At 71.4% G+C, this 55,193-nt stretch carries 55 protein-coding genes and 3 pseudogenes (2 of these 58 running past the window's edge); 31 read left to right on the plus strand and 27 right to left on the minus strand.

The genetic code is table 11. The features are described 5' to 3' along the window. The 3 genes from pdxR to ACSMXR_RS23300 form a co-directional block, all read left to right on the plus strand. A protein-coding gene (gene pdxR / locus ACSMXR_RS23290; protein WP_137232387.1) for a MocR-like pyridoxine biosynthesis transcription factor PdxR crosses the window boundary here: on the plus strand, positions 1 to 445 show its 3' end. It extends 956 nt beyond the left edge of the window; only the last 445 of its 1,401 coding nucleotides appear in the window; the start codon falls outside the window, past its left edge; the stop codon is at positions 443 to 445. A 111-nt stretch (positions 446 to 556) separates the two neighbouring features. Beyond that, on the plus strand, positions 557 to 865 hold the full coding sequence (locus ACSMXR_RS23295; RefSeq protein ID WP_137232386.1) for a hypothetical protein: 309 nt from the start codon (positions 557 to 559) through the stop codon (positions 863 to 865). 6 nt (positions 866 to 871) lie between these two features. Continuing rightward, positions 872 to 2,059 carry a glutathionylspermidine synthase family protein gene (locus ACSMXR_RS23300; protein ID WP_376188923.1) on the plus strand — a complete coding sequence of 396 codons (1,188 nt, stop codon included), beginning with the start codon at positions 872 to 874 and terminating at the stop codon, positions 2,057 to 2,059. Between the two features lie 36 nt (positions 2,060 to 2,095). Here the strand turns inward: ACSMXR_RS23300 and rocD are convergent, their stop codons facing one another. After that, entirely contained in the window at positions 2,096 to 3,301 is a 1,206-nt protein-coding gene (gene rocD, locus ACSMXR_RS23305) for an ornithine--oxo-acid transaminase (protein ID WP_137232384.1), read from the minus strand. Positions 3,302 to 3,612: 311 nt separating this feature from the next. Here rocD and trpS point away from each other — a divergent pair, with 311 nt between their 5' ends. Further along, positions 3,613 to 4,605, plus strand: coding sequence for a tryptophan--tRNA ligase (gene trpS / locus ACSMXR_RS23310; RefSeq protein ID WP_137232586.1), 993 nt, complete (start codon positions 3,613 to 3,615; stop codon positions 4,603 to 4,605). 124 nt (positions 4,606 to 4,729) lie between these two features. Next, entirely contained in the window at positions 4,730 to 5,332 is a 603-nt protein-coding gene (locus ACSMXR_RS23315; protein ID WP_030630663.1) for a 2'-5' RNA ligase family protein, read from the plus strand. Positions 5,333 to 5,366: 34 nt separating this feature from the next. Here the strand turns inward: ACSMXR_RS23315 and ACSMXR_RS23320 are convergent, their stop codons facing one another. Both ACSMXR_RS23320 and ACSMXR_RS23325 read right to left on the minus strand, forming a co-directional pair. Next, entirely contained in the window at positions 5,367 to 6,122 is a 756-nt protein-coding gene (locus ACSMXR_RS23320) for a decaprenylphospho-beta-D-erythro-pentofuranosid-2-ulose 2-reductase (RefSeq protein ID WP_137232383.1), read from the minus strand. Between the two features lie 43 nt (positions 6,123 to 6,165). Then, entirely contained in the window at positions 6,166 to 7,530 is a 1,365-nt protein-coding gene (locus tag ACSMXR_RS23325) for an FAD-binding protein (RefSeq protein ID WP_473169832.1), read from the minus strand. Between the two features lie 172 nt (positions 7,531 to 7,702). Between ACSMXR_RS23325 and ACSMXR_RS23330 the strand changes: the two genes are divergently transcribed. Then, positions 7,703 to 8,647, plus strand: a complete 945-nt coding sequence (locus tag ACSMXR_RS23330) for a YihY/virulence factor BrkB family protein (protein WP_473169833.1) — start codon at positions 7,703 to 7,705, stop codon at positions 8,645 to 8,647. Here ACSMXR_RS23330 and ACSMXR_RS23335 read toward each other — a convergent pair. Further along, a complete protein-coding gene (locus ACSMXR_RS23335; RefSeq protein WP_473169834.1) occupies positions 8,644 to 10,044 on the minus strand; it encodes a D-alanyl-D-alanine carboxypeptidase family protein in 1,401 nt (466 codons plus the stop codon). The two genes, ACSMXR_RS23330 and ACSMXR_RS23335, sit on opposite strands and share 4 nt — an antisense overlap. Before the next feature lie 133 nt (positions 10,045 to 10,177). Here ACSMXR_RS23335 and ACSMXR_RS23340 point away from each other — a divergent pair, with 133 nt between their 5' ends. The 3 genes from ACSMXR_RS23340 to ACSMXR_RS23350 all read left to right on the plus strand — a co-directional run bounded on the left by ACSMXR_RS23340 (position 10,178) and on the right by ACSMXR_RS23350 (position 13,763). Continuing rightward, the gene (locus tag ACSMXR_RS23340) at positions 10,178 to 10,423 is read left to right on the plus strand and encodes an SCO4848 family membrane protein (protein WP_030084543.1); all 246 of its coding nucleotides are present in this window, start codon (positions 10,178 to 10,180) and stop codon (positions 10,421 to 10,423) included. 33 nt (positions 10,424 to 10,456) lie between these two features. Beyond that, complete coding sequence (locus ACSMXR_RS23345) at positions 10,457 to 11,908, plus strand: metallophosphoesterase (protein WP_473172434.1); 1,452 nt, start codon at positions 10,457 to 10,459, stop codon at positions 11,906 to 11,908. Positions 11,909 to 12,209: 301 nt separating this feature from the next. Further along, on the plus strand, positions 12,210 to 13,763 hold the full coding sequence (locus ACSMXR_RS23350) for an ABC transporter substrate-binding protein (RefSeq protein WP_137232379.1): 1,554 nt from the start codon (positions 12,210 to 12,212) through the stop codon (positions 13,761 to 13,763). 26 nt (positions 13,764 to 13,789) lie between these two features. Here ACSMXR_RS23350 and ACSMXR_RS23355 read toward each other — a convergent pair whose 3' ends face one another. The 10 genes from ACSMXR_RS23355 to ACSMXR_RS23400 form a co-directional block, all read right to left on the minus strand. After that, a complete protein-coding gene (locus tag ACSMXR_RS23355) occupies positions 13,790 to 14,536 on the minus strand; it encodes a TetR/AcrR family transcriptional regulator (RefSeq protein WP_218525012.1) in 747 nt (248 codons plus the stop codon). Continuing rightward, positions 14,530 to 15,039, minus strand: coding sequence for a thiol-disulfide oxidoreductase DCC family protein (locus ACSMXR_RS23360; RefSeq protein WP_473169835.1), 510 nt, complete (start codon positions 15,037 to 15,039; stop codon positions 14,530 to 14,532). The genes ACSMXR_RS23355 and ACSMXR_RS23360 overlap by 7 nt, the downstream gene beginning before the upstream one ends. A gap of 5 nt (positions 15,040 to 15,044) precedes the next feature. Next, positions 15,045 to 15,479: a hypothetical protein gene (locus ACSMXR_RS23365; protein WP_137232377.1), complete on the minus strand. Its 435-nt coding sequence runs from the start codon at positions 15,477 to 15,479 to the stop codon at positions 15,045 to 15,047. A 125-nt stretch (positions 15,480 to 15,604) separates the two neighbouring features. Continuing rightward, positions 15,605 to 16,453 carry a hypothetical protein gene (locus ACSMXR_RS23370; protein ID WP_473169836.1) on the minus strand — a complete coding sequence of 283 codons (849 nt, stop codon included), beginning with the start codon at positions 16,451 to 16,453 and terminating at the stop codon, positions 15,605 to 15,607. Positions 16,454 to 16,467: 14 nt separating this feature from the next. Next, positions 16,468 to 17,067, minus strand: coding sequence for a hypothetical protein (locus tag ACSMXR_RS23375; RefSeq protein ID WP_030084557.1), 600 nt, complete (start codon positions 17,065 to 17,067; stop codon positions 16,468 to 16,470). A gap of 142 nt (positions 17,068 to 17,209) precedes the next feature. Continuing rightward, complete coding sequence (locus ACSMXR_RS23380; protein ID WP_030084559.1) at positions 17,210 to 17,977, minus strand: succinate dehydrogenase iron-sulfur subunit; 768 nt, start codon at positions 17,975 to 17,977, stop codon at positions 17,210 to 17,212. Next, entirely contained in the window at positions 17,977 to 19,731 is a 1,755-nt protein-coding gene (gene sdhA / locus ACSMXR_RS23385) for a succinate dehydrogenase flavoprotein subunit (RefSeq protein WP_137232375.1), read from the minus strand. The genes ACSMXR_RS23380 and sdhA overlap by 1 nt, the downstream gene beginning before the upstream one ends. Before the next feature lie 29 nt (positions 19,732 to 19,760). Continuing rightward, positions 19,761 to 20,243, minus strand: coding sequence for a succinate dehydrogenase hydrophobic membrane anchor subunit (locus ACSMXR_RS23390; RefSeq protein ID WP_030084561.1), 483 nt, complete (start codon positions 20,241 to 20,243; stop codon positions 19,761 to 19,763). A gap of 5 nt (positions 20,244 to 20,248) precedes the next feature. Next, the gene (gene sdhC / locus ACSMXR_RS23395) at positions 20,249 to 20,629 is read right to left on the minus strand and encodes a succinate dehydrogenase, cytochrome b556 subunit (RefSeq protein ID WP_073740310.1); all 381 of its coding nucleotides are present in this window, start codon (positions 20,627 to 20,629) and stop codon (positions 20,249 to 20,251) included. A gap of 211 nt (positions 20,630 to 20,840) precedes the next feature. Beyond that, positions 20,841 to 21,389, minus strand: coding sequence for a 2-oxo-4-hydroxy-4-carboxy-5-ureidoimidazoline decarboxylase (locus tag ACSMXR_RS23400; RefSeq protein ID WP_473172435.1), 549 nt, complete (start codon positions 21,387 to 21,389; stop codon positions 20,841 to 20,843). A 417-nt stretch (positions 21,390 to 21,806) separates the two neighbouring features. Between ACSMXR_RS23400 and ACSMXR_RS23405 the strand changes: the two genes are divergently transcribed. The 5 genes from ACSMXR_RS23405 (at position 21,807) to ACSMXR_RS23425 (ending at position 25,947) form a co-directional block, all read left to right on the plus strand. Then, the gene (locus tag ACSMXR_RS23405; protein WP_381790225.1) at positions 21,807 to 23,417 is read left to right on the plus strand and encodes a family 20 glycosylhydrolase; all 1,611 of its coding nucleotides are present in this window, start codon (positions 21,807 to 21,809) and stop codon (positions 23,415 to 23,417) included. Positions 23,418 to 23,576: 159 nt separating this feature from the next. Beyond that, entirely contained in the window at positions 23,577 to 24,398 is an 822-nt protein-coding gene (locus ACSMXR_RS23410; protein ID WP_473169837.1) for a DUF4328 domain-containing protein, read from the plus strand. Between the two features lie 118 nt (positions 24,399 to 24,516). Beyond that, on the plus strand, positions 24,517 to 25,095 hold the full coding sequence (locus ACSMXR_RS23415) for a hypothetical protein (protein ID WP_473169838.1): 579 nt from the start codon (positions 24,517 to 24,519) through the stop codon (positions 25,093 to 25,095). 133 nt (positions 25,096 to 25,228) lie between these two features. After that, the gene (locus ACSMXR_RS23420) at positions 25,229 to 25,639 is read left to right on the plus strand and encodes a hypothetical protein (protein WP_473169839.1); all 411 of its coding nucleotides are present in this window, start codon (positions 25,229 to 25,231) and stop codon (positions 25,637 to 25,639) included. Beyond that, positions 25,639 to 25,947 (plus strand): transcriptional regulator, encoded by a 309-nt coding sequence (locus tag ACSMXR_RS23425; RefSeq protein WP_240805919.1) that lies wholly within the window; start codon positions 25,639 to 25,641, stop codon positions 25,945 to 25,947. Before ACSMXR_RS23420 ends, ACSMXR_RS23425 begins: the two co-directional genes overlap by 1 nt. A 168-nt stretch (positions 25,948 to 26,115) precedes the next feature. Here ACSMXR_RS23425 and ACSMXR_RS23430 read toward each other — a convergent pair whose 3' ends face one another. The 3 genes from ACSMXR_RS23430 to ACSMXR_RS23440 form a co-directional block, all read right to left on the minus strand. Continuing rightward, positions 26,116 to 26,628 carry a hypothetical protein gene (locus ACSMXR_RS23430; RefSeq protein WP_473169840.1) on the minus strand — a complete coding sequence of 171 codons (513 nt, stop codon included), beginning with the start codon at positions 26,626 to 26,628 and terminating at the stop codon, positions 26,116 to 26,118. 478 nt (positions 26,629 to 27,106) lie between these two features. Further along, a complete protein-coding gene (locus tag ACSMXR_RS23435; protein ID WP_376188400.1) occupies positions 27,107 to 27,751 on the minus strand; it encodes an NADPH-dependent F420 reductase in 645 nt (214 codons plus the stop codon). Positions 27,752 to 27,810: 59 nt separating this feature from the next. After that, entirely contained in the window at positions 27,811 to 28,623 is an 813-nt protein-coding gene (locus ACSMXR_RS23440) for an inositol monophosphatase family protein (RefSeq protein WP_473169841.1), read from the minus strand. A gap of 119 nt (positions 28,624 to 28,742) precedes the next feature. Between ACSMXR_RS23440 and ACSMXR_RS23445 the strand changes: the two genes are divergently transcribed. Then, complete coding sequence (locus ACSMXR_RS23445) at positions 28,743 to 29,681, plus strand: LysR family transcriptional regulator (protein WP_473169842.1); 939 nt, start codon at positions 28,743 to 28,745, stop codon at positions 29,679 to 29,681. Between the two features lie 17 nt (positions 29,682 to 29,698). Here the strand turns inward: ACSMXR_RS23445 and ACSMXR_RS23450 are convergent. Beyond that, positions 29,699 to 29,814 (minus strand): annotated as a pseudogene (locus ACSMXR_RS23450) (glycosyltransferase); the annotation flags it as partial. A 135-nt stretch (positions 29,815 to 29,949) separates the two neighbouring features. Here ACSMXR_RS23450 and ACSMXR_RS23455 point away from each other — a divergent pair. Further along, a pseudogene (locus ACSMXR_RS23455) lies at positions 29,950 to 30,193 on the plus strand (IS5/IS1182 family transposase); the annotation flags it as partial. A 9-nt stretch (positions 30,194 to 30,202) separates the two neighbouring features. Here ACSMXR_RS23455 and ACSMXR_RS23460 read toward each other — a convergent pair. The 3 genes from ACSMXR_RS23460 to ACSMXR_RS23470 all read right to left on the minus strand — a co-directional run bounded on the left by ACSMXR_RS23460 (position 30,203) and on the right by ACSMXR_RS23470 (position 31,981). Next, on the minus strand, positions 30,203 to 30,433 hold the full coding sequence (locus ACSMXR_RS23460; RefSeq protein WP_137232367.1) for a bacteriocin immunity protein: 231 nt from the start codon (positions 30,431 to 30,433) through the stop codon (positions 30,203 to 30,205). A 90-nt stretch (positions 30,434 to 30,523) separates the two neighbouring features. After that, the gene (locus tag ACSMXR_RS23465; RefSeq protein ID WP_137232366.1) at positions 30,524 to 31,207 is read right to left on the minus strand and encodes a siderophore-interacting protein; all 684 of its coding nucleotides are present in this window, start codon (positions 31,205 to 31,207) and stop codon (positions 30,524 to 30,526) included. A 414-nt stretch (positions 31,208 to 31,621) separates the two neighbouring features. Continuing rightward, the gene (locus ACSMXR_RS23470; RefSeq protein WP_137232365.1) at positions 31,622 to 31,981 is read right to left on the minus strand and encodes a darcynin family protein; all 360 of its coding nucleotides are present in this window, start codon (positions 31,979 to 31,981) and stop codon (positions 31,622 to 31,624) included. Between the two features lie 237 nt (positions 31,982 to 32,218). Between ACSMXR_RS23470 and ACSMXR_RS23475 the strand changes: the two genes are divergently transcribed. Further along, the gene (locus ACSMXR_RS23475; protein ID WP_137232364.1) at positions 32,219 to 32,791 is read left to right on the plus strand and encodes a TetR/AcrR family transcriptional regulator; all 573 of its coding nucleotides are present in this window, start codon (positions 32,219 to 32,221) and stop codon (positions 32,789 to 32,791) included. Between the two features lie 26 nt (positions 32,792 to 32,817). On the opposite strand, the gene ACSMXR_RS23480 is transcribed toward ACSMXR_RS23475, so the two are convergent. Further along, on the minus strand, positions 32,818 to 32,937 hold the full coding sequence (locus ACSMXR_RS23480) for a transposase (RefSeq protein ID WP_473169843.1): 120 nt from the start codon (positions 32,935 to 32,937) through the stop codon (positions 32,818 to 32,820). A gap of 227 nt (positions 32,938 to 33,164) precedes the next feature. Then, entirely contained in the window at positions 33,165 to 34,511 is a 1,347-nt protein-coding gene (locus ACSMXR_RS23485) for a helix-turn-helix domain-containing protein (RefSeq protein WP_473169844.1), read from the minus strand. Between the two features lie 201 nt (positions 34,512 to 34,712). Here ACSMXR_RS23485 and ACSMXR_RS23490 point away from each other — a divergent pair, with 201 nt between their 5' ends. The 4 genes and pseudogenes from ACSMXR_RS23490 to ACSMXR_RS23505 form a co-directional block, all read left to right on the plus strand. Beyond that, positions 34,713 to 35,750, plus strand: a complete 1,038-nt coding sequence (locus tag ACSMXR_RS23490) for a dTDP-glucose 4,6-dehydratase (protein ID WP_376188396.1) — start codon at positions 34,713 to 34,715, stop codon at positions 35,748 to 35,750. Then, entirely contained in the window at positions 35,740 to 36,750 is a 1,011-nt protein-coding gene (locus ACSMXR_RS23495) for an ATP-grasp domain-containing protein (RefSeq protein WP_473169845.1), read from the plus strand. The genes ACSMXR_RS23490 and ACSMXR_RS23495 overlap by 11 nt, the downstream gene beginning before the upstream one ends. Beyond that, positions 36,747 to 37,880, plus strand: coding sequence for a DegT/DnrJ/EryC1/StrS family aminotransferase (locus tag ACSMXR_RS23500; protein ID WP_473169846.1), 1,134 nt, complete (start codon positions 36,747 to 36,749; stop codon positions 37,878 to 37,880). The genes ACSMXR_RS23495 and ACSMXR_RS23500 overlap by 4 nt, the downstream gene beginning before the upstream one ends. Continuing rightward, a pseudogene (locus tag ACSMXR_RS23505) lies at positions 37,880 to 38,149 on the plus strand (arsenate reductase/protein-tyrosine-phosphatase family protein); the annotation flags it as partial. The gene ACSMXR_RS23500 and the pseudogene ACSMXR_RS23505, both read left to right, overlap by 1 nt. Positions 38,150 to 38,175: 26 nt before the next feature. On the opposite strand, the gene ACSMXR_RS23510 reads toward ACSMXR_RS23505, so the two are convergent. Continuing rightward, positions 38,176 to 39,351 carry a UDP-N-acetylglucosamine--N-acetylmuramyl-(pentapeptide) pyrophosphoryl-undecaprenol N-acetylglucosamine transferase gene (locus tag ACSMXR_RS23510; protein WP_473169847.1) on the minus strand — a complete coding sequence of 392 codons (1,176 nt, stop codon included), beginning with the start codon at positions 39,349 to 39,351 and terminating at the stop codon, positions 38,176 to 38,178. A gap of 565 nt (positions 39,352 to 39,916) precedes the next feature. On the opposite strand from ACSMXR_RS23510, the gene ACSMXR_RS23515 reads away from it, so the two are divergent. Together ACSMXR_RS23515 and ACSMXR_RS23520 are read left to right on the plus strand one after the other, a co-directional pair. Continuing rightward, complete coding sequence (locus ACSMXR_RS23515; protein WP_137232357.1) at positions 39,917 to 40,693, plus strand: RNA polymerase sigma factor; 777 nt, start codon at positions 39,917 to 39,919, stop codon at positions 40,691 to 40,693. Next, on the plus strand, positions 40,693 to 41,853 hold the full coding sequence (locus tag ACSMXR_RS23520; protein ID WP_473169848.1) for a hypothetical protein: 1,161 nt from the start codon (positions 40,693 to 40,695) through the stop codon (positions 41,851 to 41,853). Before ACSMXR_RS23515 ends, ACSMXR_RS23520 begins: the two co-directional genes overlap by 1 nt. A gap of 255 nt (positions 41,854 to 42,108) precedes the next feature. Here ACSMXR_RS23520 and ACSMXR_RS23525 read toward each other — a convergent pair whose 3' ends face one another. Beyond that, positions 42,109 to 43,266: a L,D-transpeptidase family protein gene (locus ACSMXR_RS23525; protein ID WP_473169849.1), complete on the minus strand. Its 1,158-nt coding sequence runs from the start codon at positions 43,264 to 43,266 to the stop codon at positions 42,109 to 42,111. Positions 43,267 to 43,514: 248 nt separating this feature from the next. Here ACSMXR_RS23525 and leuE point away from each other — a divergent pair, with 248 nt between their 5' ends. Further along, positions 43,515 to 44,180 carry a leucine efflux protein LeuE gene (leuE, locus tag ACSMXR_RS23530; protein WP_030084585.1) on the plus strand — a complete coding sequence of 222 codons (666 nt, stop codon included), beginning with the start codon at positions 43,515 to 43,517 and terminating at the stop codon, positions 44,178 to 44,180. A gap of 30 nt (positions 44,181 to 44,210) precedes the next feature. Here the strand turns inward: leuE and ACSMXR_RS23535 are convergent, their stop codons facing one another. Next, positions 44,211 to 45,656, minus strand: coding sequence for an FAD-dependent monooxygenase (locus ACSMXR_RS23535; protein ID WP_473169850.1), 1,446 nt, complete (start codon positions 45,654 to 45,656; stop codon positions 44,211 to 44,213). Positions 45,657 to 45,694: 38 nt separating this feature from the next. Between ACSMXR_RS23535 and ACSMXR_RS23540 the strand changes: the two genes are divergently transcribed. From ACSMXR_RS23540 to ACSMXR_RS23570, 7 genes are all read left to right on the plus strand, one after another. Beyond that, positions 45,695 to 46,345, plus strand: a complete 651-nt coding sequence (locus ACSMXR_RS23540) for a TetR/AcrR family transcriptional regulator C-terminal domain-containing protein (protein ID WP_473169851.1) — start codon at positions 45,695 to 45,697, stop codon at positions 46,343 to 46,345. Positions 46,346 to 46,439: 94 nt separating this feature from the next. Beyond that, positions 46,440 to 46,967, plus strand: a complete 528-nt coding sequence (locus ACSMXR_RS23545; protein WP_473169852.1) for a hypothetical protein — start codon at positions 46,440 to 46,442, stop codon at positions 46,965 to 46,967. A 152-nt stretch (positions 46,968 to 47,119) separates the two neighbouring features. Continuing rightward, entirely contained in the window at positions 47,120 to 48,094 is a 975-nt protein-coding gene (locus ACSMXR_RS23550; protein ID WP_137232353.1) for a glycosyltransferase family 2 protein, read from the plus strand. Positions 48,095 to 48,096: 2 nt separating this feature from the next. Beyond that, positions 48,097 to 49,530, plus strand: a complete 1,434-nt coding sequence (locus tag ACSMXR_RS23555) for a polysialyltransferase family glycosyltransferase (protein WP_473169853.1) — start codon at positions 48,097 to 48,099, stop codon at positions 49,528 to 49,530. A gap of 61 nt (positions 49,531 to 49,591) precedes the next feature. Next, on the plus strand, positions 49,592 to 50,923 hold the full coding sequence (locus ACSMXR_RS23560; RefSeq protein WP_473169854.1) for a hypothetical protein: 1,332 nt from the start codon (positions 49,592 to 49,594) through the stop codon (positions 50,921 to 50,923). Next, positions 50,920 to 53,253 carry a polysaccharide pyruvyl transferase family protein gene (locus ACSMXR_RS23565; RefSeq protein ID WP_473169855.1) on the plus strand — a complete coding sequence of 778 codons (2,334 nt, stop codon included), beginning with the start codon at positions 50,920 to 50,922 and terminating at the stop codon, positions 53,251 to 53,253. Before ACSMXR_RS23560 ends, ACSMXR_RS23565 begins: the two co-directional genes overlap by 4 nt. A 5-nt stretch (positions 53,254 to 53,258) precedes the next feature. Then, a complete protein-coding gene (locus ACSMXR_RS23570) occupies positions 53,259 to 54,338 on the plus strand; it encodes an acyltransferase (RefSeq protein WP_473169856.1) in 1,080 nt (359 codons plus the stop codon). Positions 54,339 to 54,362: 24 nt separating this feature from the next. On the opposite strand, the gene ACSMXR_RS23575 is transcribed toward ACSMXR_RS23570, so the two are convergent. Next, positions 54,363 to 55,193 carry the 3' portion of a polysialyltransferase family glycosyltransferase gene (locus ACSMXR_RS23575; RefSeq protein WP_473169857.1) on the minus strand. 639 nt of this gene lie beyond the right edge of the window, so 831 of the gene's 1,470 nt are visible here — the last part of the coding sequence; the start codon falls outside the window, past its right edge; the stop codon is at positions 54,363 to 54,365.

Below are 55,193 nucleotides of genomic sequence, written 5' to 3' on the forward strand. Positions count from 1 at the left end.
GCTGGGCTGGATGGTGCTGCCCCGGAGCCTGGTGGGGGAGGTGGTGGCGGCGAAGGGCGTGTCCGAGTGGATGTCCGGCTCGCCCGACCAGCTGGCCCTCGCGGAGTTCATCGCCTCGGGGGCGTACGACCGGCATGTGCGTTCCATGCGGCTGCGCTACCGCCGCCGCCGCGACCAGCTCGTCGCGGCGCTCGCGGAGCGCGCGCCGGGCATCGAGGTCAGCGGGATCGCGGCGGGGCTGCACGCGGTCCTCGAACTCCCGGCGGGCGCCGAGCGTTCGGTGATCCAGGCGGCGGCGTTCCAGGGCCTGGCGCTGGACGGCCTCGCCCGCTACCGCCACCCGGACGCCCCGGCCGCCCGCGACGCCCTGGTGATCGGCTACGGCTCACCGTCCGAGAGCGCCTGGGCGGGCGCGCTGGACGCCCTGTGCCGGGTGCTGCCGTAAGCAGTCGGCTTCCGAACCCGCCCCCCGGTTAACTAATCTGACAAGAGGTCCGGTGGCGGAACAGGAAGAAGGCGGCCGGATCCGATCGCGTACCACGGGGGAGAACCGCATATGTCCGAACGAAGGCTGAGGTCGAGCACGGTCGTGCTCGGCGGCATGGGGCTGCTCGCCCTGACGATCACGTCCTGCGGCTCGGAGCCGGACCGGCGCTGCGCCGACCGGACGACCCGCGAGACCCTGCCCAGTTACGAGTGCCGGGGCGGCAGCGGCGGCGGCTCGGGCGGTTCCGGCGGCGGCCGGGGCTCGTACTACTACGGCGGCAGCACCAGCAGCTACGACGGCAAGGTGCAGGGCGGCAGCTTCGACAAGTCCGCGGTCGACCGCGGCGGCTTCGGCTGCTCCAAGTCCGGCGGGGGCTGAGCGGAGATGGAGCGCCGCACGACCGAGCCGCGCCCCGGCTGGCAGCAGACCGTCGAGTCGCAGGGCGTCGTCTACCCGCTCACCCGCTACCCGGACGACTCGCTGCGTCCGTACTGGGACGAGAGCGCCTACTACGTCTTCTCGCTGCCCGAGGTCGAGGCCCTGGAGGAGGTGGTCGAGGAACTGCACACGATGTGCCTGGCCGCCGCCGCGCACATCGTCGAGGAGAACCGCTTCGCCGACCTCGGCATCACCGACCCGCGCCTGGCCGCGCTGGTCGCCGAGTCCTGGCGCCGCCGCGCCGAACTGCCTTCCGTGTACGGGCGGTTCGACCTGCGGTACGACGGGAGCGGCCCGGCGAAGATGCTGGAGTACAACGCCGACACGCCGACCTCGCTGGTGGAGGCCGCGAGCGCGCAGTGGTTCTGGATGGAGGACCGCTTCCCCGGCGCCGACCAGTGGAACTCCCTCCACGAGCGGCTGGTGGACGCCTGGAAACGGCAGGCGCCCCTCCTGCCGCCCGGGCCGCTGCACTTCGTCCACTCCGACGGCGACGAGGCGGGCGAGGACCTGATGACGGTCGCGTATCTACGCGAGACCGCCCAGCAGGCCGGGATCGACACCGAGGCGCTCTCCGTCGAGGAGATCGGCTGGGACCGGCTGTCCGGGCGGTTCGTCGACGACCGGCTCCGCTTCATCCGCAGCTGTTTCAAGCTCTACCCCTGGGAGTGGCTGGCCACCGACCGCTTCGGACCGCAGGTGCTGGACACCCTCGACAACGGCGGCGGCTCCGGCACCACCTGCTGGATCGAGCCCGCCTGGAAGATGCTGCTCTCCAACAAGGCGCTCCTCGCGATCCTCTGGGAGCTCCACCCCGGCCACCCGAACCTGCTCCCCGCCTATCTCGAAGGACCGCGCGAGCTGGCCGGACCGGGAGGCGCGGGGTACGTCTCCAAGCCGCTGCTCGGCCGCGAGGGCGCCGGGGTCGATCTGCACGGCCCCGGCTCCCCGCCCGTCCTGCGCGACGAGCCGTGCTGCTACCAGGAGTTGGCCCCGCTGCCGGACATCGACGGCAACCGGGTGGTGCTCGGCGCGTGGATCGTCGAGGACGAGGCGGCGGGGCTCGGCATCCGGGAGTCGGCGGGGCCGGTCACGGACGAGTACGCCCGCTTCCTGCCCCACGTCATCCTCTGAACCCTCCGGCGCTACGGATACGGGTACGGGACCGGCTCAGGCGCCCAGCACCGCCCGCAGCCGGTCCAGGCCCCAGTCCAGGTCCTCCTTGGAGATCACCAGCGGCGGGGCGATCCGGATCGTGGAGCCGTGGGTGTCCTTCACCAGCACGCCCTGCTCCATCAGCTTCTCGGAGATCTCCCGGCCGGTGCCCAGCGCCGGTGCGATGTCCACGCCCGCCCACAGGCCCCGGCCGCGCACCGCCTCCACCGCGCCGCCGCCCGTCAACAGGCCCAGCTCCCGGTGCAGATGGTCGCCCAGCTCGGCCGCCCGCTGCTGGTACTCACCGGTCCGCAGCATCGCGATCACCTCCAGCGCCACCGCACAGGCCAGCGGGTTCCCGCCGAAGGTGGAGCCGTGCTCGCCGGGCCGGAACACACCGAGCACATCCGCCGACGAGACCACCGCGGAGACCGGCACCACCCCGCCGCCCAGCGCCTTGCCGAGCACGTACATGTCCGGCACCACCCCCTCGTGGTCCAGCGCGAACGTCTTCCCGGTCCGCCCCAGACCCGACTGGATCTCGTCCGCGACGAACAGCACGTTCCGCTCGCGGGTCAGCTCCCGTACGCCGGAGAGATAGCCGGCCGGCGGCACCAGCACCCCGGCCTCGCCCTGGATCGGCTCGATCAGCACCGCCACGGTGTTCTCGGTCATCGCCTCCCGCATCGCGGTGAGATCCCCGTACGGCACGATCTCGAACCCCGGGGTGTACGGGCCGAAGTCGGCCCGCGCCTCCGGGTCCGTGGAGAAGCTGACGATCGTCGTCGTGCGGCCGTGGAAGTTGTCCGAGGCCACGATGATCTTCGCCATGCCGTCCGGCACACCCTTGACCCGGTAGCCCCACTTGCGGGCGGTCTTCACCGCGGTCTCCACGGCCTCCGCCCCGGTGTTCATCGGCAGCACCGTCTCCATGCCGCAGAGCGCCGCCAGCTCCGTACAGAAGCCGGCGAACCGGTCGTGGTGGAAGGCCCGGGAGGTCAGCGTCACCCGTTCCAGCTGGGCCTTGGCCGCGTCGATGAGACGCCGGTTGCCATGGCCGAAATTGAGCGCCGAGTATCCGGCCAGCAGGTCCAGATACCTACGGCCCTCGACATCGGTCATCCAGGCGCCCTCCGCCGTGGCCACGACGACCGGCAACGGGTGGTAGTTGTGCGCGCTGTGCGCCTCAGCGGAGGCGATGGCGGTTTCCGTGGTCGACACGGGATCTCCGTTCGTCGTGCGGCGTGGGCGGGGGTGGTGCCCACTTTGTATCGTCGGTCGGATCCCGAGCCGGGAAACCTCCACCGCGCGGCGCGCCCGCCGTCGCACGCCGGGCGGCCGGAATGTGGGGTTCGTCTCAGCCGTGCGCTCCCGTGCTCCGGGACCGTGCCGTGACGCGCCCTTCCCGCCCCGCACCGGCTGCCGGAGATGCCCCGGACACCTGAGACAATGGAGCCATGGCCTCTGATCGCCCTTCGCTCCCCACCGACCAGCCGCAGACGGGCCGCGCCGGTGCGGCCGCCCGTCCGCGCGTGCTCTCCGGGATCCAGCCCACCGCGGGCTCGTTCCACCTCGGCAACTACCTGGGCGCGGTGCGCCAGTGGGTGGCGCTGCAGGAGAGCCACGACGCCTTCTACATGGTCGTGGACCTGCACGCGATCACGATCCCGCAGGACCCCGCCGAGCTGCGGGCCAACACCCGGCTCGCCGTGGCGCAGCTGCTGGCGGCCGGTCTGGACCCGGACCGCTGCACGCTCTTCGTCCAGAGCCATGTGCCCGAGCACGCCCAGCTCGGCTGGGTGATGAACTGCCTCACGGGCTTCGGCGAGGCCTCCCGGATGACGCAGTTCAAGGACAAGTCCGCCAAGCAGGGCGCCGACCGGGCCACCGTCGGTCTCTTCACCTACCCGGTGCTTCAGGTCGCCGACATCCTGCTCTACCAGGCGAACCAGGTCCCGGTGGGCGAGGACCAGCGCCAGCACATCGAGCTGACCCGCGACCTCGCCGAGCGGTTCAACGGCCGGTACGGACAGACGTTCACCGTGCCCGCGCCGTACATCCTCAAGGAGACGGCGAAGATCTTCGACCTCCAGGACCCGGCGGTGAAGATGAGCAAGTCGGCCTCCACGCCGAAGGGCCTCATCAACCTGCTGGACGACCCGAAGGTCACCGCGAAGAAGGTGAAGAGCGCGGTCACCGACACCGACACGGTGATCCGCTTCGACGCCGAGAAGAAGCCGGGCGTCAGCAACCTGCTCTCGATCCTCTCCACCCTCTCCGGCAGCCCCGTCGAGGATCTGGAACGGAGTTACGAGGGCAAGGGCTACGGTGCGCTGAAGACCGACCTGGCCGAGGCCATGGTGGAATTCGTCACTCCCTTCCGGACCCGCACCCAGGAATATCTGGACGACCCGGAGACGCTGGACTCCCTTCTGGCCAAGGGAGCGGAGAAGGCCAGGGCCGTCGCGGCGGAGACGCTGGCACAGACGTACGACCGGATGGGCTTCCTGCCCGCGAAGCACTGAGTCCAAGGACCCTGGCGAGATCATGGCCGCAGGGGTCACACTTGCGGCGACGGAACGCGCGGGCCGGACATCCGGCCCGCGCGGCATGACCGGAAATCGACCATCGACGATGGAGGAGAACGACGTGGGGACCGTAACGCTCGGCGTTTCGATCGCGGTCCCGGAGCCCTACGGCAGCCTGCTCCAGGAACGCCGCGCGAGCTTCGGGGACCCTGCCGCCTTCGGCATTCCCACCCACGTCACCCTCATGCCGCCGACCGAGGCGCAGTCGGCCGACCTCCCGGCGATCGAGGCGCACCTCGACCGGATCGCCACGGCCGGCCGGCCGTTCCCGATGCGGCTCTCCGGCACCGGCACCTTCCGCCCGCTGTCGCCGGTCGTCTTCGTCCAGGTCGTCGAGGGGGCCTCGGCCTGCTCCTGGCTCCAGAAGCGGGTGCGGGACGCCTCCGGCCCCCTGGTGCGCGAGCTGCAGTTCCCGTACCACCCGCATGTCACCGTGGCCCACGGCATCGCCGAGGAGGCCATGGACCGGGCCTACGAGGAGCTCGCCGACTACGAGGCGGCCTGGACCTGCGGTTCCTTCGCGCTGTACGAGCAGGGCCCGGACGCGGTCTGGCGCAAGCTCCGGGACTTCCCGTTCGGAGCGGGCGGCGGGACGCCCGCCGTCCCCGCCCAGGGCGGCTACACGATCGAAGCGTCGTCGTCGGCCCCGTCGCTGCGGCCCTGAGCCGCCGGGACAGCCGCCGTACGTCCCCGGGACGCTAGACCGGCAGCCTGCGGAACAGCGGGCGCGGCACGTGCCGCAGCGCCGCCATCACCACCCGGAGCGAACCGGGCACCCATACGGTCTCCGAGCGCCGCCGCAGCCCCGTGACGATCGCCGCCGCCACCTCCTCCGGGCCGGTCGCGAGCGGCTGCTCCGGCCGCCCCGCCGTGGCCCGCGTCCGTACGAAACCGGGGCGGACGATCATCACCTGCACCCCGGTCCCCTGGAGCGCGTCACCGAGCCCCTGAGCGAACGCGTCGAGGCCCGCCTTGCTGGAGCCGTAGATGAAGTCCGCGCGCCGGGCGCGCTCGCCGGCCACCGAGGACAGCACCACCAGCGAACCGTGCCCCTGCGCCTGCAGTGCGCCGGCGCACACCAGCCCGGCGGAGACCGCCCCCGTGTAGTTGGTCTGGGCGACCCGGACCGCGGCCATCGGCTCCTCCTCGTCCCGCGCCTGGTCGCCGAGGACGCCGAACGCCATCAGCACCACGTCGATGTCGCCCTCCGCGAAGACCTTGCCGAGGGCGACCTCGTGGGATCCGGAGTCCAGCGCGTCGAAGTCGACGGTCCGCACGTCCGCCCCCCGGCCGCGGAGCTCGGCGGCGGCCGACTCCAGGGCCGGGGAGGGGCGCCCGGCCAGCCAGACCCGGCGGGTGCGCAGGGCGATCAGCCGGCGCGCGGTGGCCAGGGCGATCTCCGATGTGCCGCCGAGGATGAGCAGGGACTGCGGGGCGCCGAAGGCATCCTTCACGGAAAACTCCTGGTCAGATGGGGTGGGATTCTCTGGGGGCCGATCACAGGCCGAGCCGGCGCGACAGGTCCGAGCGGAACGCTCCCGCCGGGTCCAGCCGCGCCCGCAGCTCCCGGAACTCCGCGAGCCGCGGATACATCGCGGCCGCCGTCTCCGGCCGCATCCGGGAATCCTTCGCCAGGCAGACCCGGCCCCCGGCGGCGGCCACCTCCTCGTCGACGCCGTCCAGGAAGCGGGCGAGACCGGGCAGGGCCGCGGGCAGATCCAGCGCCAGGGTCCAGCCCGGCGCGGCGAACGACAGCAGGCCCGGGTCCGCCGCCCCGAACCGCTGGAGCACGGCCCGCACGGCGGGGCTCCGGCGCGCCGCGATCCGGCGCACCACCCGGTGCAGGGTCTCCTCCTGGCCGTACCCGACGGCGAACCGGTAGCGCACCAGACCGCCCCGGCCGTACAGCGGGCGCGGGTCCGGAAGGGCGTCCGACGCGTGGAAGAAGAGGGGCAGCGGGCGCAGCTCACCGCTCCGCGCGCGGGGTGCGCCGCGGTAGCGGACCTCGTTGTACAGGGCGGCCGCCGCCGGGCCGAGCAGCCCGCCCGGCAGCGGCGGCAGGCCGGGGAGCGCGCCCCGGCCCCGGGGCCCGCCGGAGCGCTGTCCCAGCAGAGTGCGCCCCGCGTGCGCCGGGCGCACATCCGGGGGCGCATGCTCCCCTCGGGTGAGGATTCCGCGTCCGGTGGCCCGGCCCCGGGCCATCAGGTCGATCCAGGCGGAGCCGTACGGCAGCCGGTCGCCGCCCGCGGTGAAGCGGTCCAGCAGCTCGTCCAGGTCCCCGGCGCGCTCGGTGGAGACGGACATCAGGGCCGTGCCGACGCGCCGCAGCCGGAGCGTGGCGCCCAGGATCACCCCGGTCAGCCCCAGACCTCCGGCGGTGGCGTCGAAGAGGGCGGTGCCCGGCAGCACCGTACGCACCTCGCCGTCCGCGGTGAGCAGCTCCAGGGCGCTCACATGCCGGGCGAACGAACCGGACCGGCGGTGGTCGAGGCCGGTCAGATCGGAGCCGATCGCCCCGCCGACGGTCACCCTGCCGGTCCCCGGCACGACCGGAGGCAGCCAGCCGAGCGGCAGCAGCACCCGCAGCAGCCGCTCCAGGCTCACCCCCGCGTCGCAGCGCACCGCGCCGGTGGCGGCGTCGACCGCGCCGATCCGGGCCAGGCCCGTCGTGTCGAGCACCGAACCGCCCGCGTTCTGCGCCGCGTCCCCGGGCGACCGCCCCAGCCCGCGCGCGACGACCCCCCGGGGCCCGCGCCCCCGGACGACGGCGGCCGCCTCCTCGTGCGTACGGGGGCGGAACCGCACGGCGGTCGTCGGGGCGGTGCGGCCCCAGCCGGTCAAGGACACCGTGTCGACGGACATGAGGGTGACCGTATCGTCCGGGAAATCCCCTTCGCGGCATTGGTGAATTCGCTCACCGGAACGGGTGATGGAGTGAGTGTCAGCGAAGCGTGACGGAGATCCGCCGGACGGGTCCGGGAGAGTCCGGGGCGGGCCGCTGGTGTTCCGGGCCCAGGAGGGTACGCGTTACGTCATGGACTGGCTCAAGAAACTCCCGGTGATCGGGCCCCTGGTCGCCCGGCTGATGGAGACGCACGCGTGGCGTTCCTACGAGCGGCTGGACCGGGTCCACTGGGCCAGGCTCGCGGCGGCGATCACCTTCATCAGCTTTCTGGCCCTCTTCCCGCTGATCGCGGTGGGCGCGGCCGTCGCCGCCGCCCTGCTGAGCGACAAACAGCTGGACACCATCAAGGACAAGCTCGCCGACCAGGTGCCCGGCATCTCCGACCAGCTGGGCATCGACGGTCTGGTCGCCAACGCGGGCACGGTCGGTCTGGTGGCCGGTGCGCTGCTGCTGTTCACCGGTGTCGGCTGGGTCGGCTCGATGCGCGAGTGCCTGCGCGCGGTCTGGGAACTGGACGACGTCCAGAAGGCCAACCCCGTCGTCGCCAAGGTGAAGGACGCCGTGCTGCTGGTCGGCCTCGGCGGTGCGGTGCTCGCCACCGTGGCGGTCTCCACCATCGGCTCGATGGCGGTCGGCCGGACCGCCGACCTGATCGGCATCCCCGACGGCGGGGCGGGCGGCGTCCTGCTGCGGGTGGCCGCGCTGGCGGTCGCGGTCGTCGCCGACTTCCTGCTGCTGCTCTATCTGCTGACGCTGCTGCCCGGGGTGGAGCCGCCCCGGCGGCGGCTGATGGTCGCGGCGCTGCTCGGAGCGGTCGGCTTCGAACTGCTCAAGCTGTTGCTCGGCAGCTATATGCGGGAGGTCGCGGGCAAGAGCATGTACGGCGCGTTCGGCGTGCCGATCGCGCTCCTCCTGTGGATCAACTTCACCGCGAAACTGCTGCTGTTCTGCGCCGCCTGGACGGCGACCGGCAGCAAGGGCGAGGAGGACGCGGAGGACCGGGAGGACGATGAGGGCGCCGACACGGGGGATGCCGCCGGGGCCGAGGCGCCCGGCGGCTCCACCCGCGCCTAGGACTTGTCGGTCGAGGAGGCAGAGGAGGCCGAGGAGGCGGATGAGGCCGAGTCGGTCGAGGCGGCCGGCTCGGCCGGCTCGGCGGTCGCGTCCGACTCCGTGGTCCCGGCCGTCCCGGTCGGGTCGTCGCTCGCGGCCGGGGCGCGGCGGGTCAGACCCGGCAGCGGCCAGCGGCGGTTGACCAGGAACACCCCGCCGGCCAGGAGCACCAGCAGCCCGCCGACGATCGCCAGGGCGATCCCGACCCCGCTGGAACCGTTCGCCGCCGACGCGTGCGCGGCCTCCGCCTGGCCACCCGAACCCTGGTCCGCGCCGGCGGCGGGCGCCGCGCCCTTGCCGCCGGTCGCCGCGCCGGTGCCGGTGCCGGTGTCCACGGACTTCGGCGGCACCAGCTCGCCGATCGGGGTCACCTTGCCGCTCGCGGCGAAGCCCCAGTCGAGCAGCTGGGCGGCCTCCTTGTAGACGGCGTGGCTCTCGTCCGCCGACGGGTGCATCACCGTGACCAGCAGGACCTTGCCGTTGCGCTCGGCGACGCCGGTGAAGGTATTGCCCGCCTGGGTGGTGTAGCCGTTCTTGACGCCCGCGATGCCCTGGTACGGATCCACGCCGATGTCCCCGGTGATCAGCCGGTTGGTGTTCTGGATCTCGAAGGACTCGCGCTTCTTCCCCTTCTTCTTCTCACCGGGGAAGTCGGCCGACGCGGTCGCCGCGTACTCGCGGAAGTCCTTCTTCTGCATCCCGCTGCGGGCGATGAGGGTCAGGTCGTAGGCGCTGGAGACCTGGCGCGGCGCGTCGTACCCGTCCGGCGAGATCACCACCGTGTCCAGGGCCTGGAGCTCCTCGGCGTGCTTCTGCATCGCGGTCACCGTCTCCGGAACGCCGCCGTACATCTCCGAGAGGACGTGCACCGCGTCGTTGCCCGACCGCAGGAACACCCCGAGCCACAGGTCGTGGACCGTGTAGGTGTGGTCCTCCTTGATCCCGACGAGGCTGCTCCCCTCGCCGACCCCGGCCAGCTCGCTCTCCGTCACCTTGTGGGTGGTGGTGGGCTGGAGCGCGGGCAGGACCGTGTCCGCGAAGAGCATCTTCAGGGTGGAGGCGGGCGGCAGCCGCCAGTGCGAATTGTGCGCCGCCAGGACGTCCCCGTTCTCCGCGTCCGCGACGATCCACGACCGGCCGGTCAGCTCCTTGGGCAGCACCGGCACCCCCGGACCCAGATTGACCTGGGTGCCGGACATGCTGAGCCGCTCCCCGCCGAGGCTGGACATGATGCCCGGCGGCTTGGGCTGTTTGTCGTCGCTCTTGTCCTTGTCGGCCGCCGCGGCGGGACTGAGGACGAAACCGGACAACAAGGCGGCGGAGGTGACCGTCAAGGCGATCTTTTTCAGAGCAGGCACGGTCGGAAACGTACAGGGCGAAGATGTGGATGCGGAGCCGGACCGCCTGACCCGCCGCAGGGAACGCCGGGACAGCCCCGTTCGGACGCCACCCCGGGGGAGAGGGCCGGGCGGCGGCGGCGATACTGGACCCATGAAGCTCAGCCGCCGCGTGTCCTGGTTCCTGCTCGCGTTCGGGGTGTGGAGCTGGTTCATCTGGATCACTTTCGTCAAGAACCTGTGGCAGGACGGCAGCGGGCTCGCCTTCGACGACGCGGGCGAACCGACCGGGTACTTCTGGGTGCACCTGCTGCTCGCCATCACGTCCTTTCTTCTGGGGACGGCGGTCGGCGTGATCGGGTTGCGTGGAGTCCGGGCTTTGCGCGACAAGCGCGCATGACGACGGGAACATGGGGAAGCTCGGATGGCTGCAGTGGTCTTCGCCCTGGTGGGGCTCGTGGTGCTGGCGTTGCTCGGCGCCGTGCACCGGTATCTGTGGCGGCGCTTCGTCGGTGACACGACGGCGCCGGGCAGCCCGCTGCGGCGGGCGGGCACCGTCGCCGCCTTCGTCCTGCCGCTGCTGAGCGTCGGCGCCATGACGTCCGGCCGGGTGGGCGCGCCCTTCTGGCTCCAGCAGGTGCTGGCCTGGCCGGGCTTCCTGTGGCTGGCCTGCCTGCTGTATCTGACGCTGGCGCTGCTCGTGGGCGAGGTCGTACGTCCGGTTCTCCTGCGGGTCCTCGCCCGGCGCGACCGGAAGGCGGTCACGGCCGAAAGCGGAACGCCTTCCGGAGCACCTTCCGGAACGTCTCCCGGAACGTCTCCCGGAACGTCTTCCGGAGCGCTCGTCGAGCTCCCGGAAGAGACCCGCCCCCGTACCGAGGAGCTGGTTCCGTCCCGCTCCGGCGGTACCTCGGAAGCAGCGGTGCGTACGGCGACGGAACCCATGGCCGAACCGGAGACGGAACCCGCGACCGGGCCGAAACCGGAACTTGAAGCGGAACCGGCAGCGGGATCGGCTGCGCAGCCCGCGGCCGAGGTCCCGCCCGCCCCCGCCCCGAACCCCTCCCGCCGGCTCTTCGTCTCCCGGGTCGTCGGCGGTGCGGCGGCCGCCGCCGGACTCGCCACCGTCGGGTACGGCACGTACGGCGTACTGCGCGGGCCGAGCGTCCGGCGGATCACCGTCCCGCTGGCCAAACTGCCCCGCGCCGCCCACGGCTTCCGGATCGCCGTGGTCAGCGACATCCACATCGGCCCGATCCTCGGCCGCGCGCACACCCGCCGGATCGTCGACACGATCAACCGGACCTCGCCCGACCTGGTCGCCGTCGTCGGTGACCTCGTCGACGGGTCCGTCGCCGACCTCGGCTCCGCCGCCGAACCGCTGGCCGCCCTGCGCGCCCGGCACGGCAGCTTCTTCGTCACCGGCAACCACGAGTACTTCTCCGGCGCCGAGCAGTGGGTCGACCACGTCCGGGAGCTGGGCCTGCACCCGCTGGAGAACGCCCGCGTCGAGATCGAGGGCTTCGACCTCGCGGGCGTCAACGACGTGGCCGGCGAGACCGAGGGCCAGGGGCCCGACTTCGTGAAGGCGCTGGGCGACCGGGACCGGGGCCGCGCCTCCGTCCTCCTCGCGCACCAGCCCGTCGTCATCCACGACGCCGTCGAGCACGGCGTGGACCTCCAGCTCTCCGGCCACACCCACGGCGGTCAGCTCTGGCCCGGCAACCTCCTCGCCGAGCTGGCCAACCCCACCGTCGCCGGGCTCGAACGCTACGGCGACACCCAGCTCTTCGTCTCGCGTGGCGCGGGTGCCTGGGGCCCGCCGGTCCGGGTGGGCGCCCCGTCCGACATCACCGTCGTGGAGCTCGCCTCCCGTCAGGCGTAGCCCCGTCAGGTGTAGCCCCGTCGGGAGTGGTTCCGTTGCGGGTGCGACGACTGCGCGACCCCGTATGCGTCGTCATGAAATCCACACCGGAGGGTCACCGTCAGCTACGGAAACCCGCAGGTAGGAAGCAGGAAACAGCCTTTTCGGACAGGGGTTCCCGCACGTGTCCAATAAAAGGCTGTGAGTCCCCTATTTACTCTTCCGGATGTGAAAATCGTGTGATTGGGTAAGCGCGAACATGCGGCGATGTGCGCGTCACCACGCGACCGCCGAGGTGGGGCTGGTAAGGGAGAGCACGGCAATGCGGTCGGTCCGGGTACGGATTCTCGCGATTCTCGCGGTTGTGGTCATAGCGGGCGTCGGCGCCTGGCAACTTCTCCCGTCGGGGGAGGCGAAGACCGATGCGATCACCGTCGGGACATCGGACGTCGTCACCTCGCTCGACCCGGCCGGCGCGTACGACGCGGGTTCCTGGGCGATCTACAGCAACATCTACCAGTCGCTGATGACCTTCAAGCCAGGTGCCGTCACGCCGGAGCCGGACGCCGCCGAGAGCTGCGGGTTCGTCGGGCAGAAGCTCCAGACGTACCAGTGCAAGCTCCGTGACGACCTGACCTTCTCCAACGGCCGCAAGATCACCGCCGAGGACGTCAAGCACTCCTTCGACCGGATCTTCACGATCAAGTCGGACGTCGGCCCCGCGGGTCTCTTCCCCACGCTGAAGTCGGTGACGACCGAGGGCCGCACGATCACGTTCAACCTGTCCGGCAAGGACGCGACCTTCCCGCAGAAGATCGCCACCGGCGCCGCGGCGATCGTCGACCCGACCAAGTACCCCGAGGACAAGCTCCGCGCGGGCAACGAGGTCGACGGCTCCGGCCCGTACGTCCTGAAGTCGTACGAGTCGGGGAACCGCGCCGAGCTGGTGCCCAACCTGAAGTACAAGGGCGCGCTCAAGAAGACCGGCGAAGCGGTCACCATCCGCTACTTCAAGACCTCCGAGGACCTGCAGACGTCCTGGGACAGCGGCGACGTGGACATCGCCCACCGCCAGCTGCCGTCCGAGACGCTCGCCGGGCTGAACGCGAACGACCCGGACGTACGGGTGACCGAGGCGGCCAGCGCCGAGATCCGCAACATCATCTTCAACTCCCGCACCGACTCGCCGTTCGGCGACAAGAAGGTCCGCCAGGCCGTCGCCGCGCTCCTCGACCGGGGTCCCCTGGTCCGGAAGGTCTACCAGGGCACGGTCGACCCGCTGTACTCGCTGATCCCCACCGGCTACATCGGGCACAGCACCCCGTTCTTCGACGCGTACCCCTCCTCCGACCCCAAGCGCGCCGCGCAACTGCTGCAGCAGGCCGGGGTGGAGACGCCGGTCGCCATCAAGTTCGCGTACCGCGAGGGCGACATGTACACCAAGGAGACCGCCGAGCTGCGCCGTCAGATGGAGAAGGACGGGCTGTTCAAGGTCTCGGTCGAGGCCGTGGAGTGGACGAAGTACCAGAAGGAGTACGCCGCCGGTAAGTACGACATGTACACCGTCGGCTGGTTCCCCGACTTCCCGGACCCCGACACCTTCAGCCAGCCGCTCGTCGGCACCGGAAACGTCCTGCACAGCGGCTACTCCAGCAAGAAGATGGACCAGCTGATCGCCGCCACGCAGCAGTTCAGCGACCGCAGCCGCACCTCCGGCGACTTCAAGGACATGCAGGAGCTCGTCGGCGAGGACGTCCCGCTGCTGCCGCTGTGGCAGAAGAAGGACTACGTCGTCGCCAAGTCCGACGTCGCCGGCTCCCAGTACCTCTCCGACGGCACCGGCACCTGGCGCCTGTGGGAGCTCAGCTGGATCTGACGGATCCGACGGATCCGACCGGTTCGTCAGTCGGCCGGGCCCCGGGCAGTGTCCCGGGGCCCGGCCGTCGCCGTACCCGGCAGGAACTCCACCAGCAGCCCGTGGATCTGCCGCACCAGCGGTCGCAGCACCCGGAACCGGGAGAGCGCGATGGCCCGGGCGGCGATCGGCGCGGTGCGCTCGACCAGCCGGCGGCTGCGCTCGGTGCCCTCGGTCCGGTCGTACACCCAGAACAGCACCAGCCCCATCTGCATCAGCCACATCAACTGCGGCAGCAGCGGAGCCAGTTCCGGATCGCTCTTGACGTCCGCCCCGGCGATGCAGCGCTCATGGATGGAGATCGCCGCGTCACGGGCGGCCACCGAGTCCTCGGAGAACGGGGAGAGCGGACTGTCCGGATCGGCCGCGTTCTTGAAGAACTGCGCGGCGAAGCGGTGGTACGGCTCCGCCACGTCCAGCCAGCCGAGCAGCACCCCCCTGATCCGTACGGTCAGATCGCCGTCGCCCTCCAGCACGGGCCGGACCGCCGCGGCGTGTTCGGCGGCGATCCGGTCGTAGAAGCCCTGGACCAGGTGCTCCTTCGAGGAGAAGTAGTAGTAGGCGTTCCCGACCGAGACGCCCGCCTCCTGGGCGATGGCCCGCATGGTCGTCCGGTCGTAGCCGCGCTCCGCGAAGAGCCGGAGCGCCGTTTCGAGAATCAGCGTGCGGGTCTGCTCGCTCTTCGCGGCCTTGGCCGGCTTGTTCTCCTGCACGTTCTTCTCTTCCTTCACCACGGGCCCAAGGTTAACGGGGGCCCCACGGCTCCGGGCGGGGCGGCGCACTCGCGGGCCCCGGGGGCGCAGGGCGGCAGCGCCCTGGAGCGGTAGCGGGCGGCGGCCAGCACCGTGCCCCGGGCGAAGGGCCGGCCCGCCGGGGTGGTCAGCCAGTGGGCCCTGGAGCGGTACTTGGCGAGCGCCCACAGACAGACGATCCAGGCGGCGGCCTCTCGGTAGACCTGCCCCAGGTCGCCGACCACGGTGATCTCCGCCAGCGTCGCCGCGTGGTCCAGCTCCGGGAACCGCCGCCGCGCCTCGGCCGATCCGGCCGGTACGAGATCCAGCGGGACGAGCTGCCGCTGCCGCTGGAGCCAGTGCCGCAGATGGACGCAGAGCGGGCACTGCGCGTCGTAGAGCACGGTGAGCCGTCGTACGGGGGCGGGCCCCGGGTGTACGGGAGCGGGCTCGGGCTGTCCGGGAGCCGGCTCGGGCTGTACGGCGGCGGGCGGCGCCCCGGTCACCGGACTCACCGCCCGGGCGCGGGCGCGGCCCACGGGCCCTGGCCGGCCGGAGGCGTCCAGCCCTGCGGCGGCACGGGCGGCGTCTGCTCGCGCTCCAGGGCGCCGCGGCGGCGGATCCGGCTGAGCACCCACACATTGCCCAGGTGCATGACGCCGAGGACCAGCAGGACCACGCCCACCTTCACCGAGAGGGCCTCGAACAGCTCGCGGGCATCGGCCACCCCGTCGGCGTTCTTCAGATAGAGCGTGACGAACCCGAGGTTGACCAGGTAGAAGCCGACCACCAGCAGGTGGTTGACGGCGTCGGCGAGCTTCTCGTTCCCGTGCAGCACATCGGCGAGGAAGATCCGCCCGTTGCGGCTGAGCGTGCGGGCGACCCAGACGGTGAGCGCCACGGTGATCAGCAGGTAGATGACGTACGCGACAACAGTGAGGTCCATGCCCCACCCTCCCTTGAACGCGTTCAAAAATGCTCTTGGGCATGACTGTAGACCCCTTCTTGAACATGTTCAAGAAGGGGTCTACGGAGGTCTACAGGGGGCTACAGGGGGCTACAGGGGGTGGGTCAGAGAACCTTGGGTTCTTCCGGCTCCGGCCGTTCCGGCGGTTCGGACGGCTCGGGCCCTTCGGGCGGCTCCGTCAGCGCGTTCGCGATCTCCGCGCGCAACGCCTCGCCGTGCAGCGGCGTCAGCTCCGCGAGCGCCGTGTTCCACTCCTCGGCCGCGCCCTCCACCGCCTCACGGAAGCCCCGCGCCACCGGGCCCCGGGCGAAGAACAGCGCCACCGCGCCCACCGGCCGCAGCAGCCACCGCCCGCGCACGCCCAGCACCACACGGACTTGCCAGGAACCGTCCCCGGCCGGGCGCGGGGTGACCGTCAGACGGGCCTTGGCCAGCCGGTGCACCGCCTTCCCGACGACCGGGGCCCGGGCGGCCGGGGGAGCCGCGGCGGGCCGGTCCAGCGCCGCCCACCAGGCGTGCAGGTCGGCCTTGCCGCGCCCCGAGAAGCGGTACAGCGAACCGCCCTGCGGATTGTGCCCGTCGAGGGACAGCTCCAGCGTCCTGGGCGTCCGGGGCTCGCGCAGCCGTATCCGTACCCGCATGGACATGCCCTCCTCCGCCACGAGGCTCTCCACCTCGACGGCGCGGGAGGGCCGCCACTCACGCAGGACGGCGGTCTCCGGGGCGCCCGCCCCGTCCTTCTCCGGATCCGGTGTCTCCCCGTACTCCGCCCCCGGCTGCAGATGACGCCCCTTCAGCAGCCGGAGGCCGTGGACCGGGCGCCCGTCGGGCAGCAGAAGGGCGCCGCCCTGCTCGCGGGAGGCCTCGAAGAGGTCCACCACATGCCCGGCGGCCTCCTCGAACCAGCCGCGGTCCAGGGCGGCCACACAGACCGTGTGCTCGAAACGTGCCATGGGCGGCGCGCGACTCAGGCGCTCATGGAACGGGCCTGGTTGAGCTGGCCCATCACCGCGGGGAAGGTGTACGGGCCGACGGCCGGGATCATCGTGGAGTGGTGCCGGCCGCCGCTGGTGACCGTGACCTGGATGAAGCCGGTGGTCCGCTTCTCCTTCATCAGCAGGAACAGCAGCCCGATCAGGCAGAACAGCGCGAAGATGATCGCCAGCACGACCGCGTGCGTCGGGATCTTCTCCTCGGTGCGCGACATGTCCGTGGCCGTCCAGACCGCGCCCTTGAGCGGCATCGAGCCGGACGGGGTGACGATCGCGTCGCTCATCACGGTGATGTCGCCGATCGCCAGCACCGGCACGCCGCCCTGGCCGGGCACGCCCTGCGGCACCGGAAGGTACTGGCCGGGCATCGTCGGCTGCGCCGCGTTGGGGTACCCGTAACCGGGGCCGGGCTGGGCCGCGGACTCCGGCAGCTGCTGCGGATAGCCGTACGCGGGAGTGGCGCCCGGCGCCGGATAGCCGTACGCCTGACCGTCGGCGACGGTCGGCTGGTGGCCCGGCTGCTGGGGCGGGCCCCACTTGTACGCGTCGTCCGCGTACGGATTCGGCTCGCTCACGACGATCCCCGTTTCTCTTTCGGTCTTCAGCTCCGCTGAACCGTACCGCCCACGCGGCCCGGGCGCAGCAACAGGCCCCGCTCCCGGCGGCGGTGAGGCTGCGGGAACGGGGCCTGTCGACGTAACAGGTGCTACGCGGAGGTCAGAAGCGACGCGTGATGAGCGCGCGCTTCACCTCCTGGATCGCCTTGGTGACCTCGATGCCACGCGGGCAGGCGTCCGTGCAGTTGAACGTGGTGCGGCAACGCCACACGCCGTCACGGTCGTTGAGGATCTCCAGGCGCTGCTCGCCGGCCTCGTCGCGCGAGTCGAAGATGAAGCGGTGCGCGTTGACGATCGCCGCCGGGCCGAAGTACTGGCCGTCGTTCCAGAACACCGGGCACGAGGACGTGCACGCGGCGCACAGGATGCACTTGGTGGTGTCGTCGAACCGCTCGCGGTCCTCGGGGGACTGCAGACGCTCGCGGGTCGGCTCGTTCCCCTTGGTGATGAGGAAGGGCATGACGTCGTGGTACGCCTGGAAGAACGGGTCCATGTCGACCACGAGGTCCTTGAGGACCGTGAGGCCCTTGATGGCCTCCACCATGATCGGCTTGTCCGGATTGATGTCCTTGATCAGAGTCTTGCAGGCGAGCCTGTTCTTGCCGTTGATCCGCATCGCGTCGGAACCACAGATGCCGTGGGCGCAGGAACGGCGGAACGTCAGGGTTCCGTCGAGCTCCCACTTGATCTTGTGAAGGGCGTCGAGGACACGCTCCTTCGGGTCGATCTCGATCTGGAAGTCCTGCCACTGGACCTCGTCCGACACCTCGGGGTTGAAGCGGCGGATCCGGAACGTGGCCGTGATGAACGGCGAGTCGGCGAAGCCGGCCTCGGCGTTGTCGGTCTTGTCCAGGGTCGGGGTAGCCATCAGTACTTACGCTCCATCGGCTGGTAGCGGGTCGTCACGACCGGCTTGTAGTCGAGCCGGATCGACTCGGCGCCGTCGGCGGCCACCTCGCGGTACGCCATGGTGTGGCGCATGAAGTTGACGTCGTCGCGGTTGGGGTAGTCCTCGCGGTAGTGACCGCCGCGGGACTCCTTGCGGGCGAGCGCGGAGACCGCCATGACCTCGGCCAGGTCGAGCAGGTTGCCCAGCTCGATGGCCTCCAGCAGGTCGGTGTTGAACCGCTTGCCCTTGTCCTGGATGGACACGTTCAGGTAGCGCTCGCGCAGCTCGGCGATCTTGGCGACCGCCGTCTTGATGGTCTGCTCGGTGCGGAACACCATCACGTTGGCGTCCATGCACTCCTGCAGCTCCGTGCGCAGTTCGGCGACCCGCTCGGTGCCCGTCGAGTTGCGCAGCCGCTCGACCTGGTCCTGGACCAGCTGGGCCGGGTTCTCGGGAAGCTCGACGAAGTCGTTCTTCACGGAGTACTCGGCGGCGGCGATGCCCGAACGGCGTCCGAAGACGTTGATGTCGAGCAGCGAGTTGGTGCCGAGGCGGTTGGCGCCGTGCACCGAGACACAGGCGACCTCGCCGGCGGCGTACAGGCCCGGGACGACGGTGGTGTTGTCGGCCAGCACCTCGCCCTCGACGTTGGTCGGGATGCCGCCCATGGCGTAGTGCGCGGTCGGCTGGATCGGGATCGGGTCCGTGTAGGGCTCGATGCCGAGGTACGTCCGCGCGAACTCGGTGATGTCCGGGAGCTTGGCGTCCAGCTGCTCCGGCGGCAGGTGGGTGAGGTCCAGGTAGACGTGGTCACCGGCGGGACCGCAGCCGCGGCCCTCACGGATCTCCGTGTAGATGGAGCGGGACACGACGTCACGGGACGCGAGGTCCTTCATGACGGGCGCGTACTTCTCCATGAAGCGCTCGCCGTCCTTGTTGCGGAGGATGCCGCCCTCACCGCGGGCGCCCTCCGTCAGCAGGATGCCCATGCGCCAGATGCCCGTCGGGTGGAACTGGAAGAACTCCATGTCCTCCAGCGGCAGACCGCGCCGGTAGCAGGCGGCCTGGCCGTCACCGGTCAGGGTGTGCGCGTTGGACGTCACCTTGAAGAACTTGCCGGTGCCGCCCGAGGCGTAGATGACCGACTTCGCCTGGAAGACGTGGATCTCGCCGGTCGCCAGCTCGTACGCGACGACGCCGGAGGACTTCTTGACCCCGTCGACCTCGGTGATCAGCTGGTCCAGGACGTAGAACTCGTTGAAGAACTCCACACCCTCCTTGACGCAGTTCTGGTACAGCGTCTGGAGGATCATGTGGCCGGTGCGGTCGCCCGAGTAGCAGGCGCGACGGACCGGGGCCTCACCGTGGCTACGGGTGTGACCGCCGAAGCGGCGCTGGTCGATCTTGCCCTCGGGCGTGCGGCCGAACGGCAGGCCCATCTTCTCCAGGTCGAGGACGGCGTCGATGGCCTCCTTCGCGAGGATCTCGGCGGCGTCCTGGTCGACCAGGTAGTCGCCGCCCTTGATCGTGTCGAAGGTGTGCCACTCCCAGTTGTCCTCCTCCACGTTGGCCAGCGCGGCGGCCATGCCGCCCTGCGCGGCGCCCGTGTGGGAGCGGGTGGGGTAGAGCTTCGTCAGCACGGCGGTACGGCTGCGCTTGGTCGACTCGATGGCCGCGCGCATGCCGGCACCGCCGGCGCCGACGATGACGGTGTCGTACTTGTGGATCTGCATGGTTTCCTCTGGTCCCTCTGTCCCGGCGCCTAGCGAATGTTCGGGTCGAAGGTGAAGATCACCAGCGTGCCCAGCAGGACGGTGAACACCGTGGCGGTGTACAGGAGCATCTTCAGCCAGAAGCGGGTGTTGTCCCGTTCGGCGTAGTCGTTGATGACCGTACGCAGGCCGTTGGCGCCGTGGAGCATGGCGAGCCACAGCATCGTCAGGTCCCAGACCTGCCAGAACGGCGAGGCCCAGCGGCCCGCCACGAAGGCGAAGCCGATCTTGGAGACGCCGCCGTCGAGCACCAGCTGGATCAGCAGGTGACCGATGACGAGGACGGTCAGGACGATGCCCGACAGGCGCATGAAGAGCCAGGCGTACATCTCGAAGTTGGTGCGCGAACCCTTGGGCGTCTTGGCCGTGCGCTTGCGCGGCGCCTCGATCACCGGGGCCGGGTGGTCGACGTCGAACAGGCTCACGCCCTCGACGTCGCCGATCGCGGCTGCGGAAGAAGTCTCGCTGGACATGGGCCTCAGCTCCCGAAGACGTCGCGTACGGCGTGACCGAGGACGGGGTACAGGGCCCCGACCATCAGCACGATCCAGATGCCCACCACGGTCCAGAGCATCTGCTTCTGGAGTCGCGGGCCCTTGGCCCAGAAGTCCACGGCGATGATCCGGAGACCGTTCAGCGCGTGGAAGAGAATCGCGGCCACGAGGCCGTATTCGAGGAGCGCGACGATCGGCGTCTTGTACGTGGCCACGACATCGTCGTAGGCCTCGGGGGAGACGCGGACGAGAGCGGTGTCCAGGACATGTACGAACAGGAAGAAGAAAATGAGGACACCGGTGACTCGATGAGCCACCCAGGACCACATGCCTTCCCGGCCGCGGTACAGCGTTCCAGCCGGCACGGAAGAACCCTCCGGGAGCGGGGATTGGGGTCGGCCGGCTTGACTGTCGGTCTGACCCGGCCGGGTACGGTCCACCGGCCCCGGCCATCGTAGCGACGCATTGTCGGTTCGTTCGCGCCGGGGCCTCTGGTGTGATCAAAGTGGCAATCAAAGGGGCACGTACGGGCTAGAGAGTGTCTTGATCGCCCCGGTGGTACGAGACCCCCTGGCGCTACCGTCCGAGGTCCGCGGTCACCAGCTCGACGATCCGGCTCCGGGCGAGTCGGCGCAGCTCCTCGGCGGTCACCGCCCGCTCCTCGTCCGGGTCGTGCGCCAGCCGGACCCGGATCCCGGCCAGCACCTGGTCCACGTGCTGGGAGGGCTGGTAGGCGTCCAGGCAGATCACGAAGGCGTGGCCGAACCTGCTCTCGTACGCCGCGTGCGCGGCCCGCATTGCCAGATGGGCGGCGCGCGGGGCGTCGTGGTGCAGGCAGGGGGCCGGTTCCGCGGCCAGGGCCTCCGCGATGTCCCGGGGCGCGAGGTCGTAGCCCGCCTCGTCGGAGGCGGCCAGCAGGGAGCCGAGATCCGGGTAGGGGCGGTGGGCGGCCATCCGGTGGGCCCAGCGGAGACTTCCGCAGCACTCCAGGAAGGCCGCCTCGGCGGCGGCGAAGGGCAGGCTGTTGAAATGGGCCAGACCGACGGCATGATCAACCGACGACCCGCCGGTGCGCGGCGCCTCAGGGCCGTCGGCCGGAACCGGGTGGTGCGGCTGCACGGGCACGGCCGACCGGCCGGCCGGGGGCGTGGATCGCTTCGGCAGGCCGGCGGGGGACTCGCTGGACCTGGACAGCGTGGACTCCTCGTTCAATGACATCGGTGACCCTGTGACCCCGGGAAGAGGCCTCCGTTCCTGAAAGACAGGCCGGAGCGCGATGAGGTTGCGTGGGGTGGGGGTGAAGGGAGAGACGAATGTGTCGCAACGCTAGCGAGACCGGTCGGCGGCCGTCCGAAGGACCGGAGAAAAATCACCCGAACGGGAGAGTTTCGGAACGTGTGATGGACGCCTGACCCGTGTGGGCCGGGGTCCTGTCCGATCCCCCCGAGCCCTCGATGGGCGAGGCCACGGCAAAAATGCCAACCTTGCACCCTCTTCACCCGTTTCACTCGTCCCTGCCCCCTCAACGGAGGAATCTGCCCGATGTCGCCCTCGCGTGGTGCCCTTGTCACCGGCGCGGCTGTCACGGCCGCAGCCGCCGTCGTCCTCACCGTCGTCGTCTGGCCGGAGGGGTCCGGCAGCGGACCGTCCGGCGACACCGCGTCGCCCTCCGGCACCTCCGCGGAGGCCGCCGCCCCGTCGCCCTCCCGCAGCTACCCGATGTCCAGCACGCCGAGTGTGATCCCCGCGGTCCGCGAGCACACGGCGGCGCGCGGACCGGGCTGGCGGCCGGGCAAGGACAGCACGGTCGTCATCGCCAAGGGCAGCCAGGTGCTCGCCGACGAGGCGGAGCTGCTCGCCAAGGAGCTGAAGATCCGCTACCGGGGCGCCGAACCGGCGCGGACCGGGGACGTCGAGCTGGCGCTCGGCGCCAAGGACGCGGGCCCCGCCGAGTCGTACACGCTCACCGTGCGCGACGCGAAGGTGAAGATCACCGCACCCGACGAATCGGGCGTCTTCTACGGCACCCGTACGCTCAAACAGTCGCTCAAGGCGGACGGCACGTTCCCCGAGGGCGTCGTCAACGACCGGCCGGACCGGCCGCAGCGCGGGCTCAACCTCGACATCGCGCGCAAGCACTACAGCGCGGAGTGGATAGAGGACCGCATACGCGAGATGGGCGACCTCAAGCTCAACCAGCTCGGCCTGCACTTCTCCGACGACCAGGCCTTCCGGATCGAGTCGAAGTCCCACCCCGAGGTGGTCTCCGACGAGGCCCTCACCCAGGACGAGGTCCGCCGTATCGTCGGCCTCGCCAACAGCCGGCACATCGAGGTCGTCCCCGAGATCGACTCGCCCGGACACCTCGGCGCGGTGCTGGCCGCCCACCCCGACCTCCAGCTGCGCAACACCGCGGGCGTCGAGTCGAAGGGGTCCATCGACATCTCCAAGCCGGCCGCGGCCAAGCTCATCGACGAACTCCTGGAGGAGTACACCGAGCTGTTCCCGGGCCGCTTCTGGCACCTCGGCGCGGACGAGTACCAGGCGCTGACCGTCCGGAACCCGGCCGCCTCCTACCCCCAGCTCCAGCGGGCCGCCGAGGAGCGGCTCGGCGCGGGCGCCACCATCGAGGACCTGGCCACCAGCTGGCTGAACGACCGCGCGGACGTCGTCGTCCCCAAGGGCCGGACCGCGAAGGCCTGGAACGACGGGCTGTTCCGGGGCACGAAGGTCAAGGCCGACGAGAACATCGAGATCGAGTACTGGACCGGCAAGGAGATCGGCGCCCGCCCGCCGCAGGAGTACCTCGCCGAGGGCTACAAGATGCTGAACCTCAACGACGAGTTCCTCTACTACGTGCTCGGCGAGCCCAACGAGTTCGTCTACCCGACCGGCGAGCGGATCTACGAGCAGTGGACCCCGCTGGTCCTGCGCGGCACGGAGCCCGTCGCCGACCGCTACTCGAAGCAGATCCTCGGCGGCCGGTTCGCGGTCTGGGGAGACCTGCCGAACGCGCAGACCACCCAGCAGGTGGCGAACGGCATCAGGATGCCGTTGGTGGCGACCTCGCAGAAGCTGTGGGACCCGCGCGAGCCCGCGCTGAGCTGGGCCCGGTTCCAGGAACTGGCGAAGCGGACCGGCAGCGCCGGGTGACCGTGAGCCGCCGCTGAAAGGGCTGTCCCTACCCTCGCCCACCTGCGAAGATGCGAGGCGGACAGCCCGGCAGCCGCCGGCCTGCGCACCGCCGGCCGCGCGCTCCTGGGGAGGGACGCGCGGCCGTGCACCGACACCGCGTCCTGGGGGGACTTCGTCATGCTCTGCACCCGTTGCCGTATCAGAACGGCCGTGACCGACGACGGCCTGTGCACCTTCTGCTCGGGCACCCGGCCCCCGCTGCCCGACGGCCTGCGGCCCCCGGCCGCCGGACCCGGGGGCTGGGGCGTCGGCACCTGGCCGCGTTCGCCGGTCGGCCTGTCCCGGGCGGTGACGGCGCTGCTCGGCGTGGTCATCGCCGCCGACCTGTTCGCCGTCGGCACCGGCCTGCGCGTGCGCGCCCTCTGGGACCGGCTGGCGACGGAGGGCGCTCTGGACGTCTACGGCAGCGACGGCGAGACGGCCGAGCGGCTGTACGGCATCGCGGCCCTCGCCCAGGGCGCGGCGCTCGTGGCCACCGCCGTCGTCTTCATCGTCTGGTTCCACCGGACCCGCCGGAACGCCGAGGTCTTCGACGCCGGGGTGCAGCGGATGGGTCCGGGCTGGGCGGTGGGCGGCTGGTTCGTCCCGGTCGCCAACTTCTGGTTCCCGTACCGCGTGGCGAGCGGCATCTGGGAGGCCAGCGCGCAGACCCGCTCGGACGGCGGCTGGCGCACGGTCCCCCGTACCCCGCTCAACCTCTGGTGGGCCGCGTGGGTCGCGACGCTCCTGGCCTCCCGCGTCACCGGGCGCCTGTGGGAGCGGGCCGGGGAGCCGGCGGAGATCGTGCGGGCGGCGGGTCTGGTGGCGGCCTCCGACGCGCTGGACGTCGTCGCCGCGGTGCTCGCGATCCTCTTCGTCCGCACGGTGACCCGGATGCAGGTCGAACGTGCCGCGCACGGCGTGCTGCCCGCCACGGTGGTCCCGGGCGCCCACCGGTGACGGCCGCTGCCCGGTAGACGGCTGCTCCGTGCCGACGATGGCTCCGAAGTGGCGATGGCTCCGAAGTGACGATTTTCAGCCATTCGGCGCAGTATCCGATAGACCGAGGGAGACGTCGATGAGTCTGTTGGAACTGATCGAACGAGCCGACGAGCGCGCACTGGCCGCCAGTGCCGTGGCCTGCCTGGACCGCTGCCTGCCGCTGCTCGCGGGACCGGACGCGGAGCCGCTGCGCCCGCTCTGGGCGAGCTGTGGGGACGGACAGGATTGGGCCATCCGGCTCGCCGCGGTACGGACGGAGATGGAGCACGCGCCGGTCCCCGACGGCCCGGCCGCGCTCGTACGGTCGATGGTCGGCGCCGCCCCCTCCGACTTCGCCCCCGTACCGCTGCGGGAGTGGGCCGACGCCTGCTCGCTGGTCGCGCTGAGGGTCCACGGCCGGTTCGACGCCCCGGACAAAGACGTACCGCCGGACGGGGACCACCTGCTCAAGACGGCCCGCAGCGGCGAACCGGCCGCCGTGGGCCCGCTGGTCGCGGGGGAGCTGGAACGGCAGGTCCGCATCCTGGAGATCCTCGCGGAGACCACCGGTACGACAGGCAGCGGCGCCGGCCTCCGCAAGGCGCTGGACCTGTCCACGGAGGGCCGCCGGGTGCTGCGCGCGGTGATGTCGCGGAGGGCCCGCGGGCGGGGGTGAGCCCAGGGGCTCGGGGGTGAGCCCAGGGTCGGGCCCCTGGGTCGGGCCCCCTCCCGCCCCTTACTTGCTGTTTTGCCAAGTGAGTGCGAGTATCGCAACTGAAAGATCCGCACGACCCGGGGGGATTTCCGTGATGGACCCACAGACCGCAGCCGACCAGCTCGCCGCCGCCGAGGGCGCACCCGCCCTCAACCGGCCTGCCACGACAGGCGAACGCGTGGGGGGAGTGGTGTCGGCGGCCGCCCTGTTCGGCGCCCTGTGGGCGGCCGCCGAACAGCGGGTGCCGCTCGCGCTCGGCATCCCGGTGTGTCTGGCGGCGCTGGCCGTGGTGGTCGGCTGGAACTACTACCACCGCGAGCGCGCGCTGCGCCGTCCGCACACCCGGCTGGAGAGCGGCGCCGGGATCGCGGCCGGCTTCCTGCTGGGCCTTCCGGCGGGCAACGTTCTGTGGGACACCCCGGACTCCACCATCGGCATCGTGGTCCCGGCCGCGGCTTCCGCGCTGGTCCTGCTGGGCTACCTGGTGTCGCGGTGGAGGGCCTGATGGGCGAGGACGGGCACCACCGGCAGGCTCTGACCACCCTGATGCATTCGCCGGTCCGCCTGGCCGTGCTGGGCACCCTGCGGCGCGTGCACAACGCGTCCTTCGCCGATCTGTGCGAAGCCCTCGACCTGGATTCGCCGGAGCTCTCACGGCAGCTGCGGGTCCTGGAGGAGGCGGGCGTGGTGGAGCTGGCCAAGCTGCGCGGCGAGGGACGCCGTGTCCGTACCTTCGTACGCCTGTCCGACGAAGGGCGGGAGCGCTTCGAGGAGTACCTCACGCACCTGCGGGCCCTGGTCGGCGAAGGCTGACGGCCTCCGGAGGCTGAAGGCCCCAGTGCCGCAGAAAGGGCGTCGCAGAAAGGCGCCGGAGAATAGGTGACCGCAGAAAAGGTGACCGGAGGAAAAAGGGGGCGCGACCCGGCGGTCGCACCCCCTTCGCCGCCGCCGTCGGATCAGGCGACTAGCTCACCGTGCGGCTCAGGCCCACGGGGTGGCGCACCACACGGCGTACGTCCCCAGTGAGGCGGCCAGCCCCGCGACGCCGCCCTTGACGCCCACCTTGATACCGCGCTTGGCGGCCTCCTTGATGATCAGCTTGGCCGCGTCCGTGAAGTGCTTCTTCTTCAGCTTGGCGGTGATGGCCGCTGTGGCGCTGCCCAGGCCGCCGAGACCGACGCCCTTGAGCAGGCACGAGGTGTAGCTGCCGTAGGCGCCGACGGGAATGTCGCCGCTGAGCTTCGCCTGGATCGCGTCGGCGAACTCGACGCCGAACTCGGCGCGGGTCTTTTCGTAGTCGAACACGCCCCGGGAATCCAGGACGTCGCCGTTGTCGAGGGCCTGCAGATAGCGGGCCAGCTCGTCGACCTGCTCGGCGGTGGGCTCGCTGCCGACACCGGTGTTCTGGGCCGCGGCGCCGTTGTCCCGGGCCCCGGACGCCTCGGCCGCGTGCGCGGTGCCGATACCGGTGAAGGTGACAGCACCGGCCACCACGGTGGAAATCACAGTCGTGCGAAAGCGCATTGCGCTGCGGTTCACGTACAGTCCTTAGTGCGTTGTATGCGCACGAGGTGAGGCCCGGTGATGCTGTCGTGGCCTGCGAAACCTGATGGCATCGCCGGCCTCCCCCCGTGCATCGTCATATTTCCGAAATGGCCTGGACCAGTCCGGTTGGGCGTGAAAGACGTTAACGCCCAACTGGTGACAGTTCAATTCACCGTAAAGTGAGGCCTCTCACGGGCCGTCTGCGGAACGTCCGAGGCTTCACGCCCGTCGCCTGAACTCACTGTTCCGATCGGCCTGCTTTTCGAATGCGCAATTGTCTCCCGCTCGGGGGGAGTTGTCGTCCGCGTAATTCAAATGACTGCCAAGGACGCTGTGCAGCTGCGGTCCAGGAGTTCGCCGACCGCGCACGGGCAACGAAAGACGGTGTGAACCGCCGCTCATCGGCCGGGGCCCGGCCCTGGGGTTTTCAGCGTGAGAGAGAGACGGCGAAGGGCTTGAAGCCGTGTCGGCGCAGGATGTGCGGCACGACCAGGATCATGGCCTCGGTGGCTCGGGCCGTGCTGATGTCGCCGAGGTCTTCGATCCATCCGGGCTGCCAGCCCAGGTCGGTGAGCAGACCGGTGACGGTCTTCTTCGCGGCCCGGTCGTCGCCCGAGACATAGACGGTCGGCGGGGTGGTCAGAGTTTCGGGGGCGGTCATGACCATGAACAGCATGGTGTTGAGGGTCTTCACCACCCGGGTGCCGGGGAGGGCGGCCTGGAGTTTCTCGGCGAGGCTGCTGCCGGGATAGCACAGGTCGCCGGGCAGGCCGTCGTCGGCGTCGCGGGTGGCGTTGGAGACGTCGACGAGGACTTTCCCGGACAGCTCGGTGCGCAGGTCGGTGAGGCGGTCCAGGGAGCTGTCGCCGGGTGTCGCGTTGATCACGATGTCCGCTGTGCGGGCGGCGGTGCGCTGGTCCGCGAAGGCGATCCGTGGCGCGGTCCCGGCGGTGCGGGCGGCGGCGTCCTCCGAGGCCCGGAGCCCGAGGGTGACGTGGTGCCCCGCGGCGGCGAGCTTGTCGGCGAGGTTGGATCCGACGCGGCCCGCGCCCAGGATGCCGATGTTGGCCATGAGGAGAAGCTCCTTGCAGTACTTCGGGGGGAGGGGGAGGAGAAGGAGAGAGCCGTACGTCAGACGATCGGCGAGAGGGTCTTGAGGGCGGCGCCGTGGATGCCGGGGGCGGAGGCGAGGAAGTCCCGGCTGCCCGTGTTCCAGGTCTCGCCCGCCAGGTCGGTGACGGTTCCGCCGGCCTCGGAGACCAGCAGGGCGCCGGCAACCAGGCCGGAGCGGACGTCGGAGAACTGCCAGAAGGCGTCCATGCGTCCGGCGGCCACATGGATGAGCTGCATGGTGGCGGGGACGGACACACGCACGACCAGGCCGTCGACGAGCATGGCGGTGACGGAGTCACCGATCCGCCGGAAGGTCCGCGCGCTCTCACCGGGCCTGGCCTGACCCGTGCCGACGAGCGCGGCATCCAGCCCGGTCTTGGCGGACACCTTCAGAGGGTGGCCGTTGAGGTGGGCGCCGCCCCCGGCGACGGCCGTGTAGGTGTCGCCGGTCAGCGGCAGGTGGACGACGGTGAGGACCGGCTGGTTGTCGCGGACCAGAGTGGCGGTGACGGCCCATTCCTCCATGCCGTGGACATGGTTGATGTTGCCTTCGGCGGGGTCGACGACCCACCACTCCCCGGCCGGGAGCGCGCCGCCGGCCAGCTCGTCCTCGGCCCACCGCGATCCCGGCCGGGCCCGCAGCAGCGGTTCGCGCAGCACTTCCAGTACCGCGTCGTCGTTGGCGTGGATCTCCGCGACGACCTCGTCAAGTCTCACGTCCCGGGCCTGCGGGGTGTGGCGGTCGCGCAGTGTGACGCCGGCGGCCTCCACCGCGGCGGTCACTTCGGACATGAGCTTCGTGCCGGCGTCGAAAGGCATGGGTGTGGTCACGCTGGGCTCCCGGGGGTTGGCAGGTGCGGGGCGGCGGTATGTCTCGCCCCCGCACTTCGAAACTAGGCCGCCCGGTCGTTAACAACAAGTGCATGCTTTTCACTTGTAGAGTTACTGCCATGCAACTGGATTTGAACCTGCTGACAGCCTTGGACGCGCTGCTGGAAGAGGGCAGCGTCGCCGGCGCCGCGGCTCGCCTCCATGTCACCTCACCGGCGATGAGCCGTTCCCTGGGGCGCATCCGGAAGGCCACCGGCGACCAGATCCTGGTCCGCACGGGCCGCAGTATGACCCCCACCCCTCGCGCGTTGGCCATGCGCGCCCAGGTTCACGCCCTCGTGCAGCAGGCCCACCAGCTCCTGTCCGCCGAGCGGGAGCTCGACCTGGCGGCTCTGGACCGGGTGTTCACCGTGCGGTGGCATGACGCCCTGACCGCGGCCTGCGGTACAAACCTGACCACCGCTGTCCACCGTCAGGCGCCCGGCGTACGGTTGCGGCTGTCCGCCGAACCCGGCACGGACGGGCCCGAGTTGCGGCGGGGTGAGATCGACCTCGAATCCAGCTCCAGCGTTCCGACGCTCCCCGACGTCCGTCACCGTCTCGTCGGCGCGGACCGGCTGGTCGTCGCCGTTCGCCCGGGCCACCCGCTCGCCGAAGACCCGATGAGCCTCGAACGCTACGCGGCCGCCGAGCACCTCACCGTCTCGCGGCGCGGAAGCCTGCGCGACCCGATCGACGACGCCCTGACGTCGTACGGCCTCGAACGGCGTGTCGTCGTCGCCGGGCCGACGGCCGCCTTCGCGCTTCAACTCGCCCTCAGCACCGACCTGGTGGTGACCCTTCCCGATGCGGTCACCCGCACCGCCCGGGACCGGCTCGGCCTGGTCTCCATGGCGCCGCCGCTCCCGTTGCCCGATGTCCCGTTGTACCTGCTCTGGCATCAGCGTTACGACGACGACCGCGCCCACACCTGGCTGCGCGACCTGGCCACCGAAACCGTCCGGGCGCTGTTCGCGCACCCTGCACCGGCGGACGAGCTCGCACACGGTGGGCGGTGAGGCGTCGTGGGGCCTCGGTGGGGCTGTTCGTTTCCGGCCGCGGTGGCGAGCGGGATGAATACGGCGGCTTGCCGAGGGCGGTCAGCTCGGCCAGGGTGCCCGCGCCGCTGCGGGAGATCACCAGATCGGCCAGGAAGACCGGAAGTCCCGCCTGCGCGCGCGGACAGCGCCTCCTCGTGGCCCGGGCCTCCAGGTCCTCCGCCGTGCCGATCCACAGGACGCCGAGGGGCCGATCGGAAGCCGCCAGACGTGCCTGCAAGGTGCGGAACGCGACACGATTCCGGAGAAGGCCGACAGCCAGGCCGCCCGACTGCGCAAAGGGTCACGCGGCGGACGGCCGCCCGGCTTCGACGAAGAGCGCTACAAGAAGCGCAACACCGTCGAACGCGCGATCAACCGGCTCAAGCACGCCAGAGCCGTGGCAACGCGCTACGACAAGCGCGGGCTACGTCTTCCTCGGCACCGCAACCGCAGCAGCCCTCGTCATCTGGCTCATCTGGCTTCGCACCTGAGCGCGTGTGTCACAACGCGATTGCCCGACAGGCCCATGCCTGATCGACCACCTCATCGGCAGAGAGCTCTCGCCCTGGGGGCCAGAAGATCAGATCGCTGACATGGCCCGTTGGGCAGGCCAGGGCGCTGTCAAGCCTCTGCAGCCACCCGTCCGCATCGTCCTCAGACTCATAGTCCGCATCCATGATCCGCTGCACGAGCGCGACCGCTTCAGTCCGGCTCATCTCGACGGCACCCATCACAGCCTCCCTGAGCATCAGCCTAACGAGCAGCATGGTCGGCCGGACAAGTGCCGGTTGAGTGGCGGGCGGAGGAGTACGCCTCGGCTGTCATTCCATGCCCTTCTTGCCCGGTGTCCAGAAGGGCTTGGTCAGGACCGCACGCCGGTCCCAGCCCGCTTGCCGGAGCACCTGCCGCACTGCTTGCACGTCCCGTGCCTCTCCGGCGACATATGCGATCCCGCCGGGTGCGGGGGCGAGTCGCCGTACCGCGTCCGGCAGTGACGTCTCACCCCGGAGTACCCAGTCCAGTCGGTCGCCGTATGGCAGGGGTAGCCGGTCCGTGGCTGTTGCTGTCTCGATGCACCCGGAGACCACGGCGTCCCCGGGCAGCGCCGCGAGCATCGCACCGAACGCGACCGAGGCTGTCTCGTCGCCGACGAAGAGATGGTGGGCGGCGTCGGGGCGCAGCGTGAAGGTGCCCTCGGGCCGCCGTAGCCGCACCTGTTCGCCCGGTGCGACAGTGTGGCCCCACCGGGCGCCCGGTCCACCTTCGGCGTGGTCCAGTACGCACAGCTCGACGCCGCCGGACGGGTCGTAGTGCCAGATCGAGTACGTACGGAGGGTGAGTCCGCCCACCAGGACACGTACTTGCTGGCCCGGTTGGACCTCCAAGCCGGCCAGCTGCCCGCTCTCGATGCGCAGCCGACGTATCCGGGCGGTGAGCTGCTCAGCCTCGGTGACGGTGCCGCGCATGGTCAGAAGATCGAGGACGGGGTTCAGGACGGCTGGCATTGAGGCTCCTCAACGGGGCGGGGAGTTGTACTCGGCGGGAGGCGAAGCGCGATATCGCGTGTTTGCGTGATTTCGCGATCGTGCGCGTCTGGGTGATGTTCTCGTAGCCGGCGAACACGACCAGCGGCGCCACCGGCAGAGTGACCGGCGCGGGCGCCCAGGGTGCTGTCGGCGGGCCGTGGCGCCCAGGCTGGTGCGGGCATCCAGGGCTGTGATGCCCAGAGACCGGAGTCCAGACCCGCCTGGTGCGGCGAGAGCAAGGCCGCTGCGCCGCGGGCGAGTGCTGGCGCTGCCGGATGGGTGTCGGCCGAGACGGCTGGGAGCCGGGGCATGTGCTTCCGGTGCGGGGTTCGCCCGGTGCCGACTCGCGGTTCGACGGACGGTTGCCTGCGCACCGCACTGGCTGACGCACGCTCAGGCGTCGACGGTCGCCAGAATGCCGCGGTCGTAGTTCTTGGCATACCCGTTCTCGACACCCACAAGAATTTCGACGACCTCGAAGTAGTGGTCCCAGAACGGCGTCTCGCGCAACGCCTCGACGACCAACTGGAAGGACTGGTGATCGCGTGCCTCCCAGACCCAGATGTCGGTAACGCGGGCGGTGTAGAACTCGGTGTCGAAGTAGCGCCAACGCACGTCCTCGGCCTTGTCCCTGACGGCGGGCAAGACGCTCTCCTGGAAGGCGGCGACGCGCTCCGGCACGGACAGCTCCAACCAGGCTCGATTGGTCTTGAGGAGGATGAACGCCGTTACGGCGGGCTCGAAGTCGGACATGGGGAATCTCCTCGCGGGGTGCTGGATGGGGGTCACGATGAGCCTCGACCGGGCCGGGAAGGTCGGATTCCAGCCGGGAAGCTGCGGGTGCCCGTGACCTCTGTGACGAGGGCGGGCGTGACCCTCGCCCACCGGTTTCGGTTCACCGTGTACCGAAACCCTAGAGGTATCGGTACACGGTGTCCAGTTATTTGGTGAGGTGCTGATCCCGTCGGGCGGCCTCGCTACGATGGCTGGGTGATCGAGACGAAACGCCGCGGTGGCCGACCCCGCAGCGAGCAGGCGCGCGAGGCCGTCCTGCACGCCGTCGACGATTTGCTGCTTGAGGTCGGCTACGCGGCGATGACCATGAAGGGCATCGCTGTGCGGGCGGGCGTCGGACGGCAGACGGTCTACCGCTGGTGGTCGACGAAGGCGGAGATCCTCTTCGAGGCGTGTGTGGACGACGCCGAGGAGGAACTCGCCGTCGAGCCGACGGGTACCCGGCTCGACGAGGTCACGTCCTATCTCGACGCGCTGATGCGCTTCCTCGCCTACTCACCGGCTGGAGCCGGCTACCGCGCCCTGCTTGCGGCCGCGCAGCACGATCCGGCGGTGAAACGGTTGATCGCGACCAAGGACGTTCTCAGGGACAGCGCGAGGGCTGTCCTGCATCGCGTCGACCCGCACCGGCCGGCCGGCGATTATGCAATCGACCTGTTGATCGGGCCCACCTTCTTCTGGATCATGAGCGGACGCGACCCGGCGCAGCTCGACATCCACGAGCAGGCACGAAGCTTCTTCCACGGTTTCGGGTCTGAGGAATTCTGAGGGCGAGCCCTCCGCGTCACTCCCGGTCACATACCGACGGCTGTCATCGGTGTCTCGCAATAGACCGTCTTCCACTGGACGAACCGCTCGGGCAGATCACGCCACTGGACGCCGGGCCGCACCAGGTGCCGAATCCCGTCGATCACCTGCCGGTGATTCCGCTACCTGCCACACTCGGCATCCGTCAGAGCACCCCACCCCATGCGCACGTCAACGACACGACTGCGAAGTAGTCTCATGATCGGCCGGACAGGTCCTGGGCGCCGGTCCCTGACTTCCGGCTGTCTCGGCGCGTTTTCAGGTGCTTCTGTCTGTTCCTGGGCTCTGTTGGTGATGCGATGCGCCCAGCACTCCGGGTGCCCGGGCAGGCCGCTCACGTGGCCACGGACGCCAGCCGCTGATGTGCGTACGAGCGCAGATCCTGAACGGCGGCTTCGCCCTTGTGGGGTTCGAGTGACTCCCGCAGGGTGCCGCGCACCAGGTCGAGGCAACGTGAAGCACCTGTGCCCAGAGCGGTGTCCAGAGCTGTCCGCGTGTCCGCCACGGCGGCGGCGACGTCGTGGTCGGCGAGCGCCGCGTGGGCTCGATAGGTGAGCATGATGGCGCGGGTTCTCTCCCGTTCGGGAACCAGCAAGCCCAGGCCCTCCTCCAACGCGGCGGTGGCCCGCCGTGGGTCTTCCAGGTCCAGCCAACAGCGCCCCGCGTCAACGGCGAGGTCGGCGGATGACATCCAGGACACCCACGGGGGTGCGGATTGTGCTCTGCCACGCTCCAGTTGGTGTTCGGCGTCGTTGAGTGCGCGCGCGGTGCCTACATCGTCCTGGAGGACCGCAAGGGCGCGAGCCCGGCGTACATCCAGCAGGGAGCGGGCTGTCGCGTGGCGGGTTCGGGTACGGGCAAGGGCGAGGATCTCGACCGCTTCACCGGGGTGCCCGAGCCAAGTGGCGGAGTAGGCGAGGTCGGAGAGGACTCCGGCTCCGAGGTCGCGGTCGTCGGCGCTGTGGGCTGAGTGCAGCGCGGTGCGCCAGTGGCGTTGCGCCGAGGCATGGCGGCCTTGGTCGAAGTGGAGCCAGGCGGCGCTCTGGGCTGCCTGAGCCAGAACGGTACGCAGTCGGCGGCCGGTGGGTTCGTCGTAGCGGGCTGAGTCGAGCAGGTTGATGGCGACGCGCATGGCCGCGCCGAGGAGGTCAGCACATTCCTTAGGGGATGTGTTCGCCAGGCCGGGGAGACGTTCGACGCTGCTCTCCAGCCAGGTGAGCAGGCTTTCGTCGACGCGGTGCCCAGCCAGAGCCCCGGCCAGGCGTTCGGGTTCGACGCGAGCCCATTCGGTTGCCATTCCGACTAAGGATCCGGCGGCGAGGGCGAGGAAGGTACGGCGGTCGGGCTGGTCGAGATCCACCAATAGCTCCGTGTGGGCGGCGCGGACGCCGGCTTGGCTGAAGGGGAACGGGCGATCGTAGGCGGGGAGCCACCACGGCCATGGCACGGTCCGCAATCGGGCGGAATCGATGCCCAGAACGTCGGCCAGCAGCTCTTGATAGAGGTCGCTGGGAGCGCCTACCCGCCTGTGCTCCCACCGGTAGATGCGACTGCGGTCGGCAGCGATGCGAAGACCGCGACGTTGCGCGGCCAGGTTCAGGTGGTGGGCGAGCTTTTCCATGCTCCACCCGCGCTGTTGGCGCACGTAGGTCAGGGGATGGCGTACTGCTTCCGTCTTCATGCACACCCCCCGACTCTGGTGTCTGTACGGCACCGTAGCGACCCGCTTCGCAGAGCGGGCCCACATCGGGGATACAGACTCCAACGGGGTGTGCGGCCCACCGTGGAGGCAGCTCGGGGAGGTTCCGGGCATCTCTCGTCGGCCTGCCGGCATCGGCCTTCTGCGCGATGTGCCGGGCCGCCATTCTTCCGGGAGGCGCGCATGAAACACGTACTCGTCACTGGAGGTGCGGGCTTCATCGGCTCGCACTTCGTCAAGCGGATCATCCGGACTGAGGACGTCGCCCGTGTGACCGTCCTTGACGCCCTCACCTACGCCGGTCACATCGAGAACCTGGGCATGGCGTTTCTGTCGGACAAACTACGGTTCGTCCACGGCGACATCCGTGACGCAGCTGTTGTCGACAGCCTGATGGCGTCCGGTCCCACAGCAGTGGTGCATTTCGCGGCCGAGTCCCACGTCGACCGCTCCTACAACGCGGCCGACGCGTTCTTGTCCACGAATGTTCTCGGCACCCGGGTCCTCGTTGACGCCGCACACCGCCACGGCGTCGACAAGTTCGTCCACGTCTCGACCGACGAGGTTTACGGCCCGCTGCTGGAGGGGGCCGCGACCGAGGATTCGCCCTTGCGTCCCTCGGTCCCGTACGCGGTGTCGAAGGCGGCCGCGGACCTGGTAGCCCTGGGCGCCTACCGGACGCTTGGGCTCCCGCTGTGTGCGACTCGTAGCAGCAACAACTACGGGCCCTATCAGTACCCCGAAAAGGTCATCCCGCTCTTCTTGACCCGACTCTTGCGAGGAGCACCCGTCACGCTCCACGACCGGGGGCAGCACGTGCGTAACTGGCTGCACGTAGAAGACAACTGCGCCGGGATCGAAGCAGTGCTGCGTGATGGGGAGCCGGGAGAGGTCTACAACCTCGGTGGAGGTACTGACCTGTCCACCAAGGAGCTGACCGGCCACCTGCTGAACATCTGCGGCGCGACATGGGACGCGGTCACGTACATCCCCGACCGACCGTCGAACGACGCCCGCTACTCGATCGACTGGTCCAAGGCCCGCGACCAGCTCGGCTACCGGCCTGCTCACCGGTTGGAGGATGGGTTGGCTGAAACCGCAGAGTGGTATCGCCGTAACCCCGACCGGTGGGCTCCGCTCACGAGCGGAGGTATGCGGCGCACCCCTCCGCCGGCCCTCCGCCCCTCGCTTGCACCTCTGGAGGACGACCATGCCTGCTGACCAGATCGCACCGCGCCGGATCCTGGTCACGGGCACTGGAGCCAACCCCGGCTTTGGGCTGGCCCGGAGCCTTACCCGTCTCGGCCACCGAGTCATCGCCGCCGACGCCAACCCTCTTGCCCCGGGCTTCCTGCTCCCGCAAGTCGTGCCTCAGGTCATTCCGACAGCCGACGACCAGGACTACCGGGCCCGCATGACCGGGCTGTGCCGGGCGCTGGCGGTGGACGCGGTGGTACCAGCCATCGAGAACGATCTTCCGCCGCTGCTGCGCATGAGTTCTCGGCTGGAGGAGATCGGCGTGCGCATGTGGCTGCCCGAACCTTCGTCGGTACACACATGCATCGACAAGGCAGCCTTTCATCGCGTGCTCACCGAGCAGGGGGTGCCAACCCCTCGGTCATGGTGGGGCGACACCCTCGACCGGGTTCCCGAGAACACGCAGTTGGTGGTCAAGCCCCGGCGCGGCCACGGCGCCCAGCACGTCCACTTCGTCGAGAAGAAGGAGCACGCCCTGCTGCTGAGCAAGGTGATCCCGTGTGCTTTGGTGCAGGAGCGGGTGTACGGAACCGAGTTCACGGCAGACTGCCTGGTGGACCGCACCGGCCGAGCGTCGGCGATCCTGCGCCGCCGGGACCTGGTGAAGGCCGGACTCGCCGCAGTCTCCACCACCTTTCGCGACACCACCGTGCTCGGTCTCGTGCTGGCCGCCCTTCGTGCCGTACGTGCCGAGGGCCTGTGCTGCGTACAAGGCTTCGTTCAGGCAGACGGCCAGGTCACCATCACCGAACTGAACGTCCGGATCGCCGGCGGGTTCCCGCTGACCGAGGCGGCCGGAGCCGACCTGGTCGGCCAAATGGTCAACGGACTGTTCGGCCTCCCGGTCGACCACGACCGCTTGGCCTACCGGACAGGGGTGTTCCTGACCAACTACGTCGAGACGTTGGCCGTCGGTGAGACGGCCGACCTGAAGCGCATCGCCATGAACGGGGTAACCACATGAGCCTGACCATCCCCGACGCCCGGCGCAACGCGTCCCCGTACCTCTACGGACGAGAAGCAGCGTCCGTCGCCCGCGTCCTGGAGGCCGGCCAGTACGGGCACACTGACCTCACCGCCGAATTCGAGAGGCGGATCTCGGCGTACATCGGCGTACCCGACGTGGTGGCCGTCAGTTCCGGTACCGCTGCCCTGCACAGTGCCCTGCTGGCCACAGGCATCGGCCTTGGCGACGAGGTGATCGTGCCGTCCATGACGTTCTGTGCCACTGTGCAGGCCGTCCGGGCCGTAGGAGCCGCCCCGCGGTTCATCGACGTAGACCCGGCGACGTTGTGCGTCACCCCGCAACTCGTCATGGACGCAGTCACTGATGACACGGCCGCCGTACTGCCGGTGCTCTTCGGTGGCCGTGCCGTCGACCTCCGCTCCATTCGCGAGGATCTGGCTGAGCGGGGCATCGTGGTCATCGAGGACGCCGCCCACGCCTTCGGCTCTCACTGCGGACCCAAACACGTCGGCGCCGACGACACAGCCCTGACCTGCCTTTCCTTCGGGCCGGTCAAGAATCTGACGTGTGGCCAAGGCGGGGCCGTCATCCCCCGTACGCCCGAGGAGGCCGCCGCTGTCCGTCGACTCCGCATGCTGGGCGTCACGCAGTCCCAGAGCGAGCGCGCTGCGACGACCAGCTACCGGGTGGAAGGCTTCGGCCTGCGGTATCAGCTCTCGTCCATCAACGCCGCCATCGGGCTGGCGCAGTTCGACCATTTCGACGCCACCGTGCGCTCCCGGCGGCATTTGTGGCGCACCTACAGAGACGCCCTGGACGCGCTGGAGGGGGTGACGCTCGTCGATGTCGACCTCGGCCACACGGTGCCGCACCTGTGCCAGGTACGCGTGCCGCACCGGGACCACGTATTCGCCCACCTACGGGCGAGGAACATCGGCGTCGGCGTTCACTACCCGCCCAACCACCTTCAGCCCGCCTTCGCACGCTGGACGCGTGACCTGCCCGCCACCGAACGGGTCAGCCGGGAAATCTTGAGCCTGCCCTTCCACCAGCACCTCACTGAGGCAGACGTCCACCGAGTGGTGACCACTCTCGGACATGCACTCAAGGCCACAGGCGGCTCATGATGTCGAATCTGCTCGTCGTGTGTCTGGGGAACTACTGCCGTAGCCCCTTCGCTCAGCTTGCTCTCGCTCGACGGGGCGGACCACATATGGCCGTCCGCTCGGCCGGACTGATCAGTAAATGGCAGGACCAACCAGCCCATTCCGCCATGATCAACGCTGCGCGGCGGCTGGGCTACGACCTCACTGCCCACCGTGCCCAGCAGATCAGCCTGGACATGCTGGAGTGGGCGGACACAGTACTCGCCATGGACGTCTCCGTTCTTGCCGCCCTCCAGGCCGTCTGCGGGCCAAGCTGTTACCGGGATGCTGCGGACAGGATCACGTCCACGAGCCTTTCCGCGGCGTCCGGGCGTCCGTGGGCTCTGGCCGCTGCGGCCATCGTGGCCCGGCGCGCCGGATCGTCGAGGAGCGGGCCGACCGCCTCGCGCAGGTGCCCGCCGGTGACCTCGCCGAGGAGGGCGACCGCTGCCCCGGACTCCTCCAGGTGGCGGGCGTTGTGGGCCTGTTCGTTCCCGGCCGCCGTGGCGAGCGGGATGAATACGGCGGGCTTGCCCAGGGCGGTCAGCTCCGCCAGGGTGCCCGCGCCGCTGCGGGAGATCACCAGATCGGCCAGGGCCAGGACGTCCGGCAGCTCCGGTCCGACGAAGGCCGTGAGGTGGTACCGGGCGGCCAGGGAGGCCGGAAGCCCTGCGGCGCGCGCGGACAGCGCCTCCTGGTGAGCCGGACCGCACTGGTGCACCACGTTGGCGCGCTCCAACAGCCACGGCAGTTCGCCGCCGACCACGTCGTTGATCTGCTGCGACCCCTGCGCGCCGCCGGTGACGTACACCGTCGGAAGACGCCGGTCGAACGCGTGCAGACCCAATGCCGTCACGGCCTTGTCCGGGTGGCCGGTCAGGACCTCCGGACGTACGGGGTTGCCGGTGACCACTGCCGTCGGCCGGACGCTCTCCGGCAGGAGCGGCAGGGTCGACTCCGAGGACACGGCGATCCGCGCGGCGGAGCCGGCGAGCTTACGGTTGGCGAGGCCGAGGCGGACGGTCTGTTCGTGCAGGACCAGCGGGACTCGGCACATCCGCGCTGCGAGCCCGGCCGGCACGGCTACGTAACCGCCCGTGGCGAGGACGACGTCCGGCCGGAAGGCGGAGACCGCGCTGCGCGCCTGGGCCACCCCGAGCGGGACGCGAGCCATGTCCCGGACGTTGGCGGGCGACACCATCTTCAGCGGGTTCGCGTGACGCCGGATCTTGCCCGTGGCGACGGTGGTGAACGGGATGCCCTCCGCGCTGGTGACCCGGGCCTCCAGGCCCTCCGCCGTTCCGATCCACAGGACGTCGAGGGCGCGACCGGAAACGGCCAGCCGTGCCTGCAAGGTGCGGATCGCGGTGAGAGCGGGGTACGTGTGACCGCCGGTGCCACCGCCCGTCACGATCAGGCGGAAGACGGTCGTCTGCTGAGGCGCGGTGTTCACGCTGGGCACTCTAGTGGCTGCTGTCCGGTGACCGTTCGGATCGTCTCGGCGACGGGGCGCCTGGGTTGTTCTTTCGGGCGCGATCTTCGCGTGGATGGCTTCCGGCGCCGAAGGGAAGGTGTCAGGAGTTTGTCCTGAGTTCGCGCAACGCCTGAACGCTGCTGGGTCGGGTGGGCGCTGGAAAGCGCTGGTCACTGGGGTACCTGACGTCCGAGAACGCGCTCACCCGAAAGGGATTCGCCGGCGCGTTGGTCACGCCGTTGGTCACGGAGGAGGAAGGCGGCCACAAAGCGCCTGGTCAAGCGACCACGTGTTGGAGCGACGACCGGGGCCGCCACCCCCCACAGGAGAGGCCCCGGCCGTCTTCCACGGGGTCGCAGCACGACCCCGTACTCATCTCAGCGCCATGACTGCGTTTTCTGTCACACCGGAAGACGCCCGACGAATTGTTGCGGGTTGTACAAGTCATGGACGTGGCCCCCGCCGAGCACGTAGCGTGCTGGTTCGCGCAGGGTTGCGCAGCAGTTGACCAGCTGCGATGAGGACGGCAGGGCGGGTTGAGGGAGTGCTGGGGGACGACGCGGAGCTGACTGCCGCGGTGCTCGCGGCACAGGACGGGGACGAGGACGCCTTCCGTGCTGTGTACCGCGCGGTGCAGCCACGGTTGTTGGGCTACATACGGACATTGGTCGGGGAACCGGACGCCGAGGACGTGGCGTCCGAGGCGTGGCTGCAGATAGCGCGCGACCTCGACCGTTTCAGCGGTGACGCCGACCGGTTCCGGGGCTGGGCCGCGCGGATCGCGCGCAACCGCTCGCTGGACCATCTGCGGATGCGCAGCCGCCGTCCCGCGATCGGCGGTGATGAGACCGAGCTGACCGCGCGCGCCGCCGAGTCCGACACCGCGGGTGACGCCATCGAGGCGCTCGACACCGACCGCACCATGTCCCTCATCGCCCAGCTGCCGCAGGACCAGGCCGAGGCCGTCGTCCTCCGGGTGGTCGTCGGGCTCGACGCGAAGAGCGCGGCGCAGACCCTGGGCAAGCGGCCCGGCGCCGTACGCACCGCCGCCCACCGCGGCCTCAAGCGACTTGCCGAACTCCTCGGCGCCGACGAGCAGCTCGCGGCAGCCCGGGCCGCCGATGGCGCGTTCACCTCGGACGGAACCCCGGCCGCCGGCCCGGCACAGGGCGCCGGAGGAGAGGCCGGTTCCGACGCGGGCGGAGGCGCCGGGCTCGGCGCCGTGCCCTCCCAGCGGCCCGGCCGGGGCGGTCCGGCGGCGCCCGCCGGGGTCACTCCCGGTGTGACGCATTCGCGACCGTGGACGCAGAAGGACATGTGATGGCCGACGAGCACTACGAGTGGCTTGACAAGGACGCGGCGGAGAGACTGCTCCGCGGCGAACCTGTCGTCCCCGTCGGCGACCAGGCCCGCACCGACGCCTTCCGGCTCGCCGAAGCGCTCGGCACGGCCCGCGGCGGGCTGCGTACCGCGGCAGGCGAACTTCCCGGCGAGGACGCCGTCCTCGCCGCGTTCCGGCAGGCCGGCCACGGCAACGGGGTGGACCGGCTCGCCGGCCGCGCCGCCGGCGCCGCCGTTCCCGGACACCCCGGCATGCTGCACGCCGTCCAGATCGGCTCCGCCCCCGACACCCCGGCCCGCCGCCCGCGCTGGAGCCGGCCGGTCCGCTTCGGCCTGGTCGCCTCGCTCGCGGGCTGTGCGCTCGGCGGGGTCGCGGTCGCCGCCGGTACGGGCGTGTTCACCGGAACCTTCGGCGGACAGGGCTCGCCCGCGCCCGCCAGCTCCGTATCGGCCGCCGTGACCCCAGGGCCGCTGGCCTCCAGCGAACCCGCCGACGGCTCCTCGTCCCCGGCCGACCCGTCCCCGCCCGACGCACCGGAGGCGTCCTCCTCGCCCGAGACCCGCGAGTCCGGCGGATCCGAGGCGCCCGACGGAGCACGGACCGGCGACACCGGCCGGGAGTCCGGCGGCGACCGTTCGGGCACCCCGGACCGGCCGGGCGGCGACGGCCGCGAGGAGACCTCCGGCGGCGGCGACGGCCGGGACGAACGCCCCGGCGGAACCGGCGGCTCCGGTGACGGTACGGACTCCGGGAACTGGTACGAGAAGTCCGTCAAGGCCTGCAAGGCCTTCCGCAACGGCACCCTGGACGACCGGAGCCGACAGCAGCTGATCGAGTTCGCGAAGGGCGAGAAGAACCTGGAGCGCTTCTGCGACCGCCTCCTCGGCGGGAGCGGCGGCAGCGGTGGAAGCGGTGGCTCCGGTGGTTCCGGCGGTGGCGGGGACGACGGCGATGACGACGGTGGTCAGAGCGGACCGGGCGGCGGCGGCTCATTGCCGCCCGTCTCCTTCCATCCCGTACCGCGCTCCGGCTTCGCCCCGGAGCAGCCGGTGGAGACCGGGCCGGGCGCCGACGGGGCGGATGCCGGGAGCTCGCCGCTCCCGAAGAGCTCCGGCGCGGCCTCCGTACTCGCCCGCTGACCTGCGGATCCAGGGAGTGTGAGCGGTCCGGCGGACGGCTCGGACAGCCAGGTGTGACGTTTTTCGGGCGCCGGGCGCAGTACAGAGTGAGCCGACTGGTCATCGGCCGCGCAACGAGCCGGGGTTCCCCCCGTACCTTCGGCTCAGCGCATCGGCGCGGGCGGGACACGTTCCCCCGGTCCCGCCCGCGCCCTCTCCCTCCCTGTTCATGACGTGCTCGCGCCGGATCACCGGCTCCGGGTCATCCGTACCGGATCACCAGGAGACGACGACCTTGTCGCCGTTCTTCACCTGGTCGAACAGGGCCGCGACCTTCTTCTTGTCCCGTACGTTGACGCAGCCGTGCGAGGCGCCGCCGTAGCCGTTGGCCGCGAAGTCGGCGGAGTAGTGCACCGCCTGGCCGCCGCTGAAGAACAGGGCGTACGGCATCGGGGTGTCGTAGAGCGTCGACACATGGTCCCGGGACTTCCAGAACACCTCGAACACCCCCTCGCGGGTGGGCGTGTACTCCGAGCCGAAGCGCACGTCCATCGCGGAGACGACCTTGCCGTCGATCATCCACGCCAGCGTCCGGCTCTTCTTGCTGATGCACAGGACCCGGCCCTTCAGGCACCGTTCGTCCGGCGTGGCCACCGGGCGCTCGGTCGGCGGGTTCAGCTCGGCGGCCGTCGGCACCCGGGTCATCGCCAGCAGCCGCTTCCAGGTGACCTCGTCGGCGCTTCCGGTGACCGTCAGCCGCCGTTTGGCCTGGAAGGACCGTACGGCGTCGGCGGTGACGGAGCCGTAGTAGCCGGTCGGGTTGCGCCCGAAGTGGCCGATCTGGCGGAGCCTGGCCTGGAGTTCCCGCACCTGGTCGCTCTGGGATCCCGTACGCATCAGGACGCGCGGCGGCGGTGCGGTGCTCGGCTCGGGGGCGGGGCGGGCCGGCGCGGCGGTGGACGCCTTCGGGCTCGGCGGCGGGGTCGTGGGCGAGGCCGTGGGCGGTTCGGCGTCGTCGGTGGCGGAGGCGGTGGGGGAGGGGCTCGCGGTCGGCGCGGCGGCCTGTGTGGCCCGCACCGGCGGCGGCGCGTCCTGCGCCCCGGTGGCGGTCCCCGGTTCGCAAGCGGTCGTGAGGGCGGCCAGGGCGACGATCGATACGATCGGTACGGCGGTGACGCGGCGGGACCGGGCGGCCCTCGGGCCCGGGGCCGCCGGACCTGAGACGCCCGGACCTGAGACGCCCGATCCCGCACTGCTCGGTCCCGCACTGCTCGGTCCCGATGCGCCCGATCCCGCACTGCTCGGTCCCGAGGCGCCCGCTCCCGTACCGCCCGGTCCCGATACGCCCGGTCCCGATATCGCTTCCTGCGCCCGCGCCGCCTCCATGCCGCCCCTCGCCCCTCGGCCGTCCCACCCGCTGTTCGTGTCCGCCATCGCTCGGTCCCCCCTGGCTCACCCGCCGACCCGGCGCCTCCTGTACGGATGACGGATTCCCGTCCGGCCCGGTCACCGAATCCTCCGTCGGACCCGCGCCGCGCGTCCAGCCCCCCGAGGGTGCGCCCGGTGGATCATGGCCGGGTCCGGACCGCGGAGCAGGCGCTTTCCCGCCGTGCGCCGGACCGCTGATTTCGCCTGGTGAAACCGCTGGACGGCGACCCGTACGGACGTGCGAGACTCCGTCCATGCTGGGTGTCACCGACCTTCCGACTTATCTCGCCGGCCTGGCGCTGATCGTTCTTCTGCCGGGGCCGAATTCGCTGTACGTGCTCTCCGTCGCGGCCCGACGCGGCGTGCGTACCGGCTATACCGCCGCCGCGGGCGTCTGGACCGGGGACACCGTCCTGATGACGCTCTCCGCGCTCGGCGCCGCGTCCCTGCTCCAGACCACGCCGCTGCTCTTCGCGATCGTCAAGTACGCGGGCGCGGGCTATCTGACCTGGATGGCCATCGGGATGCTGCGGGCGGCCGTGTCCCTGTGGCGCGAGCGGCACCGGCGTACCGCCGAACTGGTCGAGACGGCCGAGGCGCCCGAGGCCGCGGCCTCCATGGAGCGGCCCTACCGCCGGGCGCTGGTGGTCAGTCTGATCAACCCGAAGGCGATCCTGTTCCTGATCTCCTTCTTCGTGCAGTTCGTCGACCCGGGCTATGCCTACCCGGCCCTGTCCTTCCTGGTGCTGGGCACACTGCTCCAGCTCGCCAGCTTCGCGTACCTCTCGGTGCTGATCTTCGGCGGCACCCGACTCGCCGCCGCCTTCCGCCGGCGCAAGCGGCTGTCGGCGGGGGCGACTTCGGCGGCGGGCGTCCTGTTCCTCGGGTTCGCCGCCAAGCTCTCGCTCAGCAGCGTGTAGCCGACGGAGCGGCCCGTTCCGTGGGCGGTCTCAAGCGGACGTGAGGTCAAGACCCAGGGGTTCGGCGTACGCGGCGAGCCCGGCCGGGTCCTCGCCCGCCCAGCCGATGTAGCCGTCCGGCCGGACGAGGAAGAGCCCCGGTCCGTACGCCTGCGGGGCCGGGCCCCGGTACGTACGCACCGACGCGTCCGCCACCGCGGGAAGCGCGGCGTCCGTGCCCAGGGCCAGCAGCGTGAAGTGCGGCCCCCGGAACAGGTCGAACAGCCGCCCGTGGGCACCGGCGGGCCCGTCCGGCGCCCGGTCGCCCGCCTCCAGCAGGCCCGCCCGGCCGGTGGAGAGCGGGCCGCCCCGGTAGCCGAGACCGAGTTGCTGGGTGTCCCGGCCGCGCTGCTGCCGGCCCTGGTGGATCCGGGTCGACAGGCCCAGCATCGCCTCGGCGACCGGGCGGCGCTCCTGCTCGTAACTGTCGATCAGCGCCTCGGGCGCACCGTGCAGCAGCACCTGACCGAGCTTCCAGCCCAGGTTGTACGCGTCCTGGACGCTGGTGTTCAGACCCTGGCCGCCCGCCGGGGAGTGGATGTGCGCCGCGTCGCCCATGAGCAGCGCCCGGCCCGCCCGGAAGCGGTCGGCGAGAGCGGCGCGCGGGCGGAAGTCGGAGGACCACCGGACCTCGGTGACGTCCTGGGCGGCCAGGTGGGTGCGGTCGGCGACCAGGGCGCGTACGGCCTCCGGCGCGAGATCGGGCGCGCCCTCCTTGAACTGGGCGACCAGCTGGAAGTCGTCCGTGCCGGGCAGCGGGCACAGGGTGGTGTAGCCCGCGTCGCCCAGGAAGATGTGCCAGTTGTCCCGGTCGAGGGCGGCGGGCGCGATCCGCACGTCCGCGACGAGCATCGGCGCCGGATCGACGCTCCCGCCGGTCATGCCCACCCCGAGCGCCCGCCGCACGGTGGAGCGCCCGCCGTCCGCCGCGACCAGCCAGGAGGCCCGGACGGTCCCGGTCGTCAGCTCGGCGGTGACCCCGTCGGCGTCCTGGGCCAGCGTGGTCAGCGCGGTGGAGAAGGCGACGTCGCCGCCGAGTTCGCGCAGCCGGCCGAGCAGGATCTCCTGGGTCCGCCACTGGGGCAGCAGCCAGGGCTCCCCGTACGGCTCCGCTTCCGTGGGCGCCGCCCTGCGGAACATCTCGTACGGGCCCTGCCGTACGCCGTCCGCCCAGGTCATCCCGGTCGGCGCCGTGCCGCCGTGCTCGCGCACCGCATCGCCCGCGCCGAGGTCGTCGAACACCTCCCGGGTGCGCGGCTGGACGCCCTTGCCCCGGGAGCCGGGGAAGAGGGTCTCCGCCTGCTCGACGACCAGGGCGGGCACGCCCCGGCGGGCCAGGTCGACGGCGAGCGCGAGACCGCTGGGGCCGGCGCCGACGATCAGGACGTCGACCGCGGCCGGCACGAGGGCACTTTCCTTAACGCTGTTAAGTTCCATGATTCGGAGTCTGCGCTTAACGCTGTTAAATTGTCAAGGTGGCTACGACGAAGATCGACCGGGCGCGCGTCGCCGACGCCGCCCTGCGGCTGCTCAACGAGGTGGGACTCGACGGTCTGAGCCTGCGGGCCATCGCCGGCGAGCTCGGCGTCAAGGCGCCCGCCCTCTACTGGCACTTCAAGGACAAGCAGGCCCTCCTCGACGAGATGGCCACGCTGATGTACCGCCGGATGCTCTCCGACGGCCTCCCCGGCCCCGACGCGGCTCCCGCCACCTGGCAGGCGCAGCTCGTCGTGTACAACACCGCCCTGCGTACCGCGCTCCTGAGCTACCGCGACGGCGCGAAGGTCTACAGCGGCGCCCGCTTCACCGGCACCGACCACGCCCCCGGCCTGGACGCGCATCTGCGGACCATGACCGAGGCGGGCTTCACCCTGCGCCAGGCGGTCCGCGCCGGCACCACCGCGTCCGCGTACACGATGGGCTTCGTCACCGAGGAACAGGGCGTCCGGCCCATGCCGGACGAGCGGCGCGAGGGCTTCGACGTCGACGAACGGGCGGCCCGCATGGCGGAGTTCCCCCTCGCGGCCGCCGCCGGGCCGGAGATCTTCACCGATTACGACGAACGCTTCGAGGACGGCCTGCTGCTGATCGTCGCGGGCATCGAGGCGCGGTACGGGGTGCGGTGAGGCGGGGCGGGCCGCGGGCACTCGCCGCCGTCACCCGCAGCAGCCGGGCCCCGGGATACACTGCCCCGCCGCACGCCGACCGGAGGTCATCTCAGTGTTCCCCGCACGGGTACGTGCCATCGCCCCGTCGGCCTTGCTGATGCTCGCCCTGTCCGGCTGCTCCTCCTGGGGCTGCACCGACACGACGGCGGAGCGCGGCGAGGCCGGTGTCAGGGTGCGGGTCGTGGACACGTACGGGCGGAGCCACGGCGTCACCGCCGAGGTCGTCGACTGGAGCCTCGACATCCACCCGCAGGTGCCCGCCGAAGGCGACCAGCTCCACTTCCGCTTCCGCTTCGACGGCGTCGGTGCATATGACCACCCCTCGGTGGACGCCTGCGCGGTCGACGAGAAGCGCGTGACGCTGGGGTGCCAGACGATCTCCTCGTCCCAGGCGTTCGGTCCGGCCGACGACTCCCGCGCGGGCGACCAGTGGCTCGACGTCGAAGATCCCGAGCAGGTCGACGCCGTGCTGCTGATCCCCAACGACCAGTCCTACGACCGGCGCACCTGCGAAGCGGACATCAAGGACGGCGGCGGTACGCATCCTCCGAAACCGCCCAACAGGGGCGACCAGCTGTAGCGAGGTCCGGTTCCGGCCGACGGGCCGCGTCGAACCGTGTGCCCGGTCATCCGGCGGACGCGCAGAGTTCACCCGCTGTCGTGGCAGGTGTCACCCGATCCTTCCGCCGTCTCACTACGTTGTCGGGACCATGATCGAAGGTGAGGGCGCGCGTGCCGAAACTGTCCGTTGTCGTACCGTTCCACAATGTCGCGGCCTACGCCCCGACCACGCTGGGCGGCCTGGCCCGCAACGCGGACCCGGACATCGAGTTCCTGCTGGTCGATGACGCGTCCACCGACGGCACGCAGGACATCGTCGACCACTGGGCCGAGCGGCTGCCGCGCGCCCGGGTGATCAGACACGGTACGAACGTCGGCATCGCGGCCGCCCGCAACAGCGGCATCGACGCCGCCGAGGGCGACTACCTCACCTTCCTCGACGGCGACGACTGGTACGCCCCCGGCCATCTCGTACGGATGCTGCGCGCCGCCCAGGACCTCGACTGCGACTTCGCCCGCACCGACCACGTCCAGTCCACCGGCACCACCCGCGTCGTGCGGCGCGCCCCCGCGCCCCTCCGCGACACCGTGCTCGACCCCCGCGACGGCATCGGGGTGCCCGAGCGCGAGACCATGGTCGACTACCCGTTCGTCTGGGCCGGGATCTACCACCGGCGGCTCTTCGCGGACGGCGCCCAGCGCTTTGCCACCGAACTGCGCACCGCCGAGGACCGGTTGTGGATCTGGCAGCTTCATCTGCGCGCCCGCACCTACGCGGCGCTCGGGCTGTACGGCATCTTCTACCGGCGCGGGGTCACCACCTCCCTGACCCAGATCAAGGACGCCCGACAGCTCGACTTCTTCGCCTCCTACGACACCCTGCTCGACGAGCTGCGCGCCGACCGGGACGCGGACGTCCTGCTGCCGAAGGCCGTCCGTACGTACTGCGCGATGATCGCCTTCCACAACGAGAAGGCCGACGACTACGAGCCCGCCACCGCCCGCCGGCTGCGCGCCGAGTCCACCGCCGCGCTGGGCCGGATGCCGCAGGACGTGCTCGACCGCACCCTGACGATGATCGACGAGAGGCGCGGCACGCTGCTCAGCCGTCTGCGCACCAAGCAGACCAAGCAGAAGGCCGCCTGACGATGACCGCACCCGAGCCCGCACCCGCGCCCGTACCTTCGCCCGGTCCCGCGCCCGTACGTACGCCCCCGCGCACCCAGATCTTCCAGGTCTCCACCCTGTACGGCGCGGCCACCCTCGCCGCCGCGCTCGACGCCGGACAGTTCGGCCGGGCCACCGACAGCCACCGTATCCTGCTGGTCTCCAACAACGCGGCCGTCCCCGAAACCGCCCTCCGCCTGGAGGAGATGCGCGGTTACGGCTCCCTCGCCGCCCGCTTCGACGCCGTCGTCGACTGGAACGAGGCGATCAGCCCGCACCACCCCAGCGGCTGGGGCCCCCGCTCCGAGGAGACCGTCCTGTGGCAGCGGGCCTTCCGCCTCGCCTGGGACATCGCGCCCGACGCCCCCGTCGACCTGGCCGTCGAGTCCATCCAGGTCAACCCGGCCCGCGCACTCGCCGCGATCTTCTCCGAGAGCGCCGTGCACGTCTACGCCGACGGCCTGATGAGCTACGGCCCCACCCGCAACCGGCTGCCCCAGTCCATCGCCTGCCGCATCCGGCGCGTCCTCCACCTCGACCTGGTCACCGGAGTGCGCCCGCTCCTCCTCGCCGAGGCCGGCGTCGAACCCGAACTCGTCCCCGACGACGCCTTCCGCGCCGTCCTCTCCGAGATCGCCGCCGCGGCCGAGGGAGACAAGGGGCTCGCCGCCGCCGAGGCCGCCGCCCCCACCGCGATGCTGCTCGGCCAGTACCTCGCCGCCCTCACCATCCTCACCCCGGAGGAGGAAGAGGACCTGCACATCCGGATGTTGCGCGGAGCCGCCCGCGCCGGGCACACCTCCATCCTCTTCAAGCCCCACCCCACCGCCCCGGCCCGCTACTCCCGCGCCCTGGACGAGGCCGCCGCCGAACTCGGCGTACGGCTCACCACGCTGGACGGCCCGCTGCTCGCCGAGACGCTGTACGAGCGGTGCGCGCCCACCCTCGTCGTCGGCTGCTTCTCCACCGCGATGTTCACCGCCGCCGCCTACTACGGCATCCCCGTCGCCCGCGTCGGCACCCGGCTGGTCCTCGACCGCATCACCCCGTACGAGAACAGCAACCGCATCCCGCTGACGATCACCGACCACCTCGTGCCCGACCTGGACGAGCTGCCCGCCCCGGACGGCCCGGACGCGCGGGGCGCCGGGGGCGTTCCCCGTCTGCCGCGCACCGCGCCGGACAGCCTCGCCCCGCTGCTGCGGACCGTCGGCTACTGCATGCAGGCCAAGCTCCACCCCGGGCTGCGCCCCGACGCCGAGGAATGGCTGCGGGAGCACCTCGACCCCACCACCCAGCACTACTTCAAGCGCCGCCGCCTGCAGAGCCTCACCCTGCCCGGCGGCGGCCCCCGGGGAGCGGCGGTTCGGCTGCGCCGCACCGTACGGCGCACCCGCAGCACCCTGGGCCTCTGACCAGGGGCCGGGGCAACGAACCCCGGCGCCGGCGTCCGACTCACAGAACGGCGGAACGAGCATGGGCCAGACCCTCACCGGGCTGCTCACGTCAGTACGGGCGATAGCGGGGCGGCCGGGAACGCCGCCCCGGGCGCGCCCCGGCGGTGGACCGGACCCGGCGCTCCTGGCCGCCCTGCGGTTCTGCGGCGACCACCTTGCCGCCCTCGCCGCCTCCGGGCCCCTCACCGACGCCCGGCGCACCCGGCTCATCGCGTCGATCGGCGCCCTGACCACCGCGTGCTCCACCCCGGGCGCCGACGCGTTCGACGCGCTGCTGCGGACCGGACAGCAGGCTCTGGACAGCGGGGGCGAAGCCGGGGCCCGCCTCGCCCTGGCCCTCGCCGACGAGGCCACCGCCCTGCGCGGCCGTTCCAAGGGCGCCTGGCGGCTGCGCGGCAGCGCCCTGGACGCGCTCGGCCGGCGCGAGGAGGCGATCACGGCGTACGAACGTCACCTCGCGCTCCAGCAGAACGCCGCCGCCTCGCGCGACGTCGAACGCCGCGTCGCCACCCTCCGCGCCGCGGGCGACCGCATCGACGAGGCGCTGGCCCTGGTCGGGGCCGGACACGCAGATGGTGCCGGGGCCGTCCGGCTCTCCCGCCATCTGCCCGCCGCCGAGGCCCGCGCCGCCTTCACCGACCTGGTCCGCCGCCGTACCGCCGAACTCGGCACCGCCGACCCGGCCGTACGCCGGCTCGCCGCGCTCTACACCGAGCACCGCCGGCTCTCGGACCACGACCCGATGGCCGACCCGCTCCTCGGCGGGGCCGAGCCCATCGGCGTACCCGGTCTGCGCCGGCTCGTCGCGGGCCGGACGGTGTGCCTGGTCGCCGACACGCCGCGCACCGCCGAGCAGGAGCAGCGGCCCGGCAGCGCGGCGGCCGCCCTGATCGAGGGCTACGACCTCGTCGTGCGCTGCGACACCGCGCGCCATGCCGCCCCCACCGCCCGCACCGACCTGCACGCCTGCACCCTGCGCGGCGACAGCCCGTGGAAGGGCCCCCGTTGGGACCGGCGGGCGGGCGTCCGGCTGGTCTTCGGCGACCCGCTCCCGCACTGGCGGCTCGCCCTGCGCAGCCGGCTCGTCCCTGGTGCGCAGGACCGCATCGGCGACGCCTCGCTGCGCCGCCCGCTGCACGATCCGGCGCTGCTCGGCGAGCCGGCCGACGGCGAAGGGCCCGCGAGCACCGCGTACACCGTGCTGCGGCTCCTCGACTTCCTGGGCACGCCCGCCCGGGTGGACCTCATCGGGTTCGAAGGACCGGCGGCCCTCTCCCCGCGCGAGCGGGAGTGGATCGGGGCCCGCACCGGGACCACGGACGACACCGCAGTGAGGATCACCCTGAGATGACGACGCACGACTCCACCCCCGTGGCCGGGTCCGCATCCGCCGACGACCGCAGGGCCGTCACCGGGAAACGGCGGATCGCCTTCGCCGTGTACGTCGCCGGCGCGGACGAACTGCCCGGCCTCCGGATCCTCCTGCGCAGCCTCGCGCTGAGCGACCCGGCCCTCTGCGAGGACGTCGTCGTCCTGCACCCCGGCCTGCCGGACACCGACTTCGAGGCCGCCCGCCGGCTGCACCCCCGGCTGGTCCCGCGCAACGCCGCCGGGCGCCACGAGGTGTTCGGCCTCGACGGGTACGACACCGTGGTCGCCCTCGCCCCCGCCATGGTCGTCCTCGGCCCGCTCGACGCCCTGCTGAAGCTCCGTACGGGCGTGGCCGCCGTACCGCGCCCCGGCCCCGACGGCGCCCCGGACCCGCACGACGGCCTGCTGGTGATCCAGCGCCAGGACCTCGACCGGCCCGTACCGCCCGCGGCCGCACCGGACATCCCGGAGAGCCTCCTCGTACCCCTGGACGCCCGGTACGACTTCCGGGCACTGCGGCTCCGCGACGACCTGGCCGTCCCCGAGGGCGTCGTCGTCCTGAACTTCGCCGGTACGCCCTCATCGGGTACCGGACCCGCCCACGCCGCACGGGACCGCTTCGACCTGGACGACGAGGCGTTCCGGGCCGCCTACCTCGCCCTGCCCGGCCCCAAGCACCCCGATCTGCTGCTGCACCTCGCGCTCCCGTTCCCGTTCCCCGACGTACGCCGAGTGCCGATCGACCTGGTCCGGCAGATCGCCGAGATCCACCGGGGGCGCGGCCGGCACGACGAGGCCGTGGCGCTGCTGGGCGAGGCCGTCGTGGACCGCCCCGATCTGCCGCGCTGCCACGAGACGCTCGGCGTCTGCCTGATGGCGCTGTCCCGGTACGAGGAGGCCGAGACGCATCTGCTGCTGGCCACCGCCTCACCGGACTTCGCCCCCCGCGCCTTCGGCCAACTCGCCCGGCTCGCCTGGCTGCTGGGCCGTACCGAGGACGCCCGCGGCTATGCGCTCGCGGGGCTGGAGGCCGACCCCACCGACGCCAACTGCCGTGCCTGGTACACCCGTACGACCGCATCGGTCATCCCGGACCGGCCCTCGGCAGGCGCCCCGCCCGGTGAACAGCTCGCCCACGTCGCCCTGTTCGCCGACGGCGAGGAGAACGCGGGCGACAAGGTGCTCCCCGAAGCGGTCCGCAGCTGCTTCACCGCCGACACCGGCCCGGACCGCTGGCATCAGCAGCACGCGCACCTGCTGGTCGACGAGGCCGGCCTCGAACGGCTCAACGCCCGGCGGGCGGTGATCGTGGGCGGCGGCGGACTCTTCCTCCCCGACACCGCGCCCAACGGCAACAGCGGCTGGCAGTGGAACATCCCCGACGACGTGCTCGCCCGGATCACCGCACCCCTGGCGGTCTTCGCCGTCGGCTACAACGTCTTCGACGGCCAGCGCTACCGCCGCGAACGGTTCGCGGCCTCGCTGCGGGCCCTGGTCGAGCGGTCCGCGTTCTTCGGGCTGCGCAACCACGGCTCCGTCGCCCGGGTCCGGGAACTGCTGCCCGCCTCCCTCCGCGAGAAGGTGCGCTACCAGCCCTGCCCCACCACCGTCGCCCGCCACCTCGATCTCCGCCTCGCCGAACCGGCGGCCCGCGAGGACACCGTGCTGATCAACTGCGCCTACGACCGGGCCGGACTCCGCTTCGGTCACGACTACGGGCACTTCCTGGCGGAGATGGCCGCCGCGATCAGAGCCGTCTCGGCCTCCGCGGAGGTCCGTTACGCCGCGCACATGCCCGCCGACGAACGCTTCGTAGACGATCTGCGCCGGGAGCACGGCCTCGTCCTCCCCGTGGAGCCGCTGTATCTCCTCTCCAACGACGAGATCCGTGATCTCTACCGGCGCACCCGGCTGGTGATCGGGATGCGCGGGCACGCCGGGATGATCCCGTTCGGCTGCGGCACCCCCGTCATCAGCCTGGTCTCGCACCCCAAACTGGCCTACTTCCTCGCCGACATCGACCGGCCCGACTGGGGCGTCTCCGTCCACGAACGGGCCCTCGGCGCCCGGCTCGCGGAGCGGGCCCGGGCGGTGCTGGCGGACCACGCTGCGGCGGTGGCCGACGTCCACGACCGGCAGCGGGCGCTGTGGGCGGTGACCCGGGACAACCTCGCCCGGCTCCGTGAACTCACCGGCCTCCCGGACCCGTTCGGCGATCCGGGCACCGGACCCGTGGTTCCCGCGCCCCGGTCCGCCGCCGACGAGGACCGCGCCGCCCCCTCCGTCCGTACCGCCCCGCCCACCCTCTGAGAGCCATGTCCACCACACCCTCCCTCCCCGCCCCGGCTCCGACGGCCCCGGAGGCGACGCGTCCCGCCCGCGAGCACCGCTACGACATCGACCTGATCCGGCTGCTCTGCTCGGTCGCCGTGATCGGCCTCCACACCGGTTCGGCGTTCGTGAACACGGTGGGCCGGACGGCGTCGCAGGGGTCCGGCACCTACTGGGCCGGGCTGGTCGCCGACTCCGCGGGCCGCTTCGCCGTGCCGCTCTTCTTCGCCATCGCCGGCTGGGTGGTCCTGGCCGGGGCCCCGCCGAAGGACGGCGCGCGGCTGCGGCGGCGGATCGTGCGGATCGTGGTGCCGCTCGCCGTCTGGACCGCGCTCTACCTGGCCTGGGGCAAGCTGCGCGACACCAACGACGACCCGCTCCGCCGACTCGCCCTGGACTCCGCCTTCGCCTCGGTCCGCCCGGCCTACCACCTCTGGTACCTGTACGCCTACCTCCCCGTGATCATGGTCCTGGGCCTGGTCGTGCTGGTCCGGGCGGGCAAGCGGCCGTGGGGGCTCGGGGCGGTCCTGCTGGTCCTGGCCGCCGCTCCGTCGTTCCTCGGCGACCTGGCCGAGGCCACCGGCCGCGAACTGCCGCGCTTCGGCTGGGCGTTCGCCCCGTACCAGCTGATCTACGCGGTGCTCGGGGCGCTGCTGCTCGCCGCCCCGGCCGGTACGTTCGGCCGACGGCGGTGGCCGTGGCTGCTGCTCGCGGCGGGCGGGCTGGCGGGAGTGATCGCGTACCAGCACGAGGTGCACTACGCGATCCCGTACGCCCACATCCTGGTGGGCCTGTTCAGCTGCGGGGTCCTGGTCTCGCTGCACGGCCTGCGCGTCCCGGAGCGGATGCGGCCCACGCTGACCCGGCTGGCCGAAGCGTCGTTCGGGGCCTACCTCGTGCACGTACTCGTCCTCGGCGTCCTCGACGACGCCTTCGTCCGGGCGGACCTGAGCGGCGCGGCCGCCGGAGCCCTGGTCATCGGTATCACGGCGGCCACGACGGCGCTGTCGTTCGGCGCGGCCATGCTGTGGGGCCGCGCGGGGGCGAGCAAGGTGCTGGGCTGAACGCCCCGCAGCCCCCGGCCCTCCTCAGCCCCCGCCCCTCCGCAGCGCCCGGGCCCGCCGGGCCACCCGGCGCAGGGCAGGGTTGGAGCGGAGGAACGCCAGCCGCGCCGGGACCACCCCGGGCAGCGCGAGCGAGGCCAGGCGGCGGCGCTTGAAGTAGCGCCAGGTGCGGCCGTCCAGGTGCGCGGACAGATAGCGTTCGGCGGCCGGGCGCAGATCGGGGCGCACCTTCGGCCGCATCGCGAAGCCGACGGCCGCCAGCAGACCGTCCAACTCCTCCGCACCGCCCGGCTTCACCTCACCGTTCACCGCGCCGTCCGACCCCACCGCACCGCCCGGCTTCCGCGCGGCGACCGCCTCCGCGTCGTCGAGAGCGGGCAGCACGGCGTCGGCGAGCGTCGCCGGTATCCGCTCGGCGTTCTCGTACGGCGTCAGGCGCTCCAGGAGCAGCCCGGTGCCGACCGTCGCCACCGGGAGCCCGTGGAACCGGGCCGCCCCGAACAGCGCGGCCGAGGTGCAGCCGACGACCAGCGCGGGGCGCAGCCGGTGCAGCAGCACATCGGCCGGAACGGGCCGCGCGGTGTCGAGCACGGTCAGTTCGACGCCCAGCCGGTCCGCCTCGGCGAGCAGCGCCGCCGGGCTCTCCCACGGCGCATACGGGTCCGGCGCGAACACCAGCCGGGTGTGGCCGAGGGCCGCGGCCCCGCGCACCATCTCCAGCCGCAGCCCCGCCTCCTCGGCCGCCGGGATCAGCCCGGACCCGGCGAGGTCCTGCCCGAGCAGCAACGCGGGCGCCTCGACGTCCGGCAGCCCCGTGTCCGGCAGCGCGTCCGGCAGCCCCGCGTCCGGCAGCTC

The sequence above is a fragment of the Streptomyces sp. DSM 106670 genome (genome assembly GCF_055792845.1).

Excerpts from the sequence above, each read along its gene's own strand:
- ACSMXR_RS23295 (WP_137232386.1), top strand. The coding sequence starts at position 557 with ATGTCCGAACGAAGGCTGAGGTCGAGCACGGTCGTGCTCGGCGGCATG.
- ACSMXR_RS23300 (WP_376188923.1), top strand. The coding sequence starts at position 872 with ATGGAGCGCCGCACGACCGAGCCGCGCCCCGGCTGGCAGCAGACCGTC.
- ACSMXR_RS23325 (WP_473169832.1), bottom strand. The coding sequence starts at position 7,530 with ATGTCCGTCGACACGGTGTCCTTGACCGGCTGGGGCCGCACCGCCCCG.
- ACSMXR_RS23330 (WP_473169833.1), top strand. The coding sequence starts at position 7,703 with ATGGACTGGCTCAAGAAACTCCCGGTGATCGGGCCCCTGGTCGCCCGG.
- ACSMXR_RS23340 (WP_030084543.1), top strand. The coding sequence starts at position 10,178 with ATGAAGCTCAGCCGCCGCGTGTCCTGGTTCCTGCTCGCGTTCGGGGTG.
- ACSMXR_RS23350 (WP_137232379.1), top strand. The coding sequence starts at position 12,210 with ATGCGGTCGGTCCGGGTACGGATTCTCGCGATTCTCGCGGTTGTGGTC.
- ACSMXR_RS23365 (WP_137232377.1), bottom strand. The coding sequence starts at position 15,479 with ATGGACCTCACTGTTGTCGCGTACGTCATCTACCTGCTGATCACCGTG.
- ACSMXR_RS23370 (WP_473169836.1), bottom strand. The coding sequence starts at position 16,453 with ATGGCACGTTTCGAGCACACGGTCTGTGTGGCCGCCCTGGACCGCGGC.
- ACSMXR_RS23380 (WP_030084559.1), bottom strand. The coding sequence starts at position 17,977 with ATGGCTACCCCGACCCTGGACAAGACCGACAACGCCGAGGCCGGCTTC.
- sdhA (WP_137232375.1), bottom strand. The coding sequence starts at position 19,731 with ATGCAGATCCACAAGTACGACACCGTCATCGTCGGCGCCGGCGGTGCC.
- ACSMXR_RS23390 (WP_030084561.1), bottom strand. The coding sequence starts at position 20,243 with ATGTCCAGCGAGACTTCTTCCGCAGCCGCGATCGGCGACGTCGAGGGC.
- ACSMXR_RS23405 (WP_381790225.1), top strand. The coding sequence starts at position 21,807 with ATGTCGCCCTCGCGTGGTGCCCTTGTCACCGGCGCGGCTGTCACGGCC.
- ACSMXR_RS23410 (WP_473169837.1), top strand. The coding sequence starts at position 23,577 with ATGCTCTGCACCCGTTGCCGTATCAGAACGGCCGTGACCGACGACGGC.
- ACSMXR_RS23415 (WP_473169838.1), top strand. The coding sequence starts at position 24,517 with ATGAGTCTGTTGGAACTGATCGAACGAGCCGACGAGCGCGCACTGGCC.
- ACSMXR_RS23420 (WP_473169839.1), top strand. The coding sequence starts at position 25,229 with ATGGACCCACAGACCGCAGCCGACCAGCTCGCCGCCGCCGAGGGCGCA.
- ACSMXR_RS23425 (WP_240805919.1), top strand. The coding sequence starts at position 25,639 with ATGGGCGAGGACGGGCACCACCGGCAGGCTCTGACCACCCTGATGCAT.
- ACSMXR_RS23435 (WP_376188400.1), bottom strand. The coding sequence starts at position 27,751 with ATGGCCAACATCGGCATCCTGGGCGCGGGCCGCGTCGGATCCAACCTC.
- ACSMXR_RS23445 (WP_473169842.1), top strand. The coding sequence starts at position 28,743 with ATGCAACTGGATTTGAACCTGCTGACAGCCTTGGACGCGCTGCTGGAA.
- ACSMXR_RS23460 (WP_137232367.1), bottom strand. The coding sequence starts at position 30,433 with ATGGGTGCCGTCGAGATGAGCCGGACTGAAGCGGTCGCGCTCGTGCAG.
- ACSMXR_RS23465 (WP_137232366.1), bottom strand. The coding sequence starts at position 31,207 with ATGCCAGCCGTCCTGAACCCCGTCCTCGATCTTCTGACCATGCGCGGC.
- ACSMXR_RS23470 (WP_137232365.1), bottom strand. The coding sequence starts at position 31,981 with ATGTCCGACTTCGAGCCCGCCGTAACGGCGTTCATCCTCCTCAAGACC.
- ACSMXR_RS23485 (WP_473169844.1), bottom strand. The coding sequence starts at position 34,511 with ATGAAGACGGAAGCAGTACGCCATCCCCTGACCTACGTGCGCCAACAG.
- ACSMXR_RS23490 (WP_376188396.1), top strand. The coding sequence starts at position 34,713 with ATGAAACACGTACTCGTCACTGGAGGTGCGGGCTTCATCGGCTCGCAC.
- ACSMXR_RS23495 (WP_473169845.1), top strand. The coding sequence starts at position 35,740 with ATGCCTGCTGACCAGATCGCACCGCGCCGGATCCTGGTCACGGGCACT.
- ACSMXR_RS23500 (WP_473169846.1), top strand. The coding sequence starts at position 36,747 with ATGAGCCTGACCATCCCCGACGCCCGGCGCAACGCGTCCCCGTACCTC.
- ACSMXR_RS23520 (WP_473169848.1), top strand. The coding sequence starts at position 40,693 with ATGGCCGACGAGCACTACGAGTGGCTTGACAAGGACGCGGCGGAGAGA.
- ACSMXR_RS23525 (WP_473169849.1), bottom strand. The coding sequence starts at position 43,266 with ATGGCGGACACGAACAGCGGGTGGGACGGCCGAGGGGCGAGGGGCGGC.
- leuE (WP_030084585.1), top strand. The coding sequence starts at position 43,515 with ATGCTGGGTGTCACCGACCTTCCGACTTATCTCGCCGGCCTGGCGCTG.
- ACSMXR_RS23535 (WP_473169850.1), bottom strand. The coding sequence starts at position 45,656 with ATGGAACTTAACAGCGTTAAGGAAAGTGCCCTCGTGCCGGCCGCGGTC.
- ACSMXR_RS23555 (WP_473169853.1), top strand. The coding sequence starts at position 48,097 with ATGACCGCACCCGAGCCCGCACCCGCGCCCGTACCTTCGCCCGGTCCC.
- ACSMXR_RS23560 (WP_473169854.1), top strand. The coding sequence starts at position 49,592 with ATGGGCCAGACCCTCACCGGGCTGCTCACGTCAGTACGGGCGATAGCG.
- ACSMXR_RS23565 (WP_473169855.1), top strand. The coding sequence starts at position 50,920 with ATGACGACGCACGACTCCACCCCCGTGGCCGGGTCCGCATCCGCCGAC.
- ACSMXR_RS23570 (WP_473169856.1), top strand. The coding sequence starts at position 53,259 with ATGTCCACCACACCCTCCCTCCCCGCCCCGGCTCCGACGGCCCCGGAG.